This is a genomic window from Paenibacillus sp. J2TS4 (genome assembly GCF_018403245.1).
Classification (GTDB): Bacteria; Bacillota; Bacilli; order Paenibacillales; family NBRC-103111; genus Paenibacillus_L.
In genome coordinates this window covers 230,687-288,357 of sequence record NZ_BOSH01000006.1, presented here as the reverse complement: position 1 = coordinate 288,357, position 57,671 = coordinate 230,687, and the positions used below count along the sequence as shown (strand labels likewise).

At 49.3% G+C, this 57,671-nt stretch carries 49 protein-coding genes and 1 other RNA gene (2 of these 50 running past the window's edge); 16 read left to right on the top strand and 34 right to left on the bottom strand.

The annotated features are described in order from the left end of the window. Positions 1 to 871: the 5' portion of a quinone-dependent dihydroorotate dehydrogenase gene (locus KJS69_RS15360; RefSeq protein WP_213584656.1), read on the bottom strand. 227 nt of this gene lie to the left of the window's left edge; only the first 871 of its 1,098 coding nucleotides appear in the window; it begins with the start codon at positions 869 to 871; the stop codon falls past the left edge of the window. Positions 872 to 1,132: 261 nt separating this feature from the next. On the opposite strand from KJS69_RS15360, the gene KJS69_RS29985 reads away from it, so the two are divergent. Then, positions 1,133 to 1,267, top strand: a complete 135-nt coding sequence (locus KJS69_RS29985) for a hypothetical protein (protein ID WP_283777465.1) — start codon at positions 1,133 to 1,135, stop codon at positions 1,265 to 1,267. A gap of 170 nt (positions 1,268 to 1,437) precedes the next feature. Here KJS69_RS29985 and KJS69_RS15355 read toward each other — a convergent pair whose 3' ends face one another. From KJS69_RS15355 to queF, 5 genes are all read right to left on the bottom strand, one after another. Continuing rightward, positions 1,438 to 3,159, bottom strand: coding sequence for a L,D-transpeptidase (locus KJS69_RS15355; RefSeq protein ID WP_213584655.1), 1,722 nt, complete (start codon positions 3,157 to 3,159; stop codon positions 1,438 to 1,440). 180 nt (positions 3,160 to 3,339) lie between these two features. Continuing rightward, a complete protein-coding gene (locus KJS69_RS15350; RefSeq protein ID WP_213584654.1) occupies positions 3,340 to 4,092 on the bottom strand; it encodes a nucleotidyltransferase domain-containing protein in 753 nt (250 codons plus the stop codon). 286 nt (positions 4,093 to 4,378) lie between these two features. After that, positions 4,379 to 4,618: a ferredoxin gene (locus KJS69_RS15345; RefSeq protein WP_213584653.1), complete on the bottom strand. Its 240-nt coding sequence runs from the start codon at positions 4,616 to 4,618 to the stop codon at positions 4,379 to 4,381. Between the two features lie 79 nt (positions 4,619 to 4,697). Beyond that, positions 4,698 to 5,999, bottom strand: a complete 1,302-nt coding sequence (locus KJS69_RS15340; RefSeq protein WP_213584652.1) for a DNA polymerase IV — start codon at positions 5,997 to 5,999, stop codon at positions 4,698 to 4,700. Continuing rightward, a complete protein-coding gene (gene queF, locus KJS69_RS15335) occupies positions 5,983 to 6,342 on the bottom strand; it encodes a preQ(1) synthase (RefSeq protein WP_213584651.1) in 360 nt (119 codons plus the stop codon). The genes KJS69_RS15340 and queF overlap by 17 nt, the downstream gene beginning before the upstream one ends. Positions 6,343 to 6,531: 189 nt before the next feature. On the opposite strand from queF, the gene cimA reads away from it, so the two are divergent. After that, positions 6,532 to 8,148 (top strand): citramalate synthase, encoded by a 1,617-nt coding sequence (cimA, locus tag KJS69_RS15330; protein ID WP_213584650.1) that lies wholly within the window; start codon positions 6,532 to 6,534, stop codon positions 8,146 to 8,148. Between the two features lie 247 nt (positions 8,149 to 8,395). On the opposite strand, the gene KJS69_RS15325 is transcribed toward cimA, so the two are convergent. After that, positions 8,396 to 8,929, bottom strand: coding sequence for a TlpA family protein disulfide reductase (locus KJS69_RS15325; RefSeq protein WP_213584649.1), 534 nt, complete (start codon positions 8,927 to 8,929; stop codon positions 8,396 to 8,398). Positions 8,930 to 9,195: 266 nt separating this feature from the next. Between KJS69_RS15325 and KJS69_RS15320 the strand changes: the two genes are divergently transcribed. From KJS69_RS15320 to KJS69_RS15310, 3 genes are all read left to right on the top strand, one after another. Further along, positions 9,196 to 10,488 (top strand): MFS transporter, encoded by a 1,293-nt coding sequence (locus tag KJS69_RS15320; protein ID WP_213584648.1) that lies wholly within the window; start codon positions 9,196 to 9,198, stop codon positions 10,486 to 10,488. Between the two features lie 185 nt (positions 10,489 to 10,673). Next, positions 10,674 to 11,105 carry a MerR family transcriptional regulator gene (locus KJS69_RS15315; RefSeq protein WP_213584757.1) on the top strand — a complete coding sequence of 144 codons (432 nt, stop codon included), beginning with the start codon at positions 10,674 to 10,676 and terminating at the stop codon, positions 11,103 to 11,105. A 43-nt stretch (positions 11,106 to 11,148) separates the two neighbouring features. Next, positions 11,149 to 11,835 carry a zinc metallopeptidase gene (locus KJS69_RS15310; protein ID WP_213584647.1) on the top strand — a complete coding sequence of 229 codons (687 nt, stop codon included), beginning with the start codon at positions 11,149 to 11,151 and terminating at the stop codon, positions 11,833 to 11,835. A gap of 51 nt (positions 11,836 to 11,886) precedes the next feature. Here KJS69_RS15310 and gltC read toward each other — a convergent pair whose 3' ends face one another. Beyond that, entirely contained in the window at positions 11,887 to 12,792 is a 906-nt protein-coding gene (gltC, locus tag KJS69_RS15305; protein WP_213584646.1) for a glutamate biosynthesis transcriptional regulator GltC, read from the bottom strand. Between the two features lie 177 nt (positions 12,793 to 12,969). Between gltC and tpx the strand changes: the two genes are divergently transcribed. Then, the gene (gene tpx / locus KJS69_RS15300; protein WP_213584645.1) at positions 12,970 to 13,488 is read left to right on the top strand and encodes a thiol peroxidase; all 519 of its coding nucleotides are present in this window, start codon (positions 12,970 to 12,972) and stop codon (positions 13,486 to 13,488) included. Between the two features lie 89 nt (positions 13,489 to 13,577). On the opposite strand, the gene KJS69_RS15295 is transcribed toward tpx, so the two are convergent. The 6 genes from KJS69_RS15295 to fba form a co-directional block, all read right to left on the bottom strand. Then, positions 13,578 to 13,964: a DUF1499 domain-containing protein gene (locus tag KJS69_RS15295; RefSeq protein WP_213584644.1), complete on the bottom strand. Its 387-nt coding sequence runs from the start codon at positions 13,962 to 13,964 to the stop codon at positions 13,578 to 13,580. A gap of 253 nt (positions 13,965 to 14,217) precedes the next feature. Then, on the bottom strand, positions 14,218 to 15,147 hold the full coding sequence (gene pfkB, locus KJS69_RS15290; protein WP_213584643.1) for a 1-phosphofructokinase: 930 nt from the start codon (positions 15,145 to 15,147) through the stop codon (positions 14,218 to 14,220). 21 nt (positions 15,148 to 15,168) lie between these two features. After that, complete coding sequence (locus KJS69_RS15285; RefSeq protein ID WP_213584642.1) at positions 15,169 to 16,779, bottom strand: UDP-glucose--hexose-1-phosphate uridylyltransferase; 1,611 nt, start codon at positions 16,777 to 16,779, stop codon at positions 15,169 to 15,171. Between the two features lie 53 nt (positions 16,780 to 16,832). Beyond that, complete coding sequence (gene galE, locus KJS69_RS15280; RefSeq protein WP_213584641.1) at positions 16,833 to 17,819, bottom strand: UDP-glucose 4-epimerase GalE; 987 nt, start codon at positions 17,817 to 17,819, stop codon at positions 16,833 to 16,835. 374 nt (positions 17,820 to 18,193) lie between these two features. Next, a complete protein-coding gene (locus tag KJS69_RS15275; RefSeq protein ID WP_249730537.1) occupies positions 18,194 to 19,375 on the bottom strand; it encodes a galactokinase in 1,182 nt (393 codons plus the stop codon). A gap of 7 nt (positions 19,376 to 19,382) precedes the next feature. Next, the gene (gene fba / locus KJS69_RS15270; protein WP_213584640.1) at positions 19,383 to 20,255 is read right to left on the bottom strand and encodes a class II fructose-1,6-bisphosphate aldolase; all 873 of its coding nucleotides are present in this window, start codon (positions 20,253 to 20,255) and stop codon (positions 19,383 to 19,385) included. Between the two features lie 108 nt (positions 20,256 to 20,363). On the opposite strand from fba, the gene KJS69_RS29980 reads away from it, so the two are divergent. Beyond that, positions 20,364 to 20,492, top strand: a complete 129-nt coding sequence (locus KJS69_RS29980; protein WP_283777464.1) for a hypothetical protein — start codon at positions 20,364 to 20,366, stop codon at positions 20,490 to 20,492. A 151-nt stretch (positions 20,493 to 20,643) separates the two neighbouring features. Here KJS69_RS29980 and KJS69_RS15265 read toward each other — a convergent pair whose 3' ends face one another. From KJS69_RS15265 to KJS69_RS15255, 3 genes are all read right to left on the bottom strand, one after another. After that, positions 20,644 to 21,417, bottom strand: a complete 774-nt coding sequence (locus tag KJS69_RS15265) for a DeoR/GlpR family DNA-binding transcription regulator (protein ID WP_213584639.1) — start codon at positions 21,415 to 21,417, stop codon at positions 20,644 to 20,646. A 141-nt stretch (positions 21,418 to 21,558) separates the two neighbouring features. Then, positions 21,559 to 22,551 (bottom strand): hydroxyacid dehydrogenase, encoded by a 993-nt coding sequence (locus tag KJS69_RS15260; RefSeq protein ID WP_213584638.1) that lies wholly within the window; start codon positions 22,549 to 22,551, stop codon positions 21,559 to 21,561. Between the two features lie 237 nt (positions 22,552 to 22,788). After that, entirely contained in the window at positions 22,789 to 24,168 is a 1,380-nt protein-coding gene (locus KJS69_RS15255) for an extracellular solute-binding protein (RefSeq protein ID WP_213584637.1), read from the bottom strand. Positions 24,169 to 24,358: 190 nt separating this feature from the next. On the opposite strand from KJS69_RS15255, the gene KJS69_RS15250 reads away from it, so the two are divergent. Beyond that, positions 24,359 to 25,387, top strand: coding sequence for a Gfo/Idh/MocA family protein (locus KJS69_RS15250; RefSeq protein WP_213584636.1), 1,029 nt, complete (start codon positions 24,359 to 24,361; stop codon positions 25,385 to 25,387). 406 nt (positions 25,388 to 25,793) lie between these two features. Then, complete coding sequence (locus tag KJS69_RS15245) at positions 25,794 to 26,639, top strand: AraC family transcriptional regulator (RefSeq protein WP_213584635.1); 846 nt, start codon at positions 25,794 to 25,796, stop codon at positions 26,637 to 26,639. A gap of 209 nt (positions 26,640 to 26,848) precedes the next feature. Here the strand turns inward: KJS69_RS15245 and fsa are convergent, their stop codons facing one another. The 4 genes from fsa to cshA all read right to left on the bottom strand — a co-directional run bounded on the left by fsa (position 26,849) and on the right by cshA (position 30,616). Next, positions 26,849 to 27,505 (bottom strand): fructose-6-phosphate aldolase, encoded by a 657-nt coding sequence (gene fsa / locus KJS69_RS15240; RefSeq protein WP_213584634.1) that lies wholly within the window; start codon positions 27,503 to 27,505, stop codon positions 26,849 to 26,851. Between the two features lie 224 nt (positions 27,506 to 27,729). Continuing rightward, a non-coding RNA gene (gene ssrS, locus KJS69_RS15235) (6S RNA) lies at positions 27,730 to 27,911 on the bottom strand. A 121-nt stretch (positions 27,912 to 28,032) separates the two neighbouring features. Then, positions 28,033 to 28,908, bottom strand: a complete 876-nt coding sequence (locus KJS69_RS15230) for a YesL family protein (protein ID WP_213584633.1) — start codon at positions 28,906 to 28,908, stop codon at positions 28,033 to 28,035. Positions 28,909 to 29,068: 160 nt separating this feature from the next. After that, on the bottom strand, positions 29,069 to 30,616 hold the full coding sequence (cshA, locus tag KJS69_RS15225) for a degradosome RNA helicase CshA (RefSeq protein WP_213584632.1): 1,548 nt from the start codon (positions 30,614 to 30,616) through the stop codon (positions 29,069 to 29,071). Positions 30,617 to 31,014: 398 nt separating this feature from the next. Between cshA and KJS69_RS15220 the strand changes: the two genes are divergently transcribed. The 4 genes from KJS69_RS15220 to KJS69_RS15205 all read left to right on the top strand — a co-directional run bounded on the left by KJS69_RS15220 (position 31,015) and on the right by KJS69_RS15205 (position 33,712). After that, complete coding sequence (locus KJS69_RS15220) at positions 31,015 to 31,557, top strand: DUF4178 domain-containing protein (RefSeq protein ID WP_213584631.1); 543 nt, start codon at positions 31,015 to 31,017, stop codon at positions 31,555 to 31,557. Positions 31,558 to 31,578: 21 nt separating this feature from the next. Continuing rightward, complete coding sequence (locus KJS69_RS15215) at positions 31,579 to 32,340, top strand: DUF4247 domain-containing protein (RefSeq protein WP_213584630.1); 762 nt, start codon at positions 31,579 to 31,581, stop codon at positions 32,338 to 32,340. Positions 32,341 to 32,512: 172 nt separating this feature from the next. Continuing rightward, a complete protein-coding gene (locus tag KJS69_RS15210) occupies positions 32,513 to 33,334 on the top strand; it encodes a YitT family protein (protein WP_213584629.1) in 822 nt (273 codons plus the stop codon). 189 nt (positions 33,335 to 33,523) lie between these two features. After that, a complete protein-coding gene (locus KJS69_RS15205) occupies positions 33,524 to 33,712 on the top strand; it encodes a hypothetical protein (protein ID WP_213584628.1) in 189 nt (62 codons plus the stop codon). Positions 33,713 to 33,866: 154 nt separating this feature from the next. Here KJS69_RS15205 and KJS69_RS15200 read toward each other — a convergent pair whose 3' ends face one another. Further along, positions 33,867 to 38,933: an S-layer homology domain-containing protein gene (locus KJS69_RS15200; protein ID WP_213584627.1), complete on the bottom strand. Its 5,067-nt coding sequence runs from the start codon at positions 38,931 to 38,933 to the stop codon at positions 33,867 to 33,869. Positions 38,934 to 39,432: 499 nt separating this feature from the next. Further along, positions 39,433 to 40,575 carry an MFS transporter gene (locus KJS69_RS15195; protein ID WP_213584626.1) on the bottom strand — a complete coding sequence of 381 codons (1,143 nt, stop codon included), beginning with the start codon at positions 40,573 to 40,575 and terminating at the stop codon, positions 39,433 to 39,435. A gap of 382 nt (positions 40,576 to 40,957) precedes the next feature. Here KJS69_RS15195 and KJS69_RS15190 point away from each other — a divergent pair, with 382 nt between their 5' ends. Beyond that, on the top strand, positions 40,958 to 42,124 hold the full coding sequence (locus tag KJS69_RS15190) for a putative glycoside hydrolase (protein WP_213584625.1): 1,167 nt from the start codon (positions 40,958 to 40,960) through the stop codon (positions 42,122 to 42,124). A 66-nt stretch (positions 42,125 to 42,190) separates the two neighbouring features. Here the strand turns inward: KJS69_RS15190 and KJS69_RS15185 are convergent, their stop codons facing one another. Continuing rightward, the gene (locus tag KJS69_RS15185) at positions 42,191 to 43,066 is read right to left on the bottom strand and encodes a helix-turn-helix transcriptional regulator (RefSeq protein ID WP_213584624.1); all 876 of its coding nucleotides are present in this window, start codon (positions 43,064 to 43,066) and stop codon (positions 42,191 to 42,193) included. A gap of 422 nt (positions 43,067 to 43,488) precedes the next feature. On the opposite strand from KJS69_RS15185, the gene KJS69_RS15180 reads away from it, so the two are divergent. After that, positions 43,489 to 44,766: an alpha-L-fucosidase gene (locus tag KJS69_RS15180; RefSeq protein WP_213584623.1), complete on the top strand. Its 1,278-nt coding sequence runs from the start codon at positions 43,489 to 43,491 to the stop codon at positions 44,764 to 44,766. 372 nt (positions 44,767 to 45,138) lie between these two features. Here KJS69_RS15180 and KJS69_RS15175 read toward each other — a convergent pair whose 3' ends face one another. After that, complete coding sequence (locus KJS69_RS15175) at positions 45,139 to 45,717, bottom strand: nitroreductase family protein (protein ID WP_213584622.1); 579 nt, start codon at positions 45,715 to 45,717, stop codon at positions 45,139 to 45,141. Positions 45,718 to 46,527: 810 nt separating this feature from the next. Between KJS69_RS15175 and KJS69_RS15170 the strand changes: the two genes are divergently transcribed. Continuing rightward, complete coding sequence (locus KJS69_RS15170; RefSeq protein ID WP_213584621.1) at positions 46,528 to 47,202, top strand: hypothetical protein; 675 nt, start codon at positions 46,528 to 46,530, stop codon at positions 47,200 to 47,202. A gap of 365 nt (positions 47,203 to 47,567) precedes the next feature. Here the strand turns inward: KJS69_RS15170 and KJS69_RS15165 are convergent, their stop codons facing one another. The 9 genes from KJS69_RS15165 to KJS69_RS15125 form a co-directional block, all read right to left on the bottom strand. Continuing rightward, positions 47,568 to 49,388: an ABC transporter ATP-binding protein gene (locus KJS69_RS15165; protein WP_213584620.1), complete on the bottom strand. Its 1,821-nt coding sequence runs from the start codon at positions 49,386 to 49,388 to the stop codon at positions 47,568 to 47,570. Further along, on the bottom strand, positions 49,376 to 51,172 hold the full coding sequence (locus KJS69_RS15160; protein WP_213584619.1) for an ABC transporter ATP-binding protein: 1,797 nt from the start codon (positions 51,170 to 51,172) through the stop codon (positions 49,376 to 49,378). Before KJS69_RS15160 ends, KJS69_RS15165 begins: the two co-directional genes overlap by 13 nt. A gap of 266 nt (positions 51,173 to 51,438) precedes the next feature. Beyond that, positions 51,439 to 53,760: a glycoside hydrolase family 95 protein gene (locus KJS69_RS15155; protein ID WP_213584618.1), complete on the bottom strand. Its 2,322-nt coding sequence runs from the start codon at positions 53,758 to 53,760 to the stop codon at positions 51,439 to 51,441. A 79-nt stretch (positions 53,761 to 53,839) separates the two neighbouring features. Then, positions 53,840 to 54,613, bottom strand: a complete 774-nt coding sequence (locus tag KJS69_RS15150) for an SDR family NAD(P)-dependent oxidoreductase (protein ID WP_213584617.1) — start codon at positions 54,611 to 54,613, stop codon at positions 53,840 to 53,842. Positions 54,614 to 54,683: 70 nt separating this feature from the next. After that, positions 54,684 to 55,070, bottom strand: coding sequence for a D-ribose pyranase (gene rbsD, locus KJS69_RS15145; protein WP_213584616.1), 387 nt, complete (start codon positions 55,068 to 55,070; stop codon positions 54,684 to 54,686). Next, a complete protein-coding gene (locus KJS69_RS15140; protein ID WP_213584615.1) occupies positions 55,067 to 55,276 on the bottom strand; it encodes a hypothetical protein in 210 nt (69 codons plus the stop codon). Before KJS69_RS15140 ends, rbsD begins: the two co-directional genes overlap by 4 nt. A 52-nt stretch (positions 55,277 to 55,328) precedes the next feature. Then, entirely contained in the window at positions 55,329 to 56,123 is a 795-nt protein-coding gene (locus tag KJS69_RS15135; protein ID WP_213584614.1) for an SDR family NAD(P)-dependent oxidoreductase, read from the bottom strand. A 126-nt stretch (positions 56,124 to 56,249) separates the two neighbouring features. Further along, positions 56,250 to 57,410, bottom strand: coding sequence for a UxaA family hydrolase (locus KJS69_RS15130; RefSeq protein WP_213584613.1), 1,161 nt, complete (start codon positions 57,408 to 57,410; stop codon positions 56,250 to 56,252). After that, on the bottom strand, positions 57,407 to 57,671 hold the 3' portion of the coding sequence (locus tag KJS69_RS15125) for a UxaA family hydrolase (RefSeq protein ID WP_213584612.1). Its footprint extends 68 nt past the window's final position; the window shows 265 of its 333 coding nt (coding positions 69-333); its start codon lies off the right edge, out of view; its stop codon occupies positions 57,407 to 57,409. Before KJS69_RS15125 ends, KJS69_RS15130 begins: the two co-directional genes overlap by 4 nt.

The window sequence follows — 57,671 nt, the reverse complement described above, 5'->3', positions numbered from 1 at the left end:
GATAAATCGCCTTGATGACGTCCGTAGATCGGGCAGTAAGCGGCTTCCCGCTCAATCCGCCTGTTTCCGAAGCGTTCGGATGTCCAAGCCCGTCTCGGCGGATCGTCGTATTCGTGGCGATAATACCGGATATGGGACTTGCGAGGATCGTATCCATAATATACTCTAAATCCTGGTCAGAAATGTCCGGAGCTATTTTGACGAGCACCGGCTTCGGACGGGCATCCTGCCCGCTTTGCCGATCCCGCTCCTCCATAACGGCTTCAAGAAGCCTCTTTAACTCTTCCCCATGCTGCAGCTTGCGCAGATCGGGCGTATTAGGCGAGCTTATATTAACGACAAAAAAATCCCCGAAGGGGTACAGCTTGCGCAAGCATTCGCGATAATCCTGTTCCGCCTCTTCGTTCGAGGTTGTTTTGTTCTTGCCGATATTCACCGCAACGGGAATCGTCCGTCTTCCAGTCTGGCGCAGATTGACCGCCATTTGATCGGCTCCAACATTATTAAACCCCATTCGATTGATCAATGCAAGATCTTCCGGCAGCCGGAACAGTCTCGGGCGATCATTGCCCGTTTGAGGCTTGGGAGTGACGGTTCCAACCTCCATAAACCCGAAGCCGATCGCGGAAAAACCGGGAACTGCCTGACCGTTCTTATCCAGACCGGCCGCCAATCCGATCGGATTCGGAAATTCTATATCCCACAGCTTCACCTCAAGCTTGGGCGAAGGAACCGTACCATATAATTGTCCAAGCAAGGAAGCCATCCCAGGGAATCGCGCCCCTTTGCTGAGCCCGTTAATGATTAAATGATGGGCCTTCTCCGCATCCATTCGGAACAAGACCGGTTTGGCCAAAGATCGATATAACATGTCTGTCCAACAACTCCGTTCACAAGTAGTCCTAACGATCAGTTTACCTTCTTAAGAAAAAAAAAGAAAGATGCAACTTATATCGCAAGAACGTTGGCTCCCCCACTTGTCCATTCCCGCCTACGATGTTAGCTTGTCCACTCACCTACATATTAGCCTGCACCCTGACCCGTATAATAAGCGCTGTCAAAAAAGAAAGGATATGATAGAATATAGGCTAAAAGTAAGAGTTTAAAATGAATGAAAGGGTGTTAGGTGCCGATGAAAAGAAAACCCATCTCCTATTCACAACGTAAACCGAAAGAAGAAGTAAACAAAAAAGGCGTCATTTGGGTCGTCAGCATCTTCGCCGCCATCGTAATCCTAATGGCCGTACTACTCATTGTGAACGGTTAGAAGAATGCGGATCCAAACGGATGGATAACGGGGGAAGGACTCCGTCAACCGATCGTTGCGCTCCTCCCTCGCCTCCATCAAGGTTATTTTTATTTATTCTTGCCGTAGTTTGTAGCTATCAACGGCAATAAAGCAATGGTTCGATGAGACGGGCAGGATGGCCGGTTCGTTTAATTCAACCATTCATATATTTTGCCTGGATTGGTTTCGTTATCCCGGACCGGCAATTCTAGCCTCAAGGCTCCCCGGATAATGGATTCGGGCAGACCTTCCTTAACAATCGAAACCTTGGTTCCCATCGGTACCAAACCATATAGCTCTTCCACGTCCTCGTCCAGCATCCGGATACAGCCTAACGACCGGTCCTCCTCCATACTGGATGGCTGATTGGTTCCATGGATCGCATATAATGTATCGGATAAGGTCATCCCTCTTGTACCGAATTCTCTCTTTTTCCTGCCCTGTGGATCGACTACCTTCTCGCTAATATAGAATTCTCCTTCCGGAGTGCGATCTCCGCCAAGACCGACTGGATAGTTGCGAATGACAATGCCGCCGCTCACCAGTGCCAGGCGGTAATTCTGTTTATCCACAATAATTTCCAACGGAGCCTCCGTCCATACCTCCGTATACTCGTTAACCGGCTTATCCGGCCCCCCATTCTCCGGTAGTATGGGCAGCTGCAACTGACCGTTCTCGTCAAACAGCTTGTCCTTATAGATGCCAAATGCAGCCTCCATCCGTGTCGTTGTACCCGATAATAAATTATCCGGATAGTTACCGGTCAGATCTGCCATCTCTGCCGGTGGTGATCCATTCAACGAATAATAGCCTATCAAGGCCGATTGAAGAACAAGCAGCTCTTCCCGCTCGGTCATCCATTCGGTTATCCTTTGCCGGGCCTCAAGCCCATCCATGGGCTCGCATTGGCATAGCTCCCTATCAAAGATTTCCAGCTCATAGCGCCCGGAAGCCTCGACAGGACGCATTGCTGCCATCGCCTGGACTCCTTCTCCCCACATCGTCCATGGGCCGTTTCTCTTCAGCGTTCCCCACACCGTATTCTGTGAGGGAGAAGAAAACGGAAGCCAACGTTCCATTCCCGCCGATTCAGAAACGGATGATGGTTCAGTTACCACGCTCAGGATCACTCTCGGCGAGTCCCCGTTATCGGGATCAACCTCTTGCCCCGATTCCCCTCCCTTCACGTCAGGGGAAGGAGAAGGCTCGGGCTCTACTGAAGCCCCTCCTTCTTCTTTAGCCGCCCCTCGCTTTATTTCTCCAGACATACTCTTATCCAGCGAGGAAGGCAGGATTAACAGCAGCACGATAAAAAGCAGTGCCCAAGCCGTTCTTTTCAGCTTTTTATTCGGTGTCCCCACGGCTTCTTGAGGAGTGGAGGATATATCCTCGGATTCGGGCAGCATCGATTTCATTTCAAAAGCATCGTATATTTCTTCCGAACGGGCATAGCAATACCGGGCCTTGCCGTCTTTTCCCTGCCTCTCGTATTCTTTGCCCAGCAAATACCAGGCCATTTTGCTGGATGGATGCTGACTTATGTACTGCTTCAGATACTGCGGAATGTCCTCGTCCGCATAGTCCTTAAGCTCCCTTTCCTGACCCTCGGAGGAAGAAGCGGACGAATTCTGCGCTTCTCCCGGCATGGCGCTATCCTGCGATTGGGCCGCATTCCTCTTATTGACCGTCTCCCGCGCTTCCGCGCCCTCCTGCAGGGTGGTTTCCTTCTGCAGCCTTGGGGTCTCGCTCAGCCGGGCATCATCCTGCGCCCTTAAGGCCTCCCTCGGGTTGGTTTCTTCCCTCCGATCAGTTGCCTTAAGCCGGCCGGGAGCTTGCCGCGCCGACCTCGGTCGGTCAGCATCCTTCTTCATAACTAAAGCCTCCTTTGCCAATTAACGTTGACCAATCTATAACTTTATATCGGCAAACGATTAAAGAAAATAGCTCTTTTCAAAAATATTGTTGCTGCTATAACAAAAGAGCCGCCGCTCATACGGCGGCGTATATTTCTTTGATTAAACTATCGATCTCCGTTACCCTAAGCGTAATTTTTAAGCCTTTCGCCAGAAGTGTTTGGTTAAATCCTGGTATCCTGCCTCAACCATTACGGAGTTAATCTCTGCCCTTAATGATTCATACACCGGGTTCCCAGCTAACCATTGTTCGCAAAGTGATACAATATCCTCCCCCTTTTTGTGAGTGTTTTTCAACCAAATGCTTTTCCACTTGGGATAAGGGTAGGGTTCTTTCCGTACAAGAAAAGGTAAAGCCAATGCGGCTTCAATCGTTCTATTCATCATGATTGTTTTACCAAGTGGTTCTCGCGCCGCTGAAACTGTTACTCCAGTGCGCAAGTCTTTGTAAGACTGTGTGATAAAGTCTAAAATCGTTAGGTGAAATCGCTTGTTTGCATCGTCGAGAAGTTGTGGAAGGATATGTTTACTATCCTGAATAATAACCGCGTGTTGGTATATCCATAGAACTTCAGGATCACTTCCATTCAGCCGATTTTGGAGCCATGTAAATGGTCGGATTTTGATATCGACTAAAGGTTGATGATCCTCATCGTGAACCCACAAGTTTTGGACCCCGCCCGCTTTTTCGACCAAAGCAATATGTTGTTCGTCAGGCAGTATGAATTCTAAATCAAGATCCGATGTTTCGTTAAACATTCCAAATGAATAACTGCCTGTTACTACTATTAAAGCTATATCCAAAGCTTCTAATACAAAAGGGGAAGCGCTTTGATGTTTTAGCGGACCATTGAAATAATCAGAAACCAGCTTTTGAACATGTGAATTCATATCACACCACCTTCACGATTGAACTTTTAGGTTTAAATGCCTTTATTCTTGGCAGGCAGTTCATCGAAAAGCTCGTCTAACTTAGCCCAATTCCCTGTGCATCCTCCCGATACAAATTTGACGTGCGTATCAAATTATAGCAAGTAAATGACAACTGACATAGAGCAACAATCCTTTTTAACACCTGAAAATCTGCAATTACTTCACCGTAAATGCCTGGCCCCCCTAAATAACAAAAACCGCTCCAACATGGAGCGGCCGGAAGATGCATACAGACCCGAATTTCCTATTCCATATCAAATGGCTCATCCGCCACTTTAATGGAATCGGTCGGACAACCGTCTTGGGCATCCTGCAAATCATCGAATAAATGTTCCGGAATTTCCTTGATTCCTCTATTCTGATCGTCGTCGTAGATGACTTCGGCAATTCCGTCATCATCGTAATCATAGATGTCCGGGGCGGTAGCGCCGCATGCGCCGCATGCAATGCATGTGTCTTTATCCACCCAACTGTATTTACCCATTGCCTATAATTCCTCCTCTATAAGGTGGCCATTCCTATTTATATCCTTTTCTTTAACGTTATCGGGATTAACCGGATCATCATTCTTGATCCGCCGAATCGCCTTCACCCCTGCGCAAAAAGTCGGTTTGCAGCGAGGTGCCGCGGACTTTATGGTTGCGGATTAGAGCTGAGGGGTCCTCCCCGATCATTCCCGCGGTCAATAACGAGCTTTCGCCGAACTTATCGCGAATCCGGTCCATCGTTTCGTTCAGCTTATCCTTCTTACCCGCCTGCTCGAAATCAAACAAGTCCAGCTGAATGGCCGCCCCCGCCTTTGGCTGCAAGTTTTGCAAAGTTATGCCTAACAAGCGGATCGGCTTTCCCGGCTGCCAATGACTCTGAAACAGACGGCAAGCCTCCCGGTAGATCAAATCCATATGTTCTGTAGGCTGAGACAAGGTTACCGATCGCGTGATCGTCTTCATGTCAGGATCACGAATCGTAATCTGCACCGTCGTACAGACCAGATGCTGCCTTCGCAATCTTCTCGCGGTCTGATCCGCCAAGTTAAGAAACACCCGGCGAATATCATCCACATCGGTAAAATTGTACGGCAAAGTCGTTGTATGACCAATCGATTTATTCGGATCCCGCTCCGCCTTGACCGGTGAATGGTCGAGTCCGTTGGCGGCCTGCTTCAGCCAGCGCCCGTAGACTCCGAATTGCTTCACCAGCATATTTTCATCGGAGGAAGCCAAGTCTCCTATGGAACGAATATTGAGCTTGAGCAGCTTGGCTGCTGTTTTGGAGCCGATCCCGTACAATTCCTTGCAAGGCTTGCCCCAAAGAAGCGGGCGGACATCCCGCAGACGAAGCACGGAAATTCCATTAGGCTTTTTCATATCCGAGGCCATTTTTGCCAGCAGCTTATTCGGGGCTACTCCGATCGAACAAGGCAGTGATAACTCGGTACGGATTCTTCTCTGAATCGTATGGGCGATTTCCAAAGGGGTGCCGAACTGGCTCGATCCGGTTATATCCACGAAGCATTCGTCTATGGACATGGTCTCGACCAGAGGAGAGTATTGATAGACGAGCTGGATAAACCTGCGGGAAAAATCTCTGTACAGCTCAAAATCGGGACGGATGAATATAAGCTCCGGACACAGTCTCCGGGCCTGACTGACCAGCATTCCCGTCCGCACTCCCCGGGCTCTCGCCGCATAGGAGGACGTTACGATAATTCCTTTGCGCAGTTCGACGCTTCCGGCTACCGCTATCGGTTTGCCCGCATAGAGAGCCGGTTCCGCAGCTTCATGCACGGAACAATAAAAAGCATTCATATCCACATGCAGGATTACTCTGCCTTTGCGCGGATAATATTCACTGGCCTTCTTCATATTCGGCGCGAACCGTGGTATATATTCCGCCCCGCACATTGAATTTGCCTGTAACCTGAAGCTTGCGCGGCTTGATAAATTCCACGAAGTCTTTCAGTATCGTATTGGTGACATCCTCATGAAAATGGCCCTCATCGCGGAAGCTCCATAGATACAGCTTTAACGATTTTAACTCTACAATATAAGGGCCCGGGATATATTTAAACGTAATGGTTGCGAAATCCGGCTGGCCGGTTACGGGGCACAGCGCCGTAAATTCCGGGCTTTCGATCTCGACCTCATACTCCCGGTCGGGATGGGGATTCGGAACCGGTTCTAACACTCTTGACGGTATAGTAGACATGTTGAAGCACCTCCATATTAATTACCATTATCAGCATACAACCAGTCCGTTCAGCGGTCAAGCTTCCCTTGAAATTACGGGCATTCTTCCTTGTCGGTTTTGTAAAAACACTGTCCGCGTCCGGTACTTAATGTTATAATAGGAAATTATAGATTCGCCAGGATTCGTAATTTTATGAGGGGGACAGATATGTCAAACCAAATCTTTATTTTCGACACTACACTGCGTGATGGAACCCAAGGAGAAGGGATCAGCCTCTCCGCTGAAGACAAATTTAAAATCGCACTGCGGCTTAATGCGTTGGGCGTTCATTATATTGAAGGTGGAAATCCGGGCAGCAACAGCAAAGACATTGAATTTTTTCAGAGAGTGAAACAGCACAACTTCAATGCCAAAATAACAGCCTTCGGCAGCACTCGCCGCAAGCATTCGATAGCCGAGCAGGATGTTAATTTGAATCGCATTATCGACTCTGGTGTCCAAGTTGCCTCCCTCGTAGGTAAAGCATGGGATTTTCATGTCACGACAGCGCTTCAGACGACGCTGGAAGAAAATTTGGCCATGGTCTTCGACTCGGTCTCCTATCTCAAGCATAAAGGTTTAGAGGTTTCGTTTGATGCCGAGCACTTCTTCGATGGGTACAAGCATAACCCTGAATATGCGCTTGCCGTACTGGAGAAGGCGCAGGAAGCAGGGGCCGATTGGCTCGTCATGTGTGATACGAACGGCGGTACCCTCCCCAATGAAATTCATGAGATCGTTTCAATGGTGCGAAGCCGGATGACGACGTCTCTTGGCATTCATACCCATAACGATTGTGAATTGGCCGCAGCTAATACGATGGCGGCGGTGCAGGCCGGAGCGACACAGGTGCAAGGGACTATCAACGGATACGGCGAACGATGCGGCAATGCCAACCTGTGCTCGATCATCCCCAACCTGCAGCTCAAGCTCAATTATCAATGTATTTCGGACAGTCAATTACAGCAATTGACCAGTGTCGCCCGATATGTCAGTGAAATTGCCAACGTCAATATGCCTGTTAACCAGCCTTATGTCGGTACGGCAGCCTTCGCTCATAAAGGCGGTATTCACGTATCCGCCATTCTGAAAGATCCCAAAACCTATGAGCACATCCAGCCGGAGTTGGTCGGCAACAAGCAGCGCGTTCTTGTCTCCGAGCTGGCCGGTCAGAGTAATCTGTTGTTTAAAGCCCAGGAGCTCCATCTCGATATCGATCAGGATCCCGAGAAGACCAAGCAGGCGATCGACAGAATCAAGGAACTGGAGCATCACGGCTATCAATTTGAAGGCGCCGATGCTTCCTTGGAGCTGCTGCTTCGCCAGGAGTTCGGGGAGCTGGAGCAAATTTTCACCCTCGAATCCTTCAAAATTCTGGTTGAGAAAAGCGCCAATCGCAAAGTGTCCTCCGAAGCTATCGTCAAGCTGAGAATGGATGGCGACACCGTTTATATGGCAGCGGAAGGCAACGGGCCGGTTAACGCTCTGGACAACGCCCTGCGTAAAGCTCTCGAGCAATATTATCCCGACATTAGAAACATGCACCTATCGGATTATAAAGTCCGGGTCATCAACGAGAAGGACGCCACCGCGGGCAAAGTCAGAGTGCTGGTCGAATCCTCGGATGCCAACAATCAATGGAGTACAATCGGCGTCTCGGAGAACATCATTGAAGCGAGCTGGGATGCTCTCGTAGACAGTATGCGCTACGCCTTGATCGGCAAACAACCGATAGAGCCGGCTTCAGCTTATCGCCAGGAGCGCCTCGGTCTGGTCAATCATTAGGATCTCCTTGACCTAACAAATGCTGCCCGAATGATTTTACTAAATTCTAACGAAAGCTTATAGCATGCTTTCATTCAATTCAGATGCGTTTGAAACGTACTTCAAACGGCTTGCCTGGTATTAACTGGGCAAGCCGTTTTTTATGCTCACGCTGATCCACTATAGTATAGTTTCCCGCTGCCTGACTTTTCGTTTAGTGCTGAAAGCAGGTTTCGATCCACCCGAACGTAAGTGTTGCCCTGATAAATCAACGCTCGATTAAGGCTTTTATTTTGCCTTCCAATTGGTTCGAATCGACCAAATTAATGACTTCCACGATGACGCCATTCCGGTCAATCAAATAGCTCGTCGGAATGAAATAAAATTTGTACAGCTCACTTGCTTTTCCTTCCCTGTCCAACAAAACGGGAAAGCGAAATTCATGACGTTCTGCGAATTTCTCTACTTTATCCAGCTTGTCACTCCGTGTCACATTCACCGCATACATATCCAGCTGGTCCTTGTATTTGTCGTACATTCGTTTCAAATCCGGTGCTTCCAATTCACAGGGGCCGCACCAGGAAGCCCAAAAATTCAAAAACAGCGGCTTGTCCCTCTTTCCGCCCACTTCATAAGTGAGCCCATCCAACCCCTGCAGCGTAAAGGCAGGAGCCCTGTAACTGGGCTTCGGCGCGGTTTCCGTCGGTAGAGCGACTTCTTTATTCCGGGAGGAGAAGTCCTGATATACCGCCAACCCAATCAGTACAACAATAAAAACAATCAAAATCCCACTTTTTTTCATGGCTGCTCAAATCCATTTCTTAATTTTTTTCCATAATCAACAAATTCCCTTTCGACCCTGACAAAGTTTTGTTTTAGCCCTTTGCAATGTTATAACCCCTTGTTTTGTTATGGCCCTTATGGATAATATCCCAAATTAATCCGATTTCGATTCTCTAATTGATTTTTTCCTCAACTTTAATGTATCTCTGGACTTTTATGTATCTGGAATGATTACCAGTCGAAGCGGGAAAAGTAAGTTCATTACAACTACAGAGGAGCCCCGTAATGGAAAAGACAAAACAGAGAAAACTGGACGTTACATTCGAAAGTACAATTGAAGAGACGCAGGCCCAGCCGAAAAAAAATAAAAAAGACGGCGGGGCATCCAAAGGCTCTTTTGCCGAATTTTTCGCTATTGCCTCGATTCCGCTAGTGCTGGTTCTGGGGAATTCGATGCTTGTCCCTATCCTTCCCGACATGGAACGGGAAATGGGCATCTCCCGATTTCAGAGCAGCCTGGTCATCACTCTTTTCTCCGTAACCGCCGGTCTGATCATTCCTTTCTCCGGATATTTGTCCGACCGGTTCAGCCGCAAAGCGGTTATTATCCCCTCCTTGATCATATATGGTGCCGCCGGGATATTAGCAGGCTTCGGCGCGGTTTGGCATTCTTATTGGGTCGTTATCGTTTCCCGGGCGATTCAGGGCATCGGAGCAGCCGGAACTGCATCGATTGCTATGGCGTTAGTCGGAGATATGTATAATGGCGCTACGGAAAGCAAGGTGCTCGGACTGACCGAAGCCTCCAACGGAACCGGCAAAGTAGTCAGCCCCATTCTCGGCTCACTGCTCGCTCTCATTGTTTGGTATGCGGCATTTTTCGCCTTCCCTGTTTTTTGCTTCATCTCGCTGGTAGCTGTTATCTGGCTGATCAAAGAGCCGGCCAAAGATAAAAAACCTTTAAAGTTCGGCGCCTACGCCAAAAAAATCGGTACGATCATGAAGGAAAAAGCAAGATGGCTCGTCACGGCCTTCTTTTCCGGCTCACTTGCGCTTTTTATTTTGTTCGGGGTGCTGTTCTACCTCTCCAACATATTGGAAGATCCCCCTTATTCCATTGACGGGGTTGTCAAAGGTCTGGTGCTGGCCATCCCCTTGCTTGGAATGGTCGTGACCTCCTACATCACAGGAAGCGTTATTAAGAAAAACGGGATTCTGATGCGGTGGCTGATGAATATCGGGCTGGTTCTAATGACGGTTTCCCTGGCCCTCACTATTTTTTTATACAAAAATATTTATGTGTTCATTGGTCTGTTAACCGTCAGCAGTATCGGGACCGGCCTGCTGCTCCCCTGCCTGAACACGATGATCACCGGATCGGTATCCAAAGCGGAGCGCGGGATGATCACTTCCATGTATAACAGCTTGCGGTTTCTCGGCGTAGCCTTTGGACCTCCATTGTTCGGCTGGATGATGGATATTTCCCATTCCGTCGTGTTCATTACGGTATCAGCGCTGTCTTTAATCGCCCTGGGGCTTGTTTTCTTTCTCATCAAGCCTGAGGCCAAAGTCAGTTAAAAACAATTCAAATAAATGCATCCTGCCGCTATTAAAAACCCCCTGTCGACTTACAAAATAAGCGTGCACATAAGGTCCGGCAAATTCACATATTATTCAAAGCATAACGTTTGACTGTATGGTTCATATTCATGTATTATGGGGCATATAAGATAATAGAAAAGGGGGGAAACCCTGATGGGAATATAAAGCTTTACCGGATTGGGGAAATCGCCAGAATGGCTAACGTAAGCCATCGTACGGTGGACTATTATACCAAGCTCGGTCTAATCACTCCGGAGAAAAGATCTGACAGCAATTATCGCTATTACAGTGATGAAACCTTGAGCCGTTTGAAACGTATTGAAAGTATGAAGCAAGAGAAATATACTTTGGAAGAGATTAAAAGCAGCCTCGATCTGATTCACAAGGTTAGCCGGGATGATCATGTGACCGATAAGCTTGCCTCACTGCAGTTGCAGATGCAGCAATTGGAGCGAGAGGTCAAAGAACTCAGTCCCCTCATCGATCAGTTGAAGCCGAATCAGGCGAAAAAAATGTACAAACTGCTGACGCCGCAAAGCGCCGCATGTATAGAAGCTCTCCTGCTTTTACTCGGAAAAGGTCCGCTTCTCTAATTGTTACTTTCATTCTTTTATTCTAAATACAGGGGGTTTGGCTATGTTCTTTTTCTATTACCCATGGGACCTATTGATTCTGGCTGCCTTCGGATTATCCATCTGGGCATCCTTCCGTGTGAAAAGCACTTTCAAAAAATGGGCGCAGGTCCCCACCACCTACGGGTTGACGGGATATGAAGCCGCTCGAAAAATGCTGGACGCCAACGGGCTGCATGATGTTCCGATCGAACCCGTTCCCGGCGCTTTATCCGACCACTATGATCCGATTAACCGGGTAGTGAGACTATCTGAGCCGGTCTATTATGAGAACTCCATCTCGGCCGTATCGGTAGCCTGTCACGAAGTGGGCCACGCCATTCAGCACAAGGAATCTTATCCGATGCTGGTAGCCCGCCACCGGATGTTCCCGGCCGTTAATTTTAGCTCCGGGATCGCTCCTCTGCTTATCATTGCCGGTATTATTTTCCAACAGTTTAGTTTCCTGCTGCTGTTCGGAATTATTTTCTTCTCTGCGGCGGTGCTGTTCCAATTGGTCACTCTGCCAGTCGAATTCAACGCAAGCAGCCGGGCGCGCAACCTGATGGTAGCGGAAGGCTTTATTACGAACGACGAAGAAACAGGTGTCGCCAAAGTGCTTAATGCTGCCGCATTAACTTACGTAGCCGCCGCTTTGATCTCCGTCCTCGAGCTGCTTAAATATATTGCTATCTTCAATAGCCGCGATTAATCAGCATAACCCCAATAACCCCCGGAGTCGATTCCGGGGGTTTATTGTATTCTAAACTTCCTTCTTGCCTTCATTCTTGAAGTATTCCAGTAAAAATTCCCTGAAGGCCTCCACGACCGGAGACAGCTTCTCGTTCTTGCGGCGAATCAGACCAATCGTTCGGGTGACCGTCGGCTCAATGACGCGTACCTTGACCGGCTGCAGCTGAGACATCTCCTTGAGTGCCATTTCGGGCATCAGACTGACACCCATTCCAGCGGCGACGAGTCCGCGGATCGTATCCGTCTCTTCGCCTTCAAATCCGATCTTCGGCACGAACCCCGCTTTCTTGCAGGCTTGCAGGACGATGGAACGGAGCGAATAAGCATCGCTGAACATGACGAACTGCTCCTCCTTCAGCTGTTCCAGTCGAATGATCTCTTCCCCTGCCAATTCATGATTTTCCGGCAGGATGCCGAACAGTTCTTCGACAAGCAGCAATTCTCCGGAGACATAATTATGGGATTCGGGAAACGGAGAAATGAAAGACAGATCGATCTCACCTTCCAGAATATCCCGGATAAGATGAGCGTAGGTCCCTTGGCGCAGCCGGAATTTGACCTCCGGATAAATTTTACGGAACTTGGCTACGACGGTCGGCAGCAGCGCTATTCCAAGACTATGCGGAAAGCCTATACGAATTTCCCCGCGAGTGGGGTCAAGGAACTCCTGCACCTCCACTACCGCCCGATCCAACTCACCTAATATTCCTTCAATCCGGGTAAGAAACAGCTTCCCTACCGGAGTAATTTGCAGATTTCTCCCTTTCTGGACAAAGAGCGTCACTCCCAGTTCCTGCTCCAATTGGCGGATCTGCCTGCTTACCGCCGATTGCGCTACATGTAATTCTTCGGACGCTTGGGTGACATGCTGCTTTTTGGCCACTTTCACAAAGTATTGCAATTGTCTTAGCTCCACTTTCCATTCCCTACCCTTTCCCTTGGGACTTATTGTCCTATAAGACCAACAAGCACGCGATTAGCCCCTTTTTCAACATTATCTCCGGATCGTCATTGGACAAGCATCAATTACTCATATTATAATAAGAGGAAGCAAAAACCAAATTTTAGCGAATTCAAAGGAGGAACTATTATTATGTCTCAAGAACGCGCTAACGTCGCTACTCTAAAAGGCAATCCGATTACACTCATCGGCAACGAACTGAAGGTAGGAGACCAGGCCCCCGATTTCAATCTTAACAAAAGCTTGGTGGATACAGCCTCTCTGTCCGATTTCGCAGGCAAGGTCAAGCTGATCAGTGTCGTTCCTTCTCTCGATACAGGAGTATGCGATGCGCAGACTCGGAAGTTTAACGAAACCGCCGGGACCCTCGGGGAGAACGTGGTCATCCTTACGGTCAGCGTGGACCTGCCGATGGCCCAAGCCCGTTGGTGCGGTGCGGCCGGCGTGGATAAAGTCGTCACCCTGTCCGACTACAAAACCCGTTCTTTTGGCGAAGCCTACGGGGTGCTGATCAAGGAGCTTCAGCTGCTGATGCGCTCCATCTTTGTTCTGGACACCGACAATAAAATTCAGTACGTTGAATATTTAAGCGAAATGACCGAACATCCGAATTATGAAGCGGCAATCGAAGCTGTTAAAAAACTGGTCTGATCTTATACATACAAAAAGCGGGGGAAAACGAATTTTCCCCCGCTTTTTGTATCACAGGTTGCCGCCGGGGCGCAGCTGACCGTCCCGAGTTATGTAATTTTATAAGCGGACAGCTTGCGGTCCAACTCATTGTAAATATCAAGGATCGTCCGATAATTGGAACCAAGATCCCCAAGCGAACCGCGGGAAGCGGAATAAATATCGACGGCGCTTTTGACCGGAGTAATGGCAAACAAGGTCAGAGTAATATCCTGCCGACGGCCCGTTATCGTTTTTTTCTCGACAACGATTTCCCCGACAGTAGGGACTTCATGCAAAATTTTATACCCGTTAATCCTTTTAAGCGTGCTGACTACTTCCTCCCAAAGCTTATCTTTGGAAAGTTTGTAATACCTTGTTTTCAACAAAGGATCTCTAGCCTTTTCTCCCGTTTGCTCGTGACTCCGCAGCAATCCGACCAATGTTCTTTTCAGCAAGTGTCCTGCCCCCCCAAAAATGACAAATGTCGGTCTACGTCCGACTGTACTTTAGTTCATCTTACCATTCTTTTGCCTGGAGCAAAAGAGGAACTACAAACATTCCTAAAAAGAAAACGAACCCTGTGTTCTTTCTCCCATTCGGGGCATACTGATGAAAGCGTTGTCACCTCTTCGTCATGCGCCCCGCAACGGACAGGGGAACCGCCCGAATGCAGCAGACACCGCAATCGGACGGTTCATATTAAGTCCATCAGACTCGCTCTATAATCACTTCCGACAGCAGCCTTTCCACATCGGCCGGCCTCACATTCCCGGCTTCCTCCATCAAGGCGTTGGCCGTTCCAGAAGCGGTCGCCAGACGCAAGCATTCTTCCAACGATTGTCCCCTGGACATTCCAACGGCCATACCGGCTACAAAAGAATCGCCGCAGCCGACCGTATTAACGGCTTCGATGCGGGGAGCCCGAATGCGATATAATTGGCCTTCGAAGCCGGCGATTGAGCCTTTCTCACCGAGCGAGACAGCGACACATGCAATTCCTCCGCGGATCAAATCGAGAATGCTCTCATATAAGTCGCTTTCTTTCTCCAGCTTTCGGCCGATAATTTTGGCAACCTCGTCTTCGTTAGGTTTAATGAAATACGGCAGCGCCTGGATTCCTTCCAGAAGAGCGTCCCCGCTTGTATCCAGGAAGACTTTGGCCCCGGCTGCTTTCGCCGTATCGATCAGCCGTGCGTAGAAATCAGAGGGAACCCCCTGCAATAAGCTCCCCGAGAAGGATACTATTCGAGAGCGGGCGGCCAACTCTCCCACCTTGGCGGCCATAGCTTCCAAATCACCCGAGGCTGCACAAGGCCCTTGCTCTAATACTTCCGTGGAAGCCCCGGTAGAGCGGTCGATAATATTCAGACATATTCTCGATTCGCCCTCGATCGATACGAAATCATGGCCGATTCCTTGCTTGGCCAGCTCTTTCTCGATAAATTGCCCATTGCTGCCGGCGACGAAGCCGGTAGCGAGAGACGGTTCCCCCAGCAAATGGGCGACACGGGCGACGTTAATGCCTTTTCCTCCCGGAAATGCGTGCATCTTTGGAACCCGGGTCATTGTCCCCGTTGCAAAATGGTCTACATAATACGTTTTATCAATCGCTGCATTGAGCGTTACTGTCGTTATCATGGTCAACCCTCATTTTCACTACTAATTCAAATCTTTATCCCTACTAGCCAGACCAGCCTTGTTCATAAATTTCCGGAAAGCTTCTTTTCCCGCGGCATCTTTCTTGAACACACCCGCATCTTCAAGTACCCGCAAATATTTGCGGCCGACTTCCTGCTTCAATAATTCCTCAGCCTCCGCATCGGCCATATCGGTTCCATACTGCTCCATAAGGGAATAGATCCAATCCTTATGTGAATCCAGGGGATGTCCGGGCTCGGAACCAGTATAGTGGTCCTGACCTGTCAGGATTTGCCGGATCAAGCCGAGCTCATGCTGCAAACGGCCCGGTAGAACGGCCAAGCCCATCACTTCAATCAAGCCGATATTTTCCTTCTTGATGTGGTGCAGCTCCTGGTGTGGATGGAACAGCCCCAGCGGATGCTCCCGCGTCGTCCGGTTATTGCGCAGTACCAGATCGAATTCCCATTCTCCATCCCGATTCCTCCGAGCAATGGGAGTGATCGTATTATGTGGGATGAGATGGCCGTCCTCCCCATCGCTATAAGCTATTACTCCGACCGATTCATCGCTGTAGGCCCGCCATTGCTCCAACAGCGCATACGCTAAGCCGATAAGCTCTTCCCGTTTCCGACCGGATAGCCGTATGACCGACATCGGCCACTCCACAATCGCTATCCGAATGCCCGGATGGTCGGGATGGATGAATTCCTCTTCCCTGCCCGCTTTTTCCATAGCAAATCGATGACGACCGCCCTGAAAATGATCATGGCTCAGGATCGAACCGCCGACGATCGGCAAATCGGCATTAGATCCGATAAAATAATGCGGGAACTGCGCCACGAAGTCAGCTAACCGGATAAAAGTATCCCGCGTCAGCTTCATCGGAACATGATGCCCGTTTAATACAATACAATGCTCGTTATAGTAAACATAGGGAGAATACTGCAAATACCACTTATCGCCCGCCAGCGGCACGGGAATAATCCGATGGTTCTGTCTGGCCGGATGATTAATCCGCCCGGCGTATCCGACGTTCTCAACGCACAGCAAACATTTAGGATAACGGCTTTGGGGCTGGCTCCGTTCAAGAGCAATCTGCTTCGGGTCCTTCTCCGGCTTGGACAGATTGACCGTAATTTCCAGATCGCCATATTCTGTGGAAGCCGTCCAATATTCATTCTTACGAATACGGTCCATCCGAATATAATTAGAGTGCTTGGACAGATCGTAGAACCAATCCGTTGCCGCTTCTGGCCCCGCTTCTTCCATTAACCGTGCAAACCGGCTAATAACCTCAGAGGGTCTGGCAATAAACAGCCCCATAATCCGGGCATCCAGCAGGTCCCGATAAGTAACGGTATTCTCCGGCAGCAGTCCTTGCTGAGCAGCATAATCCAGAAGGGGGGCCAAGAGCGGAACCGGGCTGTCAGACTCGTCCTTGTCGAGCGGAAATAAAGAATCCAGATCTCCGTCATAAGGCTCCCCGATCCGCAGCAGATCCAACATAGCGTTAGTGACGTAATCCCGGTCTTCTTCCTTGATGAGTCCCTTGGCCTCTCCGTAGCGGACGAGACGCGCCAGCCATTGTGATGCTTCCGTCTCGCTTATAAAATTATTGTTGGGGTGCATCGGTCTTCCCTTCTTTCATAGCCATTATCTTTCTTCTCCGATTGAAGCCGATTCTATTCGGTATACCCTTCGGGATGATCGCGGTGCCAGTTCCAGGCCGATTCCACAATCTCCTCCAGCCGTTCCCGCTTAGGCGTCCAGTTGAGCTCGCTTTTGGCCTTCTCAGAGGATGCGATCAGCACAGCCGGATCTCCTGCTCTGCGTTTTTCAATGACAGCCGGGATCGGATGACCCGTCACTTTACGGGCGACTTCGATCATTTCTTTGACGGAGAAGCCTTTACCGCTGCCCAAATTATAGATCGCGCTCTCACCGCCATCGCGCAGCCTTTGAAGTGCCAGCAAATGAGCGTCCGCCAAATCGGATACGTGCAAATAATCGCGAATACAAGTCCCGTCGGCTGTCGGATAATCGTCTCCGTAAATCGCTACTTGCTCCCGTTTCCCTAATGGAACCTGGAGGATCAGCGGAATCAGATGCGTCTCGGGGGAATGATCCTCCCCGATCTTGCCGCCGCGGTGGGCTCCTGCCGCATTGAAATAACGGAGCGAGACATATTTAATTCCGTGGGCGGCATCGAACCACTTCATCATTTTCTCCATGGCCAGCTTCGTTTCCCCATACGTGTTCGTCGGCTCCGTTCGGTCCGTTTCCTGAATGGGAACCGTCTGCGGCTCTCCGTAGGTCGCCGCCGTAGAGGAAAAAACAATCCGTTTCGTCCCGTAAGCTTTCATCTTCTCAAGCAAGCATTGTGTTCCGTACACGTTATTATCATAATATTTGGCCGGATTCTGCATGCTCTCTCCTACCAGAGAATAGGCAGCAAAATGAATAACCGATTCGATCTCATTTTCCTGGAACACGGTATCCATGAACTCGGAATCACGAATGTCTCCGACATACAACTTGCCGCCGAGCAGCGCTTGGCGATGTCCCTGACTGAGATTATCGACAATAATCACATCTTCGTTCGCGTCGATAAGCTCAGCTACAGTATGTGATCCGATATATCCTGCGCCCCCGGTAACCAAAACTGCCATTTCTGCTCCTCCGTTCGTTTAAAAGTTTTTATTCACCACTGCGTGCCAAATGTGGACAACTGAATTACGGTTGCCCTGGAAGTCTCTTACTCCGCTTCACGGACTATAATCTTCCTTGCCGACAATCTATATATCTTGAACTAAAGAATAGCTCTCATTCCGTTCCGAAGGAGTGCCTCCGAAGCTTCAAACATCTAAACTATTTCCCCAAAAAGTGAAGATGGGCTTCGAAGCGATTCCAGGTACTTTTCGGGGACCCCGTTCCAACAGATTCCTTCTATATAGATGGGCCTTCGGATGGTAGGAATACAAAGCCAAAACTCGCCCTGGAAGCATCTTTCTTTCTCCACTTCATGACCTATTCAATAATTAGTTCAATTTATATAACAATCCGCCAGCTCGGATACCCCATCGCCGATGCTCGCCACATAGAAATCGGCTTGCAGGCCGGTTTTGTCCTGATAAGCCGTTCCTACCTGACGGATGAAGGCGTCTACTGCGTCTTCCCGCACCAACGATACGGTACAGCCTCCAAAGCCGGCCCCCGTCATCCGCGAACCGAGCACTCCATCTACTTGAAGCGCCTCCTCCACCATAACATCCAGTTCGCGGCAGGTCACTTCGTACAGATCTCGCAGGGAATCGTGAGAAGCGGTCATCAAACGGCCAAATTCGGGCAAATCGTTCTTTTTCAGCGCTTCAACCGATTTCAGCACGCGATCGTTTTCCTCGATGACATGCTGCGCTCTTTTGCGAACCGTCTCTTCCTTAATGCACGATTGAGAATCTTCGAATTGGTCCAAATCCAATTCCCCCAGCAGCTGCAGCCCGGGATGCTTCGCGCGCAGTTCCTGGGCAGCCTGCTCGCATTGGCTTCTTCTCATATTATACTCTGAATCGACTAGTCCTCTTCGTTTATTCGTATTGCCAATGACCAGCTTATACCCTCTGCTGTCAAAGGGAACGGGCTCATAGTCCAGTGTGTTGCACTTCAACAGAAGCGCATGGTCTCGTTTGCCCATCGCCACTGTAAACTGATCCATAATCCCGCACTTCACGCCCAAAAATTCGTTCTCGGACCGCTGGGCGACAAGCGCCAGCTCCACTCTGTCTATCGGATGGCCTTCCATGCTCATAAAACCAAAGGCGGTCACCAGTTGAAGTGAAGCGGAGGAGGAGAGGCCGGCTCCATTCGGGATATTCCCGTAATAATAAACATCATAGCCCCCGAAGGTATAACCGTTTTTTTGCAAATGGACCAGAATGCCTTTAGGATAATTGATCCATTCCTCTTCCTTCACATATTCCGCACGATCCAGGTCGATTGTTCCCTGCAATTCGAAATTGCCGGACGCCAGCCGGATTTCCCGGTCTGATCTGGGCCGGATTAGCATCGTCGTGCCAAAGGTCAACGCGGCCGGAAAGACATAACCGCCGTTATAATCTGTATGTTCTCCGATCAGGTTCACCCGTCCCGGCGCATAAAAGCAGCGGATGGATTCGGATGATCCTCCGAACTGTTGGATAAAGGCCTCTTTCATGGCTTGGCGGTTCATCCTGCTATCACCGTCCTGTTAGTTCTTTCGCTTTGCCGATACTTCCGCATAGGCGCATTTTCTCAATAGCCGCTTCTTTCAAAGCTTTTTTAGCCGGAACCATATAGGATCTCGGATCGTTCTCGTCAGGATTAGCTGCAAAGACTTCTTTAATGGCATCCGAGAATACGATTCTTAGCTCGGTCGCCACGTTCATCTTGGCCATTCCCAGAGATACGCAGCGTCTGACCTGCTCCTCCGGAATCCCCGAGCCGCCGTGAAGAACAAGCGGCACCTCTACCTTGTCCGCAATACGCTTAATCCGGTCAAAGTCGATTTTGGGCTCGCCTTTGTAAATACCGTGAGCCGTTCCAATCGCCGGCGCCAGGGTCGGAACACCGGTCAATTCGACGAATTTGGCACACTCGTCCGGATCAGCCATCAACGCTTCATGCTCGGCAACGACGATATCATCTTCTACTCCGCCAACTTTGCCCAGCTCGGCCTCAATATTGACTCCGGCGGCTTTAGCTACCTCAACCACCTTCAATGTCTGTCTTACATTTTCTTCAAACGGAAATCTGGAAGCGTCGATCATTACCGAAGTATACCCTGCGCGGATACAGCGGACGATCAAATCGAAATCAGTGCAATGGTCGAGGTGAAGAGCAATCGGAACACTGGAAAGATTCGACGCCACAGTAGCTGCCGCAGCGATATATTCCGGGCCGAGATGCTTGACCGTACCTACAGTCGATTGAATAATTAACGGAGATTGGGTCTCCTCCGCAGCTTCCACGACCGCTTGAAGCATTTCCAGCGTATGAACGTTAAACGCTCCGATACAATATCCGTTGGCTCTGGCTTGTTGAAGCAGGGGTGTGGATGATACTAATGGCATAATAAATTCCTCCTTAGAAGTGATGAGCGACCGCCCAAATGATGGAATAAAACATAAGTAGTTGACCTTTGTGTTTATTTAGAATCTGGTAAAAAGAGGTTGATAACTATGACTACCATTGACTATCATTTTCGTCTAGTTTCATTTGTCATGTGTCATGGTATTCGATTTGTGGGATTGATTTTGTTTCCCCTGTTCACCTCGGTTCAGAAGCCGGCCAACGGCATAAAGCTGTAAACAGATGTTTCTTTTGTGATAATTTACTTTCGTTTGGTTTCATTTATATTGTACTGCAAATATAGCGGAGTGACAACGATTTTTTAACCTGCGGACACCGGCTGCTCTGGTTAACCTGCACCGAATTTATAAGTCCTATTGGCCCCCGCCATTAGACCAAAATCAATTCAATGCCAAGATCCTCGATCCGTCTGGCGTCTTCTTCGGGGAGCAGGCGGTCCGTAATCACCGTATGAACGACATCCAGCGGGGCAATATGAGAAAACATGACCTTGCCGAACTTGCTGCGGTCCGCCACTACGATCACCTTCTTGGCAATCTCGATCATCTGTCTGTTTACACTGGCTTCAGACAAGTTAGGAGTCGTCAAGCCCTCGTTAAAATCAAACCCGTCGACACCAAGAAACAGCTTGTCGACGTTCAACTTCGCCAGTGACTGCTCAGCCAATGGACCCACCAGCGCGAAAGATTTGGCCCGCAGCTTGCCGCCGGTCATAATGACGTCCCACCCGGGCGGACTTCCAAGCTGCGAGGCGATATTAACCGCGTTGGTGACGACGGTTAAATCATTCTTTCCCGCGAGCCTGCGGGCGAGTAGCATATTGGTCGTCCCCGGAGTCAACAGGATCGACTCTTCGTCCCCGACGTGTCTGGCCGCCGTCTCGGCAATTCGCTCCTTCTCCTCCGTGTAGGCTCCCGCCTTCTCGAAGAACGATTTCTCGCGGGCCGTCTCTGGAAAATTAGGCTGCGGGGCCATCGCTCCCCCATGGGTCCGGATGAGCAGCTCTTTTTCCTCGAGCCTCTCCAGATCTCTCCGGATCGTCACCGGAGAAACGCCCAGCGCCTCGCTCACTTGAGCGACCGTTACCTTTCCTTGCCGGGTAACCATCTCCACTATTTTAATTTGCCGTTCTTCCGCAAACATTCCTTACCCTCCTGACCGCTTGAAACAGTTGTGCGATCGAATGTGATTGTTATTCTTCATTTGTGTCGCTTTCTACTTTCATTATAATCGAAACAAAAAATAAAGACAGATATATTATCAAATATACCTGTCAAAAATTTTTTAGGCGATCGTATGAAGCTGTTGAAGGTTAACCTCGCCATCCAGCGGTTCGTTGTTCAGGAAGCGCCGAATCTCCTCGACCGAATATTCTCCCATTCTAAGCTTTCCATTATTAACGGCCCCGGCGATATGTGGAATCAGAATAACGTTCGGCAGACGGCGGAAAGGATGATCCTGACGGGGGGGTTCCGGATCCGTCACATCGATACAAGCAGTCAGCCTCCCCCTCTCGAGCTCTTCCACCAGCGCATCCTCATCGATCAGACTGCCGCGGGAAGTATTGATCAGTATCGCGTCATCCTTCATCAGCGAGAGAGTCTCTTGATTGAACATCTTGTTCGTCTCGGGAATCGAAGGAGCGTGGATCGACACAACGTCAGAACGGACCAATAAATCTTCCAGACTTACCTTCGTTACTCCCAATTCCGCAGCTTGCTCCGCAGTGACAATCGGATCGTAAAGAATAATTTCAACATTGAAATTTTTCATCAGCTTTATATAATGCCGTCCTGCTCTTCCGGCTCCTACGACTCCAATAGTGACGCCGTATACTTCGCGGATTTTTTCCTTATCCTTAGCCCATTCGCCGGCCCGGGTGTTTTTGGCAAGCTGCCACATATTTTTCAACGAAGTAATCGTCAGGCCCAGCGCCGTCTCCGCGACCCCGATTCCCAGCGCTCCATTAGCACTGCTGACCCGGATTCCCTTAGCGGCCATCTCCGGGCTCACAATTCCTTTAACCGTCCCAGCGGCATGCATGACCAGCTTCAAATTGGGAGCTTCCTTGATGATCTCCAGATCCAGCCTTGGGCTTCCCCAGGTCGTAATAGCAATGTCCGCCCCTCTAATCAGTTCCTTCACCTGCTCGGCAGTCGGGCTTTCGTCTACCGTGCTCTCCTTCAGCGTTCCCAACTTCCGAAGTTGATCCAGATCTTTGGGAGCAAATATCCCGCTTAACATCTCACGCCCCGCCAGCATCGCAATTTGGCTCATCCGTCTAACTCCTTTATAACGTAATATTATTCCTGGTTCACATTTGTCCTATATCTTTCTCGCATCTTCATCATAATGGAGAATTTAAGCCGCTGTCAATCCATTTCCAAATAAAAATTACACGATTTCTCTCTATGTAATGTCTATGTAGTGTATGTTATATCGTTTTCTATGAACCAAGGGAAGGCATCTGGTATACATCTTCCGGCCTGTCTGCTAACTTTCAGTGCCGAGTGTTTAGAGTTCATCGTTATTTCTTTCCAGCATTTCCTCAAGCCTTTCACATAATTGCCGCTCGTCGTAAAGCCCAGACCAGTACAGCTTCGCTTGCTGGGTCATATGTATAATATCGCTGTTGGAAAGTCCAAGCTCGCTGTAGTAGCTGAAGGTGGAGGCTATCTCCCGGTACAAATGAAACCTCCCGGGGCGGTACAGCTTTTCTTCTCCAGTCCATTCAGCCGCCGGCTTTAACGCCGGAATGCTTAACGTATGATGACGGATGGCTAGTTGAGAGGCATAGCTGGTCAAGAAATCGATCAGCTTCTGAGAAGCCTCCTTCTGAGACGATTTGGCATTCAGGACGAGACCGATGACGAGCAAAAGGGTCTTGGCGTTATAATGGTGTGGAAGAGGGGCCAGGTCCCAGTCCAGCTTAATATGCTTGAGCCGGTTCAAAGCAAAGTAGCTCGTTAAGATCATAGAGGCCCTGCCCTCCTTGAACAGTTCCTCGACATCCGCCTCTTGATCAAAAACGGGCGGAATTCGCTGCTTACCCACTAAGTCACGGCTTATTCTGAAGCTTTCTAGCCACCGCGAATCCTTCAATCTCGGCCGACCGTCTTCCCCTCGCTGCAAGGATTCGCCGCTTTGCAGCAATAAGACAGGCCACCGATTTCGCGACTGTAAGTGAAAGTAAAAACCAAGCCGCTCGTCAGGACGGGCCAATATCGAAGCCGCTCGAGACAGATCTTGCCAGGTCCAGCCGCTGTCCGGCTCAAGCAGGCCGCTCTCCCGCAAATGCTCCCGGTTGTAGCACAGAACCAGTGGCGAGAACATAAATGGCTTCGCTTTTAGCGCAGCGTCCATCATAAAAGCCTTGGTAACAAACGGATAGAAGTGAGGATCAACCGGCTGTTCCTCCAGCAAGGCCAGCCGCCCGCTCTCCTGGATGGTCTGAAAAAGCGGATAATTGATCGTCGCCACGTCCAAGAGACCCGCCTCCAAATATTCGATCACTCCACTATCATTCATTATCGGGACAGCCTGAACCTTAATCTGTGGATACTGCTCGTGGAATCGCTCGAGCAAATTAAACAGATCCGACTCATCCGTTATCGATCGGTGATATCCGAACCGAACCGTCAGCGCGCGATCGTCTTCCGGGCGAGCTACCCGATTGCCCACCTTGGGAACTTTAACGATCAGCCCTTCCGATACGAGGATATCGAGCCCTTTGCGAACGGATTTGTTACTCAGGCCAAATTGCTCTCCGAGCTTTTTTTCCGAGGGCAAATAATCTCCGATCTGCAGCCGAGAAGTCAGAATCTCCTCTTTCAACCGCTGAACCATATCATCGAGCCGGTCACGGAAGGTTTTACGGCTTGGTCTATTGGTCATTATTTTAATTTCACCATCCAGTTCTACACACCTATTTGTTCTCAGATTACCTTAACAGGCCAACGATAGTCAAAAGAAAGGACATTCCGGTAAAGGAGAGTCAAGTAAACGCTATTCCGTTTATGCTAGGCTATCGATAGGAGTCCGGAGCAGTGACGGATGACAAATGAACTGTTAAGAGGTGACCGGCATGAGAAAGCTTAGATTTGCCATCGTTGGAGCAGGAGTCATCGCCCCCTTCCACGCTAAAGCGATTGCGTCCAATCCGCAAGCTGAACTGGCAGCTATCGTTGACGTAGAGGAGTCGAAGGCGAAGAAATTAGCCGAAGAGTATTCTGTAACAGACATTTACACCGACTATGAGAAAATGCTGCAAAGAGATGACATTGATATCGTATCGGTCTGTGTCCCAAGCGGTATTCACGCGGAAGTAACGATAGCCGCGGCCGAGGCAGGCAAGCATGTTTTTTGCGAGAAGCCGCTGGATATTACTGTGGATAAAATGGATCGAATGATTCGCACGGTAAGAGAACGCCAGGTCAAGCTGGGAGTTGTCTATCAGCGGCGTACATTCCCTGCAGCTATTGCAACCCGCAAAGCCATTCAACAAGGAAGGCTCGGCAAGCTGGTGCTGGGAGACGCTTATTTGAAATATTACCGCAGCCCTGAATATTATCGCAGCGCAGGCTGGCGCGGCACTTGGGAGTTGGATGGAGGCGGCGCCCTGATGAATCAGGGGGTTCACGGCGTGGACCTGATTCAATGGATGGTTGGCGATGTCGAATCGGTCTTTGCCTATTCCGCACCTCTCGTCCGTTCCATTGAAGTGGAGGATACAGCGGTTGCTGCCGTTAAATACAAGAACGGCGCCTATGGTGTCATTCAGGGAACGACATCCGTCTATCCTGGAATGGAGACTCGCTTTGAGGTTCATGGCGAGAATGGAACCATCATCTTTGGCGACAGCGGCATCAAAGAATGGTCATTCGCCGATTCCGACGAGAAGGCTCCGGAAGTTCAGGGAACACTCGCGGCTAGCAGCAGCGCTACGAATATATCGAATGACGGCCACTTCGTTCTTGTGGACGATCTGATCCAGGCCATTCATGAAGACCGCGATCCGATGATTACCGGAGAAGAAGCGAGCAAGGCCGTGAAGCTCATTCTCGCCATCTACGAATCGGCTCGTACTGGCCAAGAAGTAAAGCTGAACTACTAAGCTCCATATATAAAGGTTATATAGAGATACTTGAAATAGCCTGACTTTTCACGGCATTTCGACATTACTGCCCGTTATATAAGTGGCACTAAAGAAAGCGATCATTCCGTTCCGAAGGAAAGTGCCTCCGAAGCTTCAAACATCTTGTTTTGTATTCCTTATTTATTGGATGGGCCGTCGGGTGGTAGGAATACAAAGCCAAAACTCGCCCTGGAAGCATCTTTCTTTCTCCACTTCATGAGCTTTGAATTCTTTAGTGCCGAGTATATAGAAGGATTAGCGGGCTTATTTTCCATTAACGCTATTCCTTGAAATTTGTAGTATAATAGCTCCGAACGAAGTCTTGGGCGGAAACGGCAGCAGCTGTCCGTCCTGAGAGAGACTAAGAACGATTCGGAGGATACCCATGTATACCGCTTCCTATCCTTACCCGCTCTTTAACGGATTTGTTTATCGGAACAATCGTCCGATTAACCAGCCTGCTTTTCACTCGCACAGTCAGTACGAAATTTATTATTTTCACAGTGGAAAATGCAGCTACCTGCTTGGAGATAAAGTCATTGATCTCGTTCCCGGCGATTTCATTCTGATGAACGGAATGACTCCGCACTGCCCCAGAACAGACCTCAATGTAGAGTATGTAAGGAGCAATTTTTTATTCGATCCTTCCTTCATTCAAATCTTGGAGGAGAAGCCGAGGAATATCAATCTGCTAAAACCGTTCCAGGTGCTCAGAAATCATCACCTTCGTCTGGATGGCGAGCGCAAAACGGAGATGGAGCAGCTGTTAGAGCGCATTAATAACCTTTACCGGAAGAATGATTTATTCTCCTATCATAAGCTAAGATTGGCCTTTATCGAGCTTCTCCTGCTTATTTACGAAATGTGCCAGGAAGAGATGGCGAAACAGGAGGAGCTTCCGCAAGAAAAAGAGAGAACGGTGCAGAACATTCTATCTTTCATCGAAAGCCGCTACACGGAAAGCATTCATTTGGAGCAATTGGAAGCGGAGCTGCATATGAGCAAATATTATTTGGCGAGGCTGTTTCGCGAAGTGACCGGGCAAACTATTTTTACCTACTTGTATCAAAGAAGAATAAATCAGGCAAAAATGCTGTTCATGCTCGATCAAGGCCAATCGGTAACACAGGTCGGTTATCTCGTGGGCTTTAAGCATCCAGCTCATTTCAGCCGTCTGTTCAAGCAGCAGGTCGGGATGACTCCCGATCAATATCGTAAATCGATCAAATAATGTAATCCATGGGGGCTAATCCCACCAGTCACCGAAGATGACTTGTGGGATAGCCCCTTGTTAATTTACACGATTTCGTTAAATTAGAGGGTACTTTTGCACTTCATTCCCCGCTTTTGGGAAAAGGCTCGATTTAAGAGGTACTTTTGCACTTCAATTCTTCCTATGAGGCTGCAAGATTTAGGGAGACAACCTCCCGCTAACCAAAATCAAAAAGTTCCCAGCTTGGCGTTCTCCCAATCCTCAGTAAACTTCTGGATTCCTGCATCGGTTAATGGGTGCTTGGTCATTTGTTGAATAACTTTGTAAGGCATGGTTGCAATGTGCGCTCCTACGAGAGCTGCTTCAATGACGTGCGTAGAGTGACGGATGCTGGCCGAAATAATTTCCGTCTCGATTTGGTGAGTTTTAAAGATGCTGCTCACTTCTTCGATCAGGTTTATTCCCACCATGTTAATATCATCCAGACGGCCGATGAACGGGGATACGTAAGTCGCGCCCGCTCTGGCGGCCAACAGTGCTTGAGTCGAGGAGAATACCAGAGTGACATTCGTCTTGATTCCCAATTGGCTGAAACGGTGAGTCGCCTTCAAGCCTTCTTCGCACATAGGAACTTTAACGACGATCCCCGATCCGAGTTCGACTAATTTCTTCCCTTGCTCAACCATCTCATCTGCATTTAGACTGATAACCTCAGCACTGATCGGAAGATCGCCAACAATCGAAACCATTTCTTTAATCGTTTCAAATATGTCTCGTCCTTCTTTGGCAATCAGCGACGGGTTAGTCGTAATCCCCGAAATGACTCCAAGCTCGTGTGCTTTTCTTACCTCTTCCACGTTAGCCGAATCAAGGAAAATCTTCATGCGGCAAAAACCTCCTTATTGTAAGTTAAATGTAAAGCTCCACCCGAGGAGCTTATTTAAACTGCGCCAGTTATGTAGCACGCATGGCAACACAAAGAATAAATGCCGCCGTCCGCAAAATACGCGAATGGCGGCAGACGTTATCGCCTTAAGCTAGGTGAGCCCGAAGGCTTGCCCATAGCAATTGGGCGGATCATTCGTCGTGTTGTTGTTATTGCGAGTAAAGAAAACCCGCAAATGCCGTCCGATTTTCTTGTTTCGAAACCCGCTCTCGCAGGTGGGTGTCCGCAGCGGTGCTTTTGAAGTCCCCTTTAGGGGGCAGGTCAGCCGCATCACAATATAGAACTCCCTAGAAACATACATTGGTTCAAAACAACGTAAACCGTAACGCACATCGCAGGATGTAAAACTGTATTACTTATTATAAGGATTGGATGGCAAAAAGTAAACCTCAAACGTTCATCCAATTTGTGACCGAAGCGTTAAGCCGCTGCCGACCTGACCGGATGAATCTTTAATTTCCGATCTTATCGCTTATTGTTGTTCTCAGGCTCCGTTTGTTCGGAGCGGTCTGAGCGGGAATCGTCCATGGAAGACTCGTCTCTGGAATCGGCAGGCTCCTCTTCTGGCCGTTCCGTATCCTCTCTCTCCCGTTCCTCCTGCTCTTCCTGTTCTCTCTCGGCTTCCATCTGCTCCAGCTTCTCGCGCTGCTCCTGAAGCTTAATGAAGCCACGGTGGAAGTGCCAGAAAGTAACTATCGCGATTACACTCCCCATGAAGAACGGAATGAGGAAGTTATACTTAAAGCTGATCATAACGATAGCTACATTGGAAATAATGATGATGATCGATGCAATCGGCCGGCCAATCGTTATCAATAAGCTGTTTTTAAGAATCTGCCAGAATTTCATATGAAAATGAACCATAATCGACAGATAATTAAAGAACGAGGCGACCAAAATAACAAACAGAGTAATGAATAAATAGGATAACAGGCTCAGCGTACCTTCCTGATTTCCGTAAAACTGATAATTGACATAGAGAATGCCCGTCAGAATCAGGTAGGCAATCCCCCCCAGCATACTCTGCAGGTAATTTTCCTTATAGCCTCGAAAAAACGTTTTCAATAGCGGTACGTCAACGTCCCCCGTTACCCATTTACGAGCTACCGTGAAGACGGCCGCCGTAGCAGGAACAAGAGTGAAAGGAGACACGACTCCGATCAGGAACAAGCCTTGTTTGAATAGATCCGGATTCTCCACCATCTCCGGGTTCAGGAAAACAACAAGCAGTAAATAGAAAAAAGGTAACGAGCAAACCACCCATAAAATATTGGTGACCGATAACCTCATTATCCATTCGGAGATGCGGTAAAAGCCCCCCATTAGTCCGCGGAATTCCAAGCCAGTTTCCTCCTTCGAATATTGAGTCTGCCTAATTCACATTCGTCTATTATAGCTTATTTTCTCTTAAATCGATAGGGGAAAGAGAAAGCGGCTACTTAAAAAAAATCTCTTGCGCCAAGCGGAATAAATCCACAGCGCAAGAGATTGATGTAATCCATTAGTCGTTCCTGGAATAGGAGCTGCGGTGACTGTCACGTCCGCCGCCATAATTACGGCTGGAACGAGTATCGCCATCCCGGCGGTAGTCGCCGTCTCGACGGGAATAACGGGATCCGCCACCGTATCCACCGCCGCCTTGACGATCATTGCGGCGGAATCCGGAACGGTTGAAGTTGCCGCTCGGTCTTCTGCCCGAGTTGCGAACGTCCGGGCGACGCTTCTTGGCGCGGATCGGATCCTCCGGAGTCAGCTCGATGTTGACTTCTCTCGCTTCTCCGGTCAGCAGCTTGATTGCCGCAGCAAGCAGATTGACGGAATCATACTGCTCCAGCAGTTGAATGGCGACGCCTTTATACTGCTGAGCGCCATCGTTATTAATGACTTCGATCAGCCGCTCGGCAGTCACGCGCTGCTTGCCTTCAATCGCCTCTGCCAGAGAAGGAAGCGGCTTCCGCGCAATCCGGTGACGCGTAACCCGTTCGATGAAATGCAGATGATCGATTTCTCTAGGCGTCACGAATGTCCAGGCCGTTCCTTCCTTCCCTGCACGGCCTGTACGGCCGATTCTGTGCACATAGCTTTCAGGATCCTGCGGCAGGTCGAAATTGACGACATGGGATACTCCCGATACATCAAGCCCGCGAGCGGCAACGTCGGTAGCTACCAGAACGTCGATGCTGCCGTCTCTGAATTTCCGCATAACGGTGTCCCGCTGGTTCTGGGACAGGTCTCCATGCAGACCTTCCGCAGAGTAGCCGCGTTTTTGCAGTGCCTCTGACAGCTCATCAACACGCCGTTTGGTTCTGCCGAATATAATAGCGAGATCCGGAGCTTCCATGTCGATCAGGCGACATAAAGCTTCGAATTTTTGCTTCTCGTGAACCTCGATGTACGCTTGCTGAATTAACGGTGCGCTAACTTGCTTCGGAATAACCGAGACGTGCTGCGGGTTATTAAGAAATTGCTGAGCGAGCTTCTGAATGTTGGGGGGCATCGTAGCCGAGAAAAGCATCGTGTGCCGCTCGTCAGGCACCAGACTCAGGATGGATTGAATATCCTCCATGAAGCCCATGTCGAGCATTTCGTCAGCCTCGTCCAATACGACCGTGCGAACGTCTTCCAACTTAATGGTCTTCCTATTGATATGATCCAGCAGACGGCCGGGTGTTCCGATAATAATTTGCGGGCGCTTCTTCAAAGCGCGAATTTGTTTAACAATATCTTGTCCGCCATAGATCGGCAAGGAACGAATCCCTTTAAAGCGTCCCAGCTTCTCGATTTCCTCCGCTACCTGGATCGCAAGCTCCCGTGTCGGACACATGACGAGAGCAACGATTTTATCCTCGGAAGGCTTGATTTTATGAATTAGCGGTACGCTGAATGCAGCGGTTTTCCCTGTTCCGGTTTGTGCCTGTCCGATCAGGTCCAACTCTTGCATAGCAAGTGGAATCGTTTTGGCTTGGATTGGGGTTGCTTCCTCAAAGCCCATTTCAGTAATCGCTTTTAGAACTTTCGGCTCCAGTCCAAATTCTTGGAAATTTTTCAAATGTTTCAGTCTCCTTTTTCTGTCGGGCAAAAGTCACCCAGTCTTCTTCCCTTAAGTGCGACGGTGCGACAATTTCTATTTTATATCGTTCCCTTATTAAGAAGGTGCAAACTAATCGACAAACAAAAAAGCATTTTCCTCGGGTACCGGGAAAATACCGCCGAACAGCCGTACTTAAGAACAATAATAGAAAGTATATCATATCCGATCTATCATTGACCAGTTCCGTTGCTCTTAATTACCCTTTTTATTACTTCATGAAACCGAAGATGCCCCTTATACGTATGTAATCCTAAGGAAAACACAGCCAAGTTAATTTGCAGACCTCTTTCTTGTCCACTCCGGGGACTGTAATTTTTGTACCGACAATATAGATTATACGGGGGAGCGTTGATTCCATGTCCATTCTCAAAAGAATCGGTTCCATTATAAAAAGCCATAAAGAAGAACCGGCTCAGGCTGACAAGACGGTTAACCATCCTATGGAGGAGGCTTCCGTTGGCGATATCGTGACAGTCGAATTGGAGCAATACGTTATTAGCGGTAAAGTCGTTTATTTTGATCGCGGCTTCGCTCCTCACCGCTATGCCTATTATTTACAGAACGGGCAACAAATATGCTGTCTTCTGGTGGAGAAAGGCCGGACCTATGAATGCTTTCTCTGCCAGTTTCTCGAAGGCTCGCTGGATGATCCGGACGATATTCCCACTCAATTGGTGGTCGATGGGGAAGTGGAATACGAGCTGGAGCATTACCGCAAGGATATTACGCGGACCGAAGGAAACACCGACTTCCGCCAAAACGATGAACTGATGATTTGGCGTTATTTTTCTACCGGGGACCGCTACTTCTTTCTGCAGTGGCAGGATGGGAAATTCATTGCTTTGCAAGGGGAGCGGATTCCGGCGGCCGATGTCCATTTTATGACTTCGACCCGTTAATTCAGGAGGAGGTGACCGTCAGTGAAACGTTGGGTATCATTCATCGCGGCTTTTCTCTCTCTGACCCTAGTGTTGGGTTGTTCCAGTGCCGGCAGTTATGTTAAAGATCATTTTCCTTTGTCGGACGTTATAGGTAAAGGAAAGGACACTTCCAAAATCTATTTCGCCGAGGGGCAGGATGTTCCTACTACTGCCAAAGAACTGAGCAAACAGGAAAAGCCACAAGAAATAAGCGAAGAAAACGACGAGCAAATGTTTCTTCTGTACAAAGACAAGTTAATTAATTTGCAGAAGGATCCTGAGAACGAAGAGAATACGATCATTGAAATAAGCTCAAGCGAGTATGTCAGAAAAAATTACGATTCCTCCTTCCTGGAAGGCTTTCTGACGGCTGCGCTGCTGAACTCATGGTTTGGCGGCTGGGAGAAGGGCGGGGATTCGCCGGGACAATATCGCGGGTATAATCCTGCCTCCGTCCCCCCCAAATCTGCGGGAGATCCATCGACTTCATCGGGAACGAGCCCCCCGAAGTCCAACGATAGTCCAACAACTTCGGATCGGACCGGAAGCTTCAGCAGCAAGGCGTCCAAGGAAGATAAGGGCAAGCAAAGCACAGTTGCCCCGGCTCCGTCTGCCAAGCCTAAAAGCAGCGGAATCTTCTCCACCAAGTCCTCCAGCGAATCCAAGGAATCGCGGAAGAACGACGGCTCCACCCCATCCGTAAAGAAGCCTAGCAAGCCAAAAACAAGCAAACGCATCGGTTCGTTTTCCAGGCGAAGGTAAGAGCGTTATGGAACTTTAGCATCTTCTTTAGCGAAGAGGATGCTTTTTTTGCGGGGATTTGTTGAACAACCTCTTAAAGAGGTTTATTTTTCCACTGTATAAGGTTACACTACTGGTGGGATATCGGGATCTCCGATAGCCTTGTCAACAATTTCGCTAAGGAGGTAGCCTGTTGAAGAAATATACCGGGGAGATCATCTACATTTTACTGGGAGCGGCCATCCTGGCAGCCAGCTTCAACCTGCTGCTTATCCCCCACCAACTGCTTAGCGGAGGACTATCAGGCGTCGCCATGCTCATTGGTTATTTTACGGATTGGAATATTGGTCTCATATATTTCATCGGCAACCTTCCGTTAATCGTCTGGGGGCTTATCGTCATTGGCCGAAGATTTATTATCCTCAGTGTTATTTCCGTCGTGGCGACCACCTGGCTGATGCAGATTATTCCCGTCACCGCCATCACAAGCGAACCGCTTCTGGGAGCCGTCTTCGGAGGGGTACTGGGGGGAATCGGAATCGGAATCTCGCTTAAAGCAGGAGGTTCTACAGGAGGCTTCGATATTGTCGGCTCTATCGTTACCCGCAAAAGGGATTTTCCGCTAGGCACCTTCCTGTTCGCCGTCAACGGAGTAGTCATTCTAGCCCTGGGCTATTTCAAAAAAGACTGGGACCTGGCCTTGTTCTCGATGCTTTCTATGTATTTGGCCTCGAAGCTGGTCGATACGATACATATCCGGCATGTTAAAGTTACAGCTTTCATTGTTACGCGGCATCAGCAGGAGCTGATCGACAAGCTGGTTCGGCTTCCACGGGGGGTGACGGTCATCCAGACAGAGGGAGCTTTTACCCAAACTCCGCAAACGATGCTGATGACGGTGACGACAAGATACGAATTGGCCGAGCTGAAGAAACATATCTTTGAAACCGATCCGAAAGCATTCGTCAACATCGTAGAGACAACAGGCATATGGGGGGAATTTCGCCGGCTTTAACGGAATGGGCTCTGAGGTCAATAATGCTTGCCTGCTTCCTTGCAATTGGTTGGAATTGGCCATGCGCGAAGCATCTTCATATGATATAATAAAGCTGTGCACTTTCATAGCGTCTGGTAATTTGCATTTCCGCTTCATTTCACTATCTTTTCCTGATCGACCTACTAACGATTGGAAGGGTGATGATGTATGGAAACCGTTAAGCTATCCAGGATTGTTATGAAATGGACGCCAGAGCTTTATCCGTCCTTAAAGCAAGCTGAGCTTGATTCCCAGATCGTTCTTGCGAACGGTATGGAAGCATTGGAATTTAATGACGCCTTGGAGATTATCCAATACAGCATCTCCGAGCATCAGAAAGACGCCCCTCTTCACTAAGGGGCGTCTTTTTAATGGGTTTATTTAATACATAGCAGTCTCTCCCAAGGCCGTAGAGCTAAGCGCTTTGTTCCTTGCTAATTCTAGCCTTTTATGGCTTGGCAGTTTTGTGTAAATTCATCTCTGTGAGCTAAGTTTGGACTCCCGATCGCTGTTAGCTTCCGTTTTTTAAAATCCTGATAAGAACAGTGACCGCCTCAGCTCTTGTTACTTTATCATTGACAGCAATGGTGTTGTTTTCTCTTCCTTCAATCAACCCGTAATCAACCGCAGCCGCAATTTCTGCCCGGGCCCACGCTGGAACCTGCTCTGCATCTGCAAACTTCAGCCGGGCATCCGGATCAAGCTTCAATCCTAATGCGCGTACGATCGTGACGATCCATTCCGCGCGGGTCATTTCTTGGTTGGGACGGAACGTATTGTCCTCGTATCCATTAATAATGGTCTTCTGCGCCAGAAGCTCAACGGAAGATATGGCCCATTCCGGGATCTCCTTAAGATCAGCGAATCCCGGTTCAGTCCCCGCTCCTTCTAACTTGAAAGCGCGGCTTAGCAATACCGCCATTTCAGCGCGGGTCATGTGGCGGTCAGGCCGGAAGGTACCATCTTCATATCCGTCAATGATCCCCCGTTTCACCGCCGCTTCCACACTTGCACGCGCCCAATGATCAGTAATATCCGTCAAAATTACTTTTGGCTTAAGGTGCTGGCCGATATCTTCCCCTGCTTCCTTGTTTCCGGTATCTTTATCTTTGCCGTCCCCATCTTCCGGCTGTCCGTCTCCCGGATGGATGGAGGTCGGGGGCTGGATTCCCGGCGTATTGCTATCGGAATCGTCGTCCTCTGAATCATCGTCTGAACTGGCAGAACGAGTGGTCACCGTCACAACGGGACCGTCCTTAGTCCAAACTCCTTCTTGGCTGCCCGCCTCCACTCTAAATTGATAGCGGGTGCCTTCGCGCAGACCCGTCACTTTATAGCTGGATAAGTGACCCTCCGTTACGGCCAGCTCTTGGTCGTCCTGATATAATTTGAAGTTCGCCACCGGAGAGGCTTCGCTAATTCCAGACCACCCAAGAGTCACACTTGTTTCTGTAATATTCGATGCCGTCAGCTTTCCAGCGGTCCACTGCGGAGCCTCCGGCTTCGGCTGCGGCCCCGGACTAGGATCCGGATCTGGGCTCGGACTCGGACTTGGGCCCGGGCTTGGACTCGGGCTCGGACTCGGACTCGGACTCGGACTCGGGCTCGGGCTTGGGCTTGGGCTCGGACTTGGGCTGGGATCGGGCCCTGGTCCTGTTCCATCATCCGTGACCCGTAAGGCCAGACTTGAAGATTCAACCGTCACTCCATCCAGAGTGACAACCACCGAAAGTTCGGTCCGGCCCGGCTGCTTCGCCAGAACGGTGCCTTCCGCATCGATTTCGGCCACTTCCGGCTGACTGCTCTTATAAACCTTATTCGCACCGGACAATTCCTTGGTAGTCCGGCCCTTTTCGAGCAATCCTTTCAATGTAAGGCCAGTCTTCTCTCCCACGGCCAGCTCCGATACTTCAGCTGATAATTCGACTCCCGTCAGCTTCAGCACTAACTCGGGGATCGTATACTTATACAGGTTCGGCCCCTCAGGCTCGGTAAACATGTAGAAGTTGCCGAAATCATCCTGCGCCAGCTTGCGGACTTGGGAGGCCAGCACGGTCACATCCTTGGTAACCGCATCCACCTTGAAGAAATTGCCTCCGACCGTAGCATAAACATGGCCGTCGGTGCCCGTTTCCATCGATCCGTCAATCCACCGTCCATTGGCGCTCGGGAAGGCATCCTTGGTATAAATCACCTGACGGGTGTCAGGATCAAAGATGAATAACGCCCCGTTGGCCAAACCCCATATATTCCCGTCCGGTCCGACATGCAGAGATGTAATGGCCTGCTTGCCAGGTACAGGTACGATTTCAAATACTTTTTCTTTGTTGATAACATCCCAGACGAATAGTACGGCTTCCCGAGCTTTCGGGGTCCCCCCTTGCCCTCCATGGATGGAGGTGCCTCCATACAGCATACCGTCCTTATAAGCAAAGGAAAGAACACTCTGATCCGGGACAATATTCCAGTACACTTCAGGCTCGCCTCGGGATTCCAAGTCGTACACAGCCAGCACACCGCCGAGCATCGCGTTTCTTGGCACCGTGCCTACAAACAGCTTGTTGAGATCTTCCGCACCCGCCATCCCAAACGGCCGGTCTTGATATAAATAGCTGTCCGAAGGAGGATTAGAAGCACTCAAAGAAAATAACGAATTCGGATTCAACTTGTCGGAGTTTGTTCGATTCCAGGACTTCGACAGATCATATTCATAGATGCTGGCATTCGGGTAGATGCCGAGGTACATTTTGTCATGAATGTAGGTTATTCCTTCCCCTTGACCGATGCCCTCAAAATAGCGGCTTTCCCCGCTGGTCGGCGAATAAACACCCAGATTTCCTTGCAAGTAACCGGACGTATAGATTTTGCCATCCGGGCCTTTAGCGATGCCGTGAATGTTGACGGGTTCCGCTGGCACCTGAATGTCCGTCAGCTTGACATTCCCCGTTTCCAGATTGTACTTATACATTTTTCCAGAGTTGCCGGACAAGCCGACCAAGCTGTATCCAGGGAAGCCTTCTTCGTTCAATTCAACGAAATCGAAACCGATAGCGGCACCTTCGATCGATACCCCGAGGGAGCGGTAAACGTCCGTATCGAGATCATATTCAAATAATTCTCCCCCTAAGCTGGCAAAATAAATCTTATTCGCAATGGGCGATTTGGGAGAAACCCCTCGGGAAACATTGGTGAAGGCTGTCGCCTTTTCCCCTGTATCTCCGTTAGTCACTTCAAGAAGCTTCCCGCTTTTTACATCGACCACGAATGTCTCGTTGGCATTATTCGCTTCCTTCCGTGCAAACAGCTTGCCGCCTGCGAGATTCAAGTCGTAAACGGCAATAATGTTCTCAAATCCTTCCGGCAGAAGATCGCGCTTGGCGCCTGTCGCCAGATCAAATTCGAGCAGGCGGGGCACGTTGCCTATGCCGGCATAAATTTTATGAGTTTCTTCATCATAAACAACGACTCGTGTCCAGCGCTCTCCACTTGACCGGTGGGACAGAGTCCCGTAATCCTTGAATTGATTCGTCGCCGGATCGTACTCGTAGAGATGAGCGGTCGGGTACGTGCTTCCGTACATTTTGCCATCCTTGCCAGCCGCCATGGGATAGAGCACTGAATCTTTGGATGGCAAGGGATGACCCAGATTAATCAACTCATCCTGAGATGGAATATAGCGATAGAGCAATCCAAGATTATAGGCTCCAAGGTATACAGAGCCATCGTTGGACACTGTGACAGACCAGGCACCGGATGTATCGGGCATGGGAATACTTTTGACCACTTTTTCCGCAGCAATATCTATTATGGTAAAAATAGACGGCGCCCCGGCGACAACAGAGTAGATCACATTCCGCCCCTGGCCGTCCTTGCCAGCCGCACCGCGCATTAAAGTGGCCTTGCGAATTTGCGGTCCGAGATTCTCTCCAACGGTTAGGATGGAATTATCCGGAACCGGCTCCTCCGGAATAAAATGCTCTCCGCGAAGAAGCTTCACGTCATCGACGTAATAGAGGTAGGTCCTGCTATTGCTTCCCGCGAACATGACCGCAGCATATTGCGCCCCCTCCGGCACGACAGCAGTGATATACTGGTCGAACCATTCGTTAACCGGCTCGGCGACAATGCTCCAATCCTGCTTGGACATGTACTTTCCTTCAGCGTCAAAAAAGCGTAAATACATGCCGGATGAGCCCGTTTCGATGAAGGTGCGGGAAACTGCCGTATACGTAGCTCCGGCCTCCACGGGGATCAATTCACTGATCACGTTCAAAAATTGGCCTGGCGTGTTCTCCAATCGGAGACTGCGGGTTCCACCGCTCGAACGCTCATCCGTAATAGTGAACGAAGCAGCGTCCGTTGCCGGATTAAATGCCTTCCAACCCGGAATCTCGGCATTCACGGCTTGCTGCTCCATATCTCCATTCGGTATTTGCTTCATTACGCTGACCTCGTCAATATAAAAGTGATAGCTTCTTTTGCTTCCGGTTATAAGCGACACCTTCAACTTCGTTCCTCCAGGCTGAACCATAAAGGCTATATCGCGATATTGCCACTCCCCTTGCTGGGTCGTTGCATTCAAATAGGCGTGAAAATCTTTCCCGTCCGCGCTTTTAACAAGCGTTCCACTATCGTTATATACGTAAACGTACAGTCCTTCCATCGTCCCTTGCTCCAGGAAAACTTCGGCAGATAACGTGTAGGTCGCCCCTTCTTCTACGTCCATCAGGCTTGATTCCAGATTATATGCGGCTTGCCCCTGATTCGCTTCAAAGTTAATTCTAAGACTTTGGGCCCCCATCCGTTTCTCATCCGAGGTAACCTCCGGCTGCCCCGATTTAACCGTCCAGTCCGGGATCTCACCATTCAACACCGGCTGTTCAAAGCCTCCGTTCGGCAGCACAAACTGCTTCGGAGCTTCTTCTACCGGTTCCGGCGTCTCTTCCAGCCAGGTTAAGGAGTCGTAATAATAAGTCCCTACATTCCCTCTGGAAGAATAGAGCAGCACCCTTGCAGCTACGGCCCCCTCCGGCGCCAGATGGGTCACACTGAGATCATTCCAGACCTGTGACGGCTGACTGAGGATGCTATTCACATTAGTCAGCATATCCCCATCCGCATCATAATACCGCAAATACAGTTCTGCATTGCCCTCTCCCATTCCATAAACCATCGCTGTTACGGTATACTGCTTGCCCGGGGTCACGGCAATGGGATCGCTGATTAATCCCAACGGGTCGTCCTTGGAGGAATCATCAAGCTTAACGCTGGCGTCCCCCACGTGCTTAATCGTACTGTCCAGAGTGATTGGCAGTGATCCGAACTGTTGTGTCCAGCCGGGGATAGAGCCATCCTCTGCTAGCGGAAGATCGAATCCGGCATTGATTATTCCCGTCGATAGAGCAGCTTGCTCTGCTGATGGAAGGTCCTGCCCCGCCGCTGGAGCGTCTTGCTCTGCCGATATAGCGGCTGTCTCCGCCGCCGAGACCGCTCCAACAGGTGCGCTAACCAAGGAAGAAATGAGCAAGCAGAAGCTAACTAACAAAATCCATTCTTTGCGCCTACACCATCGATACATGATCCATATCCTCTCCTCATGCTTAAGTAAGTGCTTACATAAAAGTCCACTGGAATAAGAGATTCTTCCTTAAGCGGCTCACTTGGCTTCTATATAGGTGACACACATTGAAGAAAGCAGTCCTTCCGTTCCTAAGGAAAGTACCTCCGAAGGTCGAACTGAAAATTAGAGCGTTTTCACAATAGATTTACAAAACGGAACTCTCCCCCTTTACGGATAAAATGGTATGGATTTCTATCCACATATGTATATGTATATTACAGGTATATATATGATTGATCAATGAGCCTATCCGACTAGAAACTAGTAAAAAATAACTATTGTCCCGTCCCCAAAATCTGAAAGTTTGATCATTCGAGGTTCGCCGCCCTTTTATCCCATCAAAAAAGTCCAATGAAAAAGACGCTCCTCTGAACAGAGTGCGTCTTGACTATGCAACTGAAGTATGTGCGGGCCGATCAGGAAAGCGTAAGCTCGATTGTCTTGACAAAACCCGCGATTATTTTCGCTGCAGGGCTTGTGTGACAAAGAACAGAACCGCGGCCAGCAATGTAAAGCCGGCCCCCATCCAATACATGCCGCCCCCTCCCCACATCTCCTTCATCCAACCGCCCAACGATCCTCCGGCAATCCCGGCCAATCCTAAAAAAACAGCCGAGAGCAAAGATTGACCCGTGGAACGAAGCTCCGGCGGCACCATGCGCACAACGTATTGTACGGAGACGATCCAGAAAACGGCGAAGGTGACGGAATGCGATGCCTGAAACAACAACAGCAGCGAGGGAGAATCCGTCAGTGCATAAGCGGCCCAGCGCAAGGTATACATACATGCCGCGAGGCCAAGCAAAGCCAGCTCATTGTACTTGGCTGCCCACCTGCCGATCAGGGCAAAGCCAAGCATTTCACTACAAGCCGCCACTGCCCAGGCGGCGCTGACAGTTCCCGCTGAGGCCCCGAGGTCGAGCATATGTAAGCCAAATAAGGCATCGTTCATTCGGTGCGGCACGGTTAATAAAAAGACGAGAACGAGAAACCAGAGCAGTCTCCGGTTAGAGAGCAGGGCCAGCATAGCTTGGAGAGTAACCTGCTTGCCGCCGGCCGGCTTCTCATCCTGCACAAATATTAGAAGGACAAGCGGCATAACCCCAAGCGTCCAATACATCCACTTGATGTTAGGCACTCCCCCCAAATAAGGAAGCAAAGCACCTGTTATAATGGCCGTGACAAAAAAACCTAAAGAGCCCCACAGACGAATACTCCCGTAAGAACGGCCAAAGCGGGTGGCGGATTGATACAGCAGCGAATCCAAGAGCGGGTTCCACGGAAGCATGAAAAAATATAACAACAAAACAAACGTAAATGCCGGCCCGTATCCTTCGGTTACAAACAACCCCACACTGCAAGCGATCGTTAAAATCCATAACGAACGAATCGTCTTTTTTAACGAATATCGGTCACTGAAATACCCCCAAACCGGCTGGGCCAGCACGGCTACCAAAGGACCAATCATCATGAGCGTTCCGATTTGCGCCGCGTTGTATCCTTTATGATTAAAATAAAGCGGGAGCAAAGGGAGCAAAATCGCTTGGGTCGCGTAATAAAAAAAGCTGACTCCCCGCAAAGCGTTGATTTGTCTGTTCAAATAAATGATCTCTTTTCTGAATGAAGTCCATATCCTATACTATCCTAACTTAAATCGCCTCGGTTGAGAAGTTAATTTATTGCTTACATTCATCTGACAAAAAAACCTTTTTTCCCCTTTAATGAAAGGCTTCCTTACCGTATAATTGACATATTGTGCTTTTTCCGTTTCGTTGCGGAGCCTTTACGTTTATGAAATAACCATGAGAAAAACTCCTATCGGAGTAATTCGAGGATGAGCGACCTCGTTTAAAGGTTGTTTTTATCGCCAAATAGAATTTGATGGAACTCAGGAAGCAGAAACTTATAAATTCTATATGTGGTAAATAACTTGTCCGAGCAGCAGGAAGTACAAAACAACATTGGATTGGGAGAGAGAGAATATGGAAATGATTTTGGCCGCCATGCTCATGATGTGGGGGAACGTTTCTTCGGCAAATCCGGACGTGACTATGGAACAGCTGATGCAGGCTTCCATGCAGGCACCCGCTATAGAAGAGGAGTATGATCCATTAAGGCCGGTCCTCAAAATAGACCCTCAGCCTGATGCCCCGCCAGTTAGAGGAATTTATGTTACAGCACACAGCGCGGGCGGTGCCAGAATGAATACGTTGCTGGAGCTGATCGACGAGACGGAATTAAACGCAATGGTCATCGACGTTAAGGACGACTGGGGGAACATTACCTACGCAACGAATAATCCGGAGCTGGAAGCTTACGATACGACTTATAAAATCATACCCGACATTAACAAGCTAATGGATACGTTAAAAGAACATGAAGTGTATCCGATAGCCCGAATAGTCGTGTTCAAGGATACGATTCTAGCCAATAAACGACCCGATTTATCATTCGTTCAGCCGGATGGCACCCTCTGGGCCAATGGTAAGAAGCCTCCGGAAAGCTTCGTCAATCCCTATCGCAAAGAAGTGTGGGATTATAACATTGAAATTGCCAAAGAAGCTGCCAAGGCGGGATTTAAAGAAATCCAGTTCGATTATGTTCGTTTTCCTGAAGGCTTTGAGAAACGGGCTGATATTCTCCAATACGACAAAGACGAAAGAAGTCGCATCGAAGCGGTGGCTGGTTTTGTCAAATATGCGAGAGAGCAGTTAAATCCGTTAGGAGTCCGTGTATCGGTAGACATCTTCGGTTATGCCGCCTCCGTCCCCGCTGCCGAAGGAATCGGTCAAGATTTTGAAAAAATTTCGCTCAACGTCGATGTCATCAGCGCAATGGTTTACCCAAGCCACTACACTACCGGCTGGTATGGTGTGAATGTTCCGGATGCCGAGCCTTATACTGTAATAAGCGGCTCAAGTGTAGATACGCATAAGAAGCTGGAACCGCTCGGTCCGCTCAAGCCGATCGTCCGGCCCTGGATTCAAGATTTTACAGCTTCCTGGGTCCCCGGATATATCCCTTACGGCAAGAAGGAAATCGAAGAACAGGTCCGGGCATTGAACGATAACGGCATTAATGAGTTCTTATTGTGGAATGCCAGCAATAAATATACCTCTGGTGTTAATTACATAGACCCTTCGCCATAAATAAAAGCTATAGTGATTAGCCACTGTCATGCCTTGTCGTGCAACGCATATTTCGGTATTGTGCTGTTAAAGGTCCGCTCCTCCCGCTCGGGAGGAGCGGTATTTGCTTGGGCTCATTCCTGTTTTCTGCCGGAACAGCCGGATAAAATAGTTATAGTTGGCGATGCCTACCTGTTCGGCAATGTCCTGAATGGAAGTGTCCGTATTTTCCAGCAACGATTTCGCTCTCTCCATACGAATATGATGTAAATATCGCAGAGGCGTCATCCCCGTATGCTTCTTAAGACAGCGGGTGATGTAGTCAAAATGGAAATGAAAATGAGCCTCGAGCTCCTTGGAATCGAACGGATAAAGAAGCCGCTGCTGCAAATAGGCTATGACCTCTTCACTTAGAGACATTGAAGGCGACAACTGCCGCGAGCGCGCATTGGCCTGCAGTTGCCACAGAAGCTGCCCTAACAGCGAATGAAGGCGCAGCGAGTTATGCAGCGTAAAGCTATCGTGCAGCTCGATCATTTCCCGCAGTGTGGCCACCGCCGGCTCCATCTGAATCCGGCCGTATTTGGGCAAATACATGACCTGCTCCGTCGGAGTGGAGTCGGTCGTGCTGCCCTGCCGCAGCACCGTCGACCAGGCGATTTGTTCCGCTGGAAGAGACCGAAGGGGAGTTGGATGGGCAAAATGAAGAAAGTAAACGATCGTCTCCTCCTCGCACTCTCGGTACCCCGCATGCATCCGTCCCGGCTCCAGCACAAGCATCTCCCCCGCACAGACGGAATAGGAGTTATCATCTTCCGCCATATGAAATACTCCGCTAGTGACAAACAAAAGATCGTAGACATCAAATTGTCTTTTAAAATGCTTCATTCCCGGCTCCCAGCGAGAATCCCCTACCGTAATCAATTGCGGCAGCGGGGGAATAGGCAGCTCCAAACAGATCATAAGTCTCTCAGTCCTCCTCCAGCTTGTCCTCACCTGACTCGCAAGGACGAGTTTTTCTGCTTCCCCAGATCCAAGCCTTCTCTCCGCTCTTTTTTCATCTTAACGTTCAGTATCCATAAGCGAATGATGTCTTTTCAATAAAACCGTTTCTGTTAACTATAATCGATAAGTCGATATTGTGCTATGATTGTTCGGTTTCGTCCCTTCCTTTAGCACCGGAATAACGCTAGATTGAAGATAAGCTGCAAACACATTCAGCGACTGTACAAGTGCTATCAGAATACTTCGAGAATGGCCGACTGAATATAATGGATAGTTTATCGCCAGCTGGAGTTTGAAATTCTTCAGGCGGCAGTAACTTTTCCATTCTATGGCAGTACCCAAATCATCAGAGTTCTAGAAGGAGAGGTGTGATCATCCATATGAACGAAAGATGGAAACGAACCGAATGGTTCCGTAACGACCGCTTTGGAATGTTCATCCACTGGGGACTTTACGCTATTCCAGCGAGAGGGGAATGGGTGAGGAGCTTTGAAAGATTGAGCGTGGAAGATTATGAACCGTTCTTTCAGGAGTTTAACCCGACCCAGTATGATCCGCGAGCGTGGGCCAAGGCGGCCAAAGCTGCCGGGCAGAAGTACGCCGTATTAACCGCAAAGCATCATGACGGCTTCTGTCTGTTTGACAGCCAGTTAACCGAATATAAAGCGACGAACACTCCAGCCGGACGGGATTTGATTCGCGAGTATGTCGATGCTTTTCGTGAGGAAGGGCTTAAAGTCGGATTCTATTATTCTGTCATTGATTGGCATCACAAGGATTACCCGGCTTACGGAGACAGACAGCATCCGATGAGAGCCAATGAAGCTTTCAAGGATAATCCTGCCGATTTCAACCGCTATATTCAATATTTTCACGGGCAAGTCAAGGAATTGTTAACCCAGTACGGGAAAATAGACATCATGTGGTTCGATTTTTCATATGACGACATGACAGGCGAAAAGTGGAAGGCAACTGAGCTGGTTCATATGATTCGCTCAATCCAGCCGGACATTCTAATTGACAATCGGCTAGGCGGAAACATCAAAGCGGCCGAACCGGAAATCTATGCGGGAGATTTCTATTCTCCCGAGCAAATTTTGCCGGCAAATGGGGTGTTGGACGCCAACGGAGAGCCCGTGCCGTGGGAAGCGTGCGTTACGCTGAATAACCACTGGGGATATCACGCCTGGGATCGGGACTACAAATCACCGCAGCAGATCGTGCGTGCGCTTGTGGAATGCGTCAGCAAGAATGGCAACCTGCTGTTGAATGTCGGACCCGATGCCAAAGGAATTATTCCTCGGGAGTCCATAGACATTCTGGCAGAGGTCGGCCGCTGGATGGAGCGAAACGGTGAAAGCATCTATGGCTGCGGAGCGGCGGATCTGGCCAAGCCTGAATGGGGACGATACACTCAAAAGGGCAATAAATTGTATGCGCACGTGTTTGATCGGGGGATCGGCCCTGTCTATTTTGCCGGACTGAAAGGAAAGATTAAGCGAGCGAGGCTGCTCTCGGATGGCTCCGAGTTAAAGGTAGAAACACCATGGATGGCCGAGCAGTACTCCAATGCGGATACCGGAGCCTTCATCCATTTAAAAGGAGCCCGACTGCCAGATGAGCTCGATACCGTCATCGAGTTGGAGCTGTGCGACTGATTTACAAGATTGACAGGTAAGATCGATCCGGGAAGGTCGATCTGTAGAATTGGTCCGCAGGACTAATCTGTATTGCCAAACCGGGTGTCCTAACGATGGAAGGGGATTTGAAAAAGCTGCTAATAGGGAAGAAAGAGGGAGCAACGGGAGATTCGTCCGCTGTTCCCTCTTTGTTATCACCGTGGCTAGAAAAATATTATAAAGGAACACCATTATTCCAGACCCTGCTTCCCTGACTCTTTCCACGGTTCCTCTCGATACTCCCGGGTCTGCTTCATTTTTGCATTGATTTCTTAGACTACTTCAAAGACTAGTCGCCATTTATTTATTACGATGAATTCTTGGACCCTATTTTGAACAACTATCTTTTTTCTATGCCTGCTCTTCCAACCAGACCGTTTTCTCTGTGTAGGATGTTCTTCGCGAAGCTGGCGCTTCCTTCTCCGGGTATCCAACATAGATTAAGCCGGCCATCGATTCATGTTCTTCCAAGCCAAAGGCCTGCTTCATCCTCGTATGATACAATGGCTGGCCCGATCTCCAGATGGCCCCGAGTCCTAGCGAATGCGCGGTCAGCAGCATGTTTTGGATGGCTGCGTGAAGCGCGGCCAACTCCTCTATCTCATGTACCTTGGGCAGAGATGAGGGAGAAGCCGCCACAGCAATAACGACCGGGGCACGAAAAGCTTTCCCCCACTGCTTGCGCAGCAACTCCTCGTTAGCTGGAGTGCCGGCCGCCTCCGATTCTTCCTTGGCAATTTCCCGGTAAGCCTCGGCCAATCGGTTGCGCCCTTCGCCAGTCATTACAAAAAAACGCCACGGCTCCGTATGATAATGATTAGGCGCCCATACAGCCGCTTCCAACAGTTTATTTATCAATGATTTATCTACCGGATCGGTCTTTACCTTGCCTATACTTCTTCTTTCTACAATGGCTTCTTCTAATCTCATATCGATTTGGCTTCCTTTCCTTGAATGAAATCGGACAGTAGTTCATAATCAGCAAAACGACAATACGATTAACAATTGCGGGAATGTTTAATAATGATTAAATAACTCATTGCACTAAAGCCGTTCGCCTGATCGCCGTAAAAAGTCCTTTCGTTAAATAAAAAGCCTTCCAATTATTACGTAGTTAATAGATGTTCAGCTCCCGGCGCGACTGGACGCACTATCATTCGTGATCCAATGGATTGCTGTGATTGATAATGATTATCACTAATAATTATAGGGGACTCAATATAATATATCAACCTGCTGGTGCCCTTTCTAAAATTAAAGATCAAATGTGCACCTCAATTCTGCAGATATTGTAATTTTCGCCATCAAGGTGCAAAAATGCTCTCTATTTTCCATACTTTTTGAATATCGACCATTTCGCCAAAATTAAAGGGTACTTTTGCACATTATTTGCTCAATTCCGGACAAAGGTCGATTTAAGAAGCATTTTTGTACTCTAATCCACCACACGATATTTACCACACACTATTTCACATCATTGTGACTAACCAATCTACAAGCATGACCACTGGACTGTCAACCGCTGGATTTCGGAACACTCTTTTCCAATTACTAAAAAGACTAGAATACTATTAAAATTACTTAGAACTCCTATCAAAAATTATCCACATAAAATTCAACCAATTTAATGTCAATCTGGTATTATCATGCTATAATCTAGATAACAATATGTGACGAAGAACGTCCCTATTCATCCATGAGATGATTCAGGGGCGTTTTGTTTTTTAGGAGGGTTTCTATTTGGAATTTAATAAGTTGCATGAGAAATGGCTGAATCAGCATTTGCAAAAAAGAACAGGGGAACGAAGGGGAAGATTAAAAAGAGGGCATAAGCATGCGGAGATTATGTTTCTGCAAAAAGTCTGGTGGCCCCTCCACGGAAATTTCGATAACCTTCATCCTGAATACGAGGTACTGGATTGGAGAGGAAGACCCTTTTTTATTGACTTTGCTTGGCTGCCCGGACATATCAAAATTGCTCTGGAAGTAAAAGGCTATGGTCCACACGTTCAAACTATGGACCGTCAAAGGTACTGCGATGAACTAAACAGAGAAACATTTTTACAAGGGATGGGCTTTCGTGTTTTGTCCATTCCCTTTGACGATGTGATTTCCCGGCCTGAATTAACGATTAGCCTGTTAAGAGTTTTGTTTAGCCATTATTTGCTTGGGGAAAAGGAGTCCGGATCTGATAACTCAATGGAAAGAAATATATTACTACTAGCGATCCATCTTAATAGGCCCATTCGTCCGATCGATGTAGTCGAGGAATTCAATATGAACCGTAGAACAGCTGTAAAGCATTTGCAAACTCTGTGTTCCAAAGGCAGACTTCGCCCCTTGTTAGGAGGGAATGCCACTAGAGTATCGCGTTATGAACTGGTTCGTAACTTCTCAGATGATTTGATGTGGTAACTATAGTTAAAGAGCAAATGTGCACCTCAATTCTGCAGATTTTGCAATTTTCGAGATCAAGGTGCAAAAATGCGCTCTATTTTTTCATATTTTTCGAATATCGACGATTTCACCAAATTAAAGGGTACTTTTGCCTTTTAATTACTCAATTCCGGACAAAGGTCGATTTAAGAGGCATTTTTGCACCTCATTGATGCAATGTCTTTCTTCTCTTTCATGCCAATCCTTACTCTAATCTGCACAGTCCGGGTGCCTTGTTAAAACGGCAAAGGCACCGATTACCCGATGCCGCGTTTTTATAAGTCGCTATTATCCACTCAGTTCCTTATTAACTGGGGCTCCTGTACATGACTATGTCCAATGAATTATTGCATGACATACCATCTAGCCTGAGCTTCAAACATGGCAGCGTATTTGCCGCCTTCCCGCAGGAGTTCGTCATGGGTACCGAGTTCCACGATCCTTCCTTGATCCATGACGACAATTCGATCGGCAATTTTGGCTGAACCTAACCGATGAGTCACAATAATAGAGGTTTTGTCTCTGGAGATATCGGCAAATTTCTGATACAGGTTGGTCTCTTCAATTGGGTCAATGGCAGCGGTAGGTTCATCGAGTACAATCATATTGTGGATTCGATAAAATCCTCGGGCGATGGCTACCCTCTGCCATTGCCCGCCAGACAGATCGACGCCGTCGAACTCACGCGAAAGCATCGTGCGGAAGCCTTGGGGGAAGTGCTGTTCTCGAAGGTCCAAATCAGCCTTATCCACGGCGGCAAGCAGTCTTTGATCGTGGCTGTTATCCCTATGGCTTGCTTCCGGATCACTGATGCGGATATTCTCATCCAATGTCATTTTATAGCGCTGGTACTTCTGAAACACAGCTGATATTCCTCTATAGATGGATTTCCCGGAAACTTCTCTCGTATCCACGCCCCCAATACGCACACAGCCTTCGCTCGGAAGAAATAGCCCGGTCATCAGCTTAACGAGTGTGGTTTTGCCAGCCCCGTTCTCGCCAACAATAGCGATCGTCTCGCCTTTCTTGACTTCCAGAGAAATACCTGCCAAGGAATCCCTCTCCGCTCCGGGATAACGAAAAGTTACATTGTCCAGTTGGATTCCGCTGCCGGGATCCACCGGTACATCTTCGCCTTCTCTTTCGGGCAAATCGAGAAACCGGATAAAGTTTCGGACTGTGCCCATATTTCTGGTCATTCCACCAATGTGACGGGAGATGACCTCTTCCATTATTCCAAACATCATTTCAATAGAAGCAAACACAGCCGCAAAGGCGCCTATCGTAATCTCACCAGCCAGCAGCGCATCGAACATTAAATAGAGAACGCCGAAATAGCCCGCTAAAGTAATCATTTTCATGCCCAGCTCAAGCAGTCCGGTTTTGACTTCTGCATCCCACGTCTTCTTCCTTAGCAGGGACAATGCCGTTTCGTAAAGCTGTTTGAAAAAGCCAAAAGCTCCTAAAATACGGGTTTCCTTGTAATATTCGCGATCGCAGATACAGCGCTCGTAATATTCATATTGGCGGCGGATCGGAGCTGCCTGATCTTCGAGCTTGGCAAATACAGAGCCGCGAATCAGCTGTGTGATCATTACGGGAATAAAAATTAGAACCAGAGTAACGGCCAGGATCGGCTTAAGTGTATACAGGTATCCCCCCATAAATAAAAAATAGGGCAGATAAAAGGTAAAGATCGTGAAAGCCGTAAACATTAGACCCAGACTGTTGCTCATCCCCTCATTGGCCTTATTAATATCATCCAGCAGCTGAGGAGACTCATAGGAAACCGGATCAATACGTGAAGCTTTATCGTTAATGCGCCTGCTTAAATAACCGGTCATTTTTTTGAAAAAGGTATTTGCCATGAAATTATGGAGGCCATTCAGCACTTGCATACTGATCGTAACCGCACCTAAGGCTATCGCCATCCAAAAGACAGTCCCCAGCCCGGATCGGTCCATAACCGCAGCCGTAACGGAATCAAAGAAACGTTGGGTGACTACAGTAATAAAAGCAATGGAGCCGCCATGGAGCAGTCCGACCCCATTAGCCAGTATAAAAAATAAAGGGAAGGCTGTAACAAATAAAGGAAGCAGCCGGAATAGGATAGCGGCCAGCGACAGTTTTTTGGCATTAGTCGATGATCTGTTTATTGGTACCAACTCCTCTGGCTTTCATACATTCGAGCATAAACGCCTCCAAGGCCGATCAACTTCGTATGACTTCCTTGTTCGATGACCCTCCCGTCCCCGATCACGAAAATTTCATCTGCCAGCTGGGTTGAACCGAGCCGGTGGCTAATAAACAAAGTCGTTTTATCTCTGCTGATTTGTTCAAATTCTTCATACAGCTTGCTTTCACTAAGCGGATCCAGGGCAGCGGTCGGTTCATCCAGTATTCTTAAAGGAGCCGGATTGAGGATAGCTCGGGCCATGGCTATTCGCTGCCACTCTCCCCCAGATACGTCCTGGCCGCCTTCTCGAATTTTGCCAAGCGGAGTCTCCTTGCCCTGCGGCAGTGTCGCTTCCACATAACTTAAGCCAACGTTATCTATAGCGTTCTGAATCCGACGGTTCGCAGCTTTATCCGGTAATCCATTAACATCTCCTACGGCGATATTATCCTTCATAGTAATAAAATATTGGGCGAAATCCTGATAGACGACCGAGTAGAACGCCTTTAATTCTCCTTGGCTATACTCGGACAGGTTCTTACCGTTCAACCGTATTTCACCTTCATAGTTGGTGTAGAGCCCGGTGATGAGCTTAGTAATTGTTGTTTTGCCTGCTCCGTTAATCCCTACGAAGGCGTAGTGCATACCCGCTGTTATCCGCAAGGACAAGCCGTCCAGTATCTTTTTATCGGTCCCGGGATATTTAAAGCTGACATTCCTAAACTCCAAGGATTCAAAAACCGGGGCTGGAGCGACGGGAACAGCGATGGCCCCCTCCTCTTCCTCCAATTTAGAAAAAGAAGATAAATCTATCAAATACTCTCTATGCTTGGCCAATTGATCCATATTGCTAGTTAAATCCCACGACATCATCTGAACCAGACCAAACACAGCGTTGACAAGCGAGATGAACATTCCGATCGTCATGGCACCAGACAAAACAGGACCCAGCAGCACTAAAATAATAAGAAACGAAAGGAGTGCGGTCAGCACGCTGCCGGTCTTCATTTTGATAAACCATTTCTTCTCGGTCTTATATTCGATTCGCCTTGCCGTTTCATATTGGTGACTCCAGATTTGGTTAACTCTATCGCTATACCCAAACATCGATCGCTCATCGACGGCTTCCCGGCCTGTAAGGACTTCGGATAAATATTCATACTTCCTCTTATGCTTGGATACTTCCCTGTTAGCTTGGTAGGTTGCCTTGCCGCTCTTGATAGCAAGTGCAAATAGCGGGATAGAAATGACAATAATCACCAAAGCGGCCCACCACACCTGTGTGAAAAGCAGGGTGAGGATCCCTCCGATTCGAATCGCTTTAGCGACCAGCGATAACAAATCTGTATAGGCTGTTGTCATTTGAGTTTCCGGGGTTTTGGAAACACGGGAGATCAAATTCCAGGTTTCGTTATTTTCGATGTGTTTATATGCGAGCTTCGCTCGTTTTACTACGAGGGCGGTACGAAATCGCTCCCGAATGGCCAGTTCCAGACGCACCTGGACGAGTTTGGCCAACTGCCTGGATATCCATGTAAAAGCAATTAAGGCAACCACGGCCAGCATGGAAGGATAAATCAAGCTTATATCGGCTTGGTCCCGCACAACGATTAAAGCGCTGTCAATAAAACGGGCGGTCACTACGATTTGTAAAGTAGGCACCAAGCCATTCAAAAGCAGTTGAGCAGCTACCAAAATCGCTGCAACGGGCGCACATTGGAAGGGGATTCTAAGGATGTCCATGAGCCCGTATTCTTTCTTGTCCATCATCATGAATAACCCCTTTACTCATCCCTGTGTAGCATCGCTTCTTCTGAGGTCTGATTTTTATATTCAAGCTATATAAGCCGCACCAAAGACATCGGTCTATCTTTTCCGAACGAAAGTGCCTTATCCCTTATATATCCATTTGATTAACCATCTATATTATATAATACACAGTGGAACCAGACAACGAAAATGGCGATAACGAAGGGCATAAATGCCTTCGTTATCGCCATTATGATAGAATTTCCTCTTCGCTATTGGGTGTGGATTATTTAATAAGTAACCAATATCTCATATTCGCCACCGGCCTGCGTGTCAAAAGAGTACAAGGCGGCTTCCGGTGATTCTGTTTCAACCGGCCGGCCCTCCTTATGGACAACTAGCGGTTGATCGCTGCGAACGGTGCAGCGGCTTCCCGAGCTGGAGCGGAGGATGGCGCGGGTCAAGCGGCCTGCCGCCCATTCCAGATCCAGCTCGAACCCGCCCCGCGCCCGCAAGCCGCGGATATGACCGGCAGCCCATGCGGTCGGCAAAGCAGGCAGCAGCCTCAGCTCTCCTCCGTGCGATTGCAGGAGCATCTCGGCTACAGCAGCGGTTCCGCCGAAATTAGCGTCGATTTGGAAGGGCGGATGATTGCCGAACAAATTCGGCAGCACCGACTGAGCCATAAGTGCATGGAGATGCTCATAGGCCTGCTCGCCATCTTCCAGTCGCGCCCAGAAGTTGACGATCCACGCCCGGCTCCAGCCTGTATGCCCGCCTCCATTGGCCAGTCTCCGCTCCAGCGTCCTTCTCGCCGCTTCGGCCCATTCCGGCGTCTGGCGAGCATTAATTTGCTCTCCCGGATGAAGCGCGAACAAATGTGAAATATGACGGTGCCCCGGCTCCGGTTCATCGTAATCGTTGGACCACTCCATAATTTGTCCATGCTTGCCGATCTGCGGCTGCGGGAGACGGCTTCTCGCTGCTTGAAGCTGATGGCGGAACGTGTCGTCCACATTCAGGATTTCAGCAGCTTCTATGCAGCCCGTAAAGAGAGCGTGCAATATTTGTGAATCCATCGACGGCCCCATGCAGAGTACGCCATGATTGCCTTCTTCCGTTCGATACCGGTTCTCCGGCGATAAGGACGGTCCGGTGACGAGCCGGCCCTGACTATCCTCAACCAAATAATCGAGGAAAAATTCGGACGCCTCCTTGAGCGTCGGGTAGACCCGCTCCGCAAGAAAGCTTCGATCCAATCCGAAGCGATAATGCTCCCACAGATGGAGCGACAGCCAAGCCGCACCCATCGGCCAAATAATGGAGGAGAGAATGGCGCCGTCCATCGCCGTGTCTCCCCACAAATTCGTATTATGGTGAGCGACGAAGCCTCTCGCTCCATAGACTTGGGAAGCGGTTTGGCGTCCGCTGGCCTTCATCTTGTCGATTAGGTCAAAAAGCGGGGCATGGCACTCCGCCAGATTGCATACTTCCGCCGGCCAATAATTCATCTCCGTATTAATATTAATCGTATATTTGGATTCCCAGCTTGGGGTAAAATTATCATTCCATATGCCCTGGAGATTGGCCGGCAGGGAGCCGGGACGGGAGCTGGCCATTAACAAATATCGGCCAAATTGAAAAAACTGCTCGATCAGACCGTGATCCGCTTCCCCTTCTTGAATACGCTCCAACCGCTCGTCCGTAGAACATCGGTCTCGCTCGAGGATAGCTTCATCGCTTCCCAGTCTAAGCTCCATCCTCCGGAACAAGACACGATGATCGTGCACATGCCGGTCCCGCAGCTCCGTGTAGGTCATAGCAGCGGCGGACTCTATCTTTCTTGTGCACACTTCCAGCGGCTGCTCGTGGCGGTAAGTCGTTGCTGCAGCAATATATAACGTAATCGAGTCCGCTTCCTCAACCGATACAAAATCTCCGATAATCTGTACCCTTCCGCCTTCACTGACCGCTGTCAGCATCGCGCAGTATTCGATTCCATCCGGACCGCACTGCCCGGTCATGGCGATCGCATCGCTGCCTATCGAGACCGTTCCCCGGTCGAAGGGACGACGGCTAAGATTCGCACTGAGCGTTAATTCTCCAGGCTGATCGCAGGTCAGCCGAACGGCCATGACATCATCTACCGCACTGCAAAACAGCTCACGGGTATAGTTAACGTTACCTATCCGGTATTGGACTCGGGCCACTCCGGCGTCCATGTCCAATTCCCGGACGTACTGATCCGCTTCCGCTGAATGGCCGGCAAAATACAGATTCAAATCACCCAGCGGCTGATAGGGCCCAAAATATTTGGGCGAAGAGGTAAGCGCCATACGCGCCAGCCGTTCAGCCTCTTCGGGCCGGCCCGCGAACAGCAGCCTGCGGATTTCCGCCAGATGCTCCGGAGCATCGGGATTATCCCTTTCCATCGGTCCCCCGTACCAGACGGAATCCTCGTTCAATTGAATTTTTTCCTCGGCGACCTTGCCGAAGATCATTCCACCGAGCTTCCCGTTGCCGATCGGAATCGCCTGAACCCATTTTGCGGCTGGTTGACGATACCATAACCTGTTCCTGTTTAATGGAACATCTAGCCTGTCTGCTTGCAAACCAATCCCTCCTCACCTGTATAAAAGTCGATACACCATCAAATCTTCCTTTAAATGAGAGGCAAAAGCAACTTGTTCTCTATGCATTTTTGCCAAAAACGACCCCGCCGTCTATATAAAGCGGAGAGCCCATCATAAACTTGGATTCGTCGGAGGCCAGGAATAATGCAGCCTTCGCCACATCCTCCGGCCTTCCCAGTTCCCCGCTTAATTGGCGCGTCTTGATCGAGGCGATGGCCTCTTCCGGATCCTCATATGAGGTTCGCAAATAATTTTCGACGAACGGAGTCAGGATGGTTCCGGGCAGCAGCGCATTAACCCGGATGCCGTACGGCGCGTAGTCGACCTGCATCGATTTCGTCAGGGCAAGGACCGCCCCTTTGGTCGCCGCGTAAGACGCGCGCCGTGCCAAGCCGATCTCGGCAATACAGGACGACATGTTAATAATCGAGCCTTCCTTGCGCTCCATCATATGCGGGAGAACATATTTGGAGGGCAAATATACTCCCCTGATGTTAATGTTCATCACTCTGTCCCATACTTCCGGCTCCACTTCATGCAGAGCGCCTACTCCGCTAATTCCGGCGTTGTTGAACAGCACGTCGATCCGTCCATATTGAGCTAACGCTTCGCTAATCATATCATCGACTTGCGCAGGATCGGTCACGTCGGCCCGAAGGAACAGCCCTTCCCCACCGCCCTCTTTAATCTGCGCTACGGTTGAATTGCCCTTCTCCTCATCCAAATCATTAACGATGACCGTCGCGCCTTCCCTGGCAAATAACAGGGCGGTACTCTGTCCGATTCCCGATCCGGAACCGGTGATTAAGCATACTTTTTCCCTTAGTCTCATCCTTGCTTCCTCCTTATCCCCTGACCTTATCCTTATTTCCTGCAGGCATCACTGAACATATGTATGCTGATTAGCCCGAGACGATCATAATATTCGCATAGGGAGTCGTATCTCCGGTACGAATAACGGCCCGGGATTCCGGGCAGATTTCCTTGAATCGGACATGCGGGATGATCGTCCAGCCCACACGGGGGCAAGCCTTCTGCATGGCGGCAAAACGCTCTGGACTCGCCTCCAGCATTTCCTCGGTTACAATAATCCGGTCAATGATAAATTCGTCATGTACGGCCTGAAGAACATCCATAACCGACGGAAGATTATCGACCAGAGCCAGGTCGAGACGCTCGACTGTCATCGGGACCGGAAAGCCCCGATCACAAATCGTCAACAGATCCGTATGACCGGTCTCGGCCAATATCCGGTTCAGCTCCGGGTGAAGAATTCCGCTTTTTTTCATGCTTCCGAGTCCTCCCTGGTCTCTCCGATGACTTGACTGCGCTGTTCCAGCGTAATCTGCTCGCGTATAGACGGGGCCGGCTTTTTGAAATACAGCTTTTCCCGACCGTCCACGATAACTACACTGACCAATTCCCAGCCTTGCTCTCCCCATTCGTCTAGACGCTGCGTCTCCGTCGTGGTCCTGTACTGCCATCTTATCGTCATCTTCCTAACCTCCCCATCGATGAACATTCATATAGACACCGCTTAGCTGATTTTATCTGTCCATATGATCGTCGGGCTGGGCCGCCTTAACAGTCAGACCGCCATCCACCATCAACAGATGGCCGTTGACCTGCATCGCTTCCTCCGAGGCGAGAAAGACGACCGCGTCCCCGATTTGCCGGGCGGTCCCCAGCCGTTTCATCGGATTCGCTTCCACTTCCTTCTGCCGGATTGCGGGATCGGCCAAATAATCTGTACACATATCCGTGTCCACGGTGCTGGGTCCTACAGCATTTACATTAATGTTATATTTACCCAACTCAATCGCCATTCCTTTGGTCAGCATATTCGCGGCTGCTTTAGAGGATTGATAATGCGGAATCACCGGGCTGGTAACGAGCAGACTGGCGGTCGACAAGACGTTTATTATTTTTCCGTACCGCTTGACCGTCATTTTGTCGGATGCCCTTTGGGAACAGAGAAAAATCGATTTGACATTGGTGTTGTAGGTGCGATCCCAGGTTTCTTCCGATACTTTCATGAAAGGCTCGAACGGCGCAATCCCGGCATTATTCACCAAAATTTCAACCTCGCCAAGCTCCCGCTCAATCTGATCGAACATCGCGAGCACCTCTTCTTTACGTCCTACATCGGCTCGAACGACGATCGCTCGGCGGCCTAGCGCTTCTACCTTGTCCTTGACGGCTTCAGCCAAAGAACGTGAACGGTCAGACGTGTAATTAATGGCCACATCGGCGCCTTCCTCGGCCAGTCTCAGCACGATGGCCTCGCCAATTCCACGGCTGCCCCCTGTTACAAGCGCAATTCGGTTCTCCAATCTTTTCAACACTATCTCCCCTTATAAATTAAGAGCAGCTTCCAATTGGACCTGCGCAACTACAGAATTGCAAAGGTTATAGAATGATAGAATACCAAAGGGAGCTGCTCTATTGATTTCTGATTTATTAAAAAGCTACAGACTCGGGCCAATCCGGTTAATGCTGAACTCCTGATGTCCGAGAATTTCTGCCTTGGTCAATTTGCCCCGGCTCACTTCCTGAATTTCCTCCCATATTCGTCCCCCCGCCTCCTCCAGGCTGAGCGTCCCTGACAGCATATCACTCACGTCCACGTCCATATTGTCCGTCATCCGCTCGTACATCTGCTTGTTCCCTGTTATTTTAATAACCGGGATTACCGCTGAGCCGGTCGGAGTTCCACGGCCGGTCGTAAAACAGACGATATGCGCACCGCCCGCCGCCATTCCGGAGACACATTCGATGTCATTCCCGGGCGAATCCATAAAATACAGCCCTTTGCCGGGAAGCTCCTCGGCATATTCCACGATTCCTTCTATGGGCGCGGTTCCGCACTTGCTTATGCAGCCAAGCGATTTTTCCTCTATTGTCGTCAATCCCCCTGCAATGTTGCCCGGGCTCGGATTGCCGCCGCGCATATCAGCCCCCATCCGTTCGACTTCCTTCTCGAAGCGATCGACAATATGATATAGCTGATCGGAAATTTCCGGTGTCCGGCAGCGTCCGGCCAGCACATGCTCGGCCCCGATAATTTCGGTAGTTTCCCCGATGACGATGCTGCCGCCTTGTTCGATCAGACGGTCAGCCGCCACGCCAAGGGCAGGGTTCGAAGCAAGCCCCGAGGTCGCATCGGACCCTCCGCATTTGACACCTACTCTCAGCTCACTGAGCGGTATTTCGACCTTCTGCTCGCGATCCAGCTGCTCTCTCATCCGTTTGGCCAGCTCCACTCCATGCTGAATCGCCTTAACCGACCCGCCCACGGATTGGATATCGAATACCTCGACTGGCTTGCCCGTCTCTTTAATCGCTTCGGCGAGCGCGATCGGGTCGACTACTTCGCAGCCCAGGCTGATGATAATCACCCCGCCTACATTGGGGTTCCGGCCTGTCCCGGCCAGTACATTGAACGTCCTGTCCTTGTCTGCGCCTATTTGGCTGCATCCGTGCTGGTGGGGAATAGCGACCGTATCCGGCACCAGTTGAGTAATCCGGCTGCATACTTGATTCGAGCAAATAACGGTCGGAATGATCAACAGATGATTGCGGATGCCCGCTTCTCCATTCGCTCTGCGGTACCCCATAAACGTACTCATGCCTTCCCACCTCCTGCCGCTTGGGCTTGATCTCCTCTTCCGCGAATCCCTTCCACGTTGTGAACATGAACATGGAAGCCTGGGGCGATATTCTCGGTAGCCCGTCCGATTACCTCTCCATATTTCCGAACGTGAGTCCCTTCTGAAATCAGGACAATGGCCACCTTATGTCCGAACGGAATCGCTTCCATGATTTCCAAAGAATACGATTCTCCAGCAACCCGATAAATGATCGTCTCTCCCGGACGCAAATCTTTGATT

What these genes read in the sequence shown, in the direction of transcription:
- KJS69_RS15255 (WP_213584637.1), bottom strand. Translation starts at nt 24,168, where the DNA reads ATGACCAATAGACCAAGCCGTAAAACCTTCCGTGACCGGCTCGATGAT.
- KJS69_RS15130 (WP_213584613.1), bottom strand. Translation starts at nt 57,410, where the DNA reads ATGAGTACGTTTATGGGGTACCGCAGAGCGAATGGAGAAGCGGGCATC.
- cimA (WP_213584650.1), top strand. Translation starts at nt 6,532, where the DNA reads ATGTCAAACCAAATCTTTATTTTCGACACTACACTGCGTGATGGAACC.
- KJS69_RS15200 (WP_213584627.1), bottom strand. Translation starts at nt 38,933, where the DNA reads ATGTATCGATGGTGTAGGCGCAAAGAATGGATTTTGTTAGTTAGCTTC.
- KJS69_RS15285 (WP_213584642.1), bottom strand. Translation starts at nt 16,779, where the DNA reads ATGCACCCCAACAATAATTTTATAAGCGAGACGGAAGCATCACAATGG.
- galE (WP_213584641.1), bottom strand. Translation starts at nt 17,819, where the DNA reads ATGGCAGTTTTGGTTACCGGGGGCGCAGGATATATCGGATCACATACT.
- KJS69_RS15250 (WP_213584636.1), top strand. Translation starts at nt 24,359, where the DNA reads ATGAGAAAGCTTAGATTTGCCATCGTTGGAGCAGGAGTCATCGCCCCC.
- KJS69_RS15340 (WP_213584652.1), bottom strand. Translation starts at nt 5,999, where the DNA reads ATGAAGAAGGCCAGTGAATATTATCCGCGCAAAGGCAGAGTAATCCTG.
- rbsD (WP_213584616.1), bottom strand. Translation starts at nt 55,070, where the DNA reads ATGAAAAAAAGCGGAATTCTTCACCCGGAGCTGAACCGGATATTGGCC.
- KJS69_RS15175 (WP_213584622.1), bottom strand. Translation starts at nt 45,717, where the DNA reads ATGAGATTAGAAGAAGCCATTGTAGAAAGAAGAAGTATAGGCAAGGTA.
- KJS69_RS15190 (WP_213584625.1), top strand. Translation starts at nt 40,958, where the DNA reads ATGGAAATGATTTTGGCCGCCATGCTCATGATGTGGGGGAACGTTTCT.
- fba (WP_213584640.1), bottom strand. Translation starts at nt 20,255, where the DNA reads ATGCCATTAGTATCATCCACACCCCTGCTTCAACAAGCCAGAGCCAAC.
- queF (WP_213584651.1), bottom strand. Translation starts at nt 6,342, where the DNA reads ATGTCTACTATACCGTCAAGAGTGTTAGAACCGGTTCCGAATCCCCAT.
- KJS69_RS15310 (WP_213584647.1), top strand. Translation starts at nt 11,149, where the DNA reads ATGTTCTTTTTCTATTACCCATGGGACCTATTGATTCTGGCTGCCTTC.
- KJS69_RS15150 (WP_213584617.1), bottom strand. Translation starts at nt 54,613, where the DNA reads ATGAGACTAAGGGAAAAAGTATGCTTAATCACCGGTTCCGGATCGGGA.
- KJS69_RS15220 (WP_213584631.1), top strand. Translation starts at nt 31,015, where the DNA reads ATGTCCATTCTCAAAAGAATCGGTTCCATTATAAAAAGCCATAAAGAA.
- KJS69_RS15275 (WP_249730537.1), bottom strand. Translation starts at nt 19,375, where the DNA reads ATGAACCGCCAAGCCATGAAAGAGGCCTTTATCCAACAGTTCGGAGGA.
- KJS69_RS15260 (WP_213584638.1), bottom strand. Translation starts at nt 22,551, where the DNA reads ATGAGCCAAATTGCGATGCTGGCGGGGCGTGAGATGTTAAGCGGGATA.
- pfkB (WP_213584643.1), bottom strand. Translation starts at nt 15,147, where the DNA reads ATGATAACGACAGTAACGCTCAATGCAGCGATTGATAAAACGTATTAT.
- KJS69_RS15185 (WP_213584624.1), bottom strand. Translation starts at nt 43,066, where the DNA reads ATGATCTGTTTGGAGCTGCCTATTCCCCCGCTGCCGCAATTGATTACG.
- KJS69_RS15140 (WP_213584615.1), bottom strand. Translation starts at nt 55,276, where the DNA reads ATGACGATAAGATGGCAGTACAGGACCACGACGGAGACGCAGCGTCTA.
- KJS69_RS15325 (WP_213584649.1), bottom strand. Translation starts at nt 8,929, where the DNA reads ATGAAAAAAAGTGGGATTTTGATTGTTTTTATTGTTGTACTGATTGGG.
- KJS69_RS15350 (WP_213584654.1), bottom strand. Translation starts at nt 4,092, where the DNA reads ATGAATTCACATGTTCAAAAGCTGGTTTCTGATTATTTCAATGGTCCG.
- KJS69_RS15265 (WP_213584639.1), bottom strand. Translation starts at nt 21,417, where the DNA reads ATGTTTGCGGAAGAACGGCAAATTAAAATAGTGGAGATGGTTACCCGG.
- KJS69_RS15180 (WP_213584623.1), top strand. Translation starts at nt 43,489, where the DNA reads ATGAACGAAAGATGGAAACGAACCGAATGGTTCCGTAACGACCGCTTT.
- KJS69_RS29985 (WP_283777465.1), top strand. Translation starts at nt 1,133, where the DNA reads ATGAAAAGAAAACCCATCTCCTATTCACAACGTAAACCGAAAGAAGAA.
- KJS69_RS29980 (WP_283777464.1), top strand. Translation starts at nt 20,364, where the DNA reads ATGACTACCATTGACTATCATTTTCGTCTAGTTTCATTTGTCATGTGT.
- fsa (WP_213584634.1), bottom strand. Translation starts at nt 27,505, where the DNA reads ATGAAGATTTTCCTTGATTCGGCTAACGTGGAAGAGGTAAGAAAAGCA.
- KJS69_RS15345 (WP_213584653.1), bottom strand. Translation starts at nt 4,618, where the DNA reads ATGGGTAAATACAGTTGGGTGGATAAAGACACATGCATTGCATGCGGC.
- KJS69_RS15355 (WP_213584655.1), bottom strand. Translation starts at nt 3,159, where the DNA reads ATGAAGAAGGATGCTGACCGACCGAGGTCGGCGCGGCAAGCTCCCGGC.
- KJS69_RS15320 (WP_213584648.1), top strand. Translation starts at nt 9,196, where the DNA reads ATGGAAAAGACAAAACAGAGAAAACTGGACGTTACATTCGAAAGTACA.
- KJS69_RS15160 (WP_213584619.1), bottom strand. Translation starts at nt 51,172, where the DNA reads ATGATGATGGACAAGAAAGAATACGGGCTCATGGACATCCTTAGAATC.
- KJS69_RS15205 (WP_213584628.1), top strand. Translation starts at nt 33,524, where the DNA reads ATGGAAACCGTTAAGCTATCCAGGATTGTTATGAAATGGACGCCAGAG.
- tpx (WP_213584645.1), top strand. Translation starts at nt 12,970, where the DNA reads ATGTCTCAAGAACGCGCTAACGTCGCTACTCTAAAAGGCAATCCGATT.
- KJS69_RS15245 (WP_213584635.1), top strand. Translation starts at nt 25,794, where the DNA reads ATGTATACCGCTTCCTATCCTTACCCGCTCTTTAACGGATTTGTTTAT.